At 65.2% G+C, this 57671-nt stretch carries 47 protein-coding genes and 1 pseudogene (1 of these 48 running past the window's edge); 29 read left to right on the top strand and 19 right to left on the bottom strand.

Annotation, left to right across the window (positions count from 1 at the left end; translation table 11 throughout):
- Together CLI93_RS14125 and gph are read right to left on the bottom strand one after the other, a co-directional pair.
- A protein-coding gene (locus CLI93_RS14125) for an alpha/beta fold hydrolase (protein WP_172424359.1) crosses the window boundary here: on the bottom strand, positions 1–326 show its 5' end (the start). The gene continues 487 nt to the left of window position 1, outside the view; the window shows 326 of its 813 coding nt (coding positions 1–326); its start codon is at positions 324–326; the stop codon falls past the left edge of the window.
- A gap of 4 nt (positions 327–330) precedes the next feature.
- Entirely contained in the window at positions 331–1068 is a 738-nt protein-coding gene (gph, locus tag CLI93_RS14120; RefSeq protein ID WP_095543449.1) for a phosphoglycolate phosphatase, read from the bottom strand.
- 109 nt (positions 1069–1177) lie between these two features.
- Between gph and rodA the strand changes: the two genes are divergently transcribed.
- The 4 genes from rodA (at position 1178) to CLI93_RS14100 (ending at position 10642) form a co-directional block, all read left to right on the top strand.
- Positions 1178–2362: a rod shape-determining protein RodA gene (rodA, locus tag CLI93_RS14115; protein ID WP_095543463.1), complete on the top strand. Its 1185-nt coding sequence runs from the start codon at positions 1178–1180 to the stop codon at positions 2360–2362.
- A gap of 444 nt (positions 2363–2806) precedes the next feature.
- A complete protein-coding gene (glnA, locus tag CLI93_RS14110; RefSeq protein WP_095543464.1) occupies positions 2807–4222 on the top strand; it encodes a type I glutamate--ammonia ligase in 1416 nt (471 codons plus the stop codon).
- Positions 4223–4322: 100 nt separating this feature from the next.
- Positions 4323–9110, top strand: coding sequence for a glutamate synthase-related protein (locus CLI93_RS14105; RefSeq protein ID WP_095996022.1), 4788 nt, complete (start codon positions 4323–4325; stop codon positions 9108–9110).
- A gap of 44 nt (positions 9111–9154) precedes the next feature.
- Positions 9155–10642 (top strand): glutamate synthase subunit beta, encoded by a 1488-nt coding sequence (locus tag CLI93_RS14100; protein ID WP_095996021.1) that lies wholly within the window; start codon positions 9155–9157, stop codon positions 10640–10642.
- 63 nt (positions 10643–10705) lie between these two features.
- On the opposite strand, the gene ntrC is transcribed toward CLI93_RS14100, so the two are convergent.
- From ntrC to CLI93_RS14065, 7 genes are all read right to left on the bottom strand, one after another.
- A complete protein-coding gene (gene ntrC, locus CLI93_RS14095) occupies positions 10706–12235 on the bottom strand; it encodes a nitrogen regulation protein NR(I) (protein WP_095996020.1) in 1530 nt (509 codons plus the stop codon).
- Positions 12236–12246: 11 nt separating this feature from the next.
- Positions 12247–13326, bottom strand: a complete 1080-nt coding sequence (glnL, locus tag CLI93_RS14090; protein ID WP_095543453.1) for a nitrogen regulation protein NR(II) — start codon at positions 13324–13326, stop codon at positions 12247–12249.
- A 58-nt stretch (positions 13327–13384) separates the two neighbouring features.
- Entirely contained in the window at positions 13385–14029 is a 645-nt protein-coding gene (locus tag CLI93_RS14085) for a PgaD family protein (protein ID WP_095543454.1), read from the bottom strand.
- A complete protein-coding gene (pgaC, locus tag CLI93_RS14080; protein ID WP_095543455.1) occupies positions 14022–15350 on the bottom strand; it encodes a poly-beta-1,6-N-acetyl-D-glucosamine synthase in 1329 nt (442 codons plus the stop codon). Before pgaC ends, CLI93_RS14085 begins: the two co-directional genes overlap by 8 nt.
- Positions 15347–17425, bottom strand: coding sequence for a poly-beta-1,6-N-acetyl-D-glucosamine N-deacetylase PgaB (pgaB, locus tag CLI93_RS14075; protein WP_172424360.1), 2079 nt, complete (start codon positions 17423–17425; stop codon positions 15347–15349). The genes pgaC and pgaB overlap by 4 nt, the downstream gene beginning before the upstream one ends.
- A 125-nt stretch (positions 17426–17550) precedes the next feature.
- Entirely contained in the window at positions 17551–20061 is a 2511-nt protein-coding gene (gene pgaA / locus CLI93_RS14070) for a poly-beta-1,6 N-acetyl-D-glucosamine export porin PgaA (protein ID WP_172424361.1), read from the bottom strand.
- A 186-nt stretch (positions 20062–20247) separates the two neighbouring features.
- The gene (locus CLI93_RS14065) at positions 20248–21012 is read right to left on the bottom strand and encodes a class I SAM-dependent methyltransferase (RefSeq protein ID WP_172424362.1); all 765 of its coding nucleotides are present in this window, start codon (positions 21010–21012) and stop codon (positions 20248–20250) included.
- 4 nt (positions 21013–21016) lie between these two features.
- On the opposite strand from CLI93_RS14065, the gene gloB reads away from it, so the two are divergent.
- Positions 21017–21871, top strand: a complete 855-nt coding sequence (gloB, locus tag CLI93_RS14060) for a hydroxyacylglutathione hydrolase (protein ID WP_095996023.1) — start codon at positions 21017–21019, stop codon at positions 21869–21871.
- A 14-nt stretch (positions 21872–21885) separates the two neighbouring features.
- Positions 21886–23670, top strand: coding sequence for a transglycosylase SLT domain-containing protein (locus tag CLI93_RS14055; protein WP_238945843.1), 1785 nt, complete (start codon positions 21886–21888; stop codon positions 23668–23670).
- Positions 23671–23792: 122 nt separating this feature from the next.
- Here the strand turns inward: CLI93_RS14055 and purH are convergent, their stop codons facing one another.
- On the bottom strand, positions 23793–25382 hold the full coding sequence (purH, locus tag CLI93_RS14050; RefSeq protein WP_172424292.1) for a bifunctional phosphoribosylaminoimidazolecarboxamide formyltransferase/IMP cyclohydrolase: 1590 nt from the start codon (positions 25380–25382) through the stop codon (positions 23793–23795).
- 186 nt (positions 25383–25568) lie between these two features.
- Between purH and CLI93_RS14045 the strand changes: the two genes are divergently transcribed.
- Complete coding sequence (locus CLI93_RS14045) at positions 25569–26318, top strand: uracil-DNA glycosylase (RefSeq protein WP_238945844.1); 750 nt, start codon at positions 25569–25571, stop codon at positions 26316–26318.
- 297 nt (positions 26319–26615) lie between these two features.
- Here the strand turns inward: CLI93_RS14045 and CLI93_RS14040 are convergent, their stop codons facing one another.
- On the bottom strand, positions 26616–27065 hold the full coding sequence (locus CLI93_RS14040; RefSeq protein WP_095542707.1) for a cell division protein ZapA: 450 nt from the start codon (positions 27063–27065) through the stop codon (positions 26616–26618).
- A complete protein-coding gene (locus CLI93_RS14035; RefSeq protein WP_095542708.1) occupies positions 27062–27289 on the bottom strand; it encodes a DUF904 domain-containing protein in 228 nt (75 codons plus the stop codon). Before CLI93_RS14035 ends, CLI93_RS14040 begins: the two co-directional genes overlap by 4 nt.
- A gap of 140 nt (positions 27290–27429) precedes the next feature.
- Between CLI93_RS14035 and sbcB the strand changes: the two genes are divergently transcribed.
- The 16 genes from sbcB to CLI93_RS13955 all read left to right on the top strand — a co-directional run bounded on the left by sbcB (position 27430) and on the right by CLI93_RS13955 (position 43624).
- Entirely contained in the window at positions 27430–28878 is a 1449-nt protein-coding gene (gene sbcB, locus CLI93_RS14030) for an exodeoxyribonuclease I (RefSeq protein WP_095542709.1), read from the top strand.
- Positions 28879–28955: 77 nt separating this feature from the next.
- Entirely contained in the window at positions 28956–29864 is a 909-nt protein-coding gene (gene dapF / locus CLI93_RS14025) for a diaminopimelate epimerase (protein WP_095542773.1), read from the top strand.
- A complete protein-coding gene (locus CLI93_RS14020; protein WP_095542710.1) occupies positions 29861–30652 on the top strand; it encodes a DUF484 family protein in 792 nt (263 codons plus the stop codon). Before dapF ends, CLI93_RS14020 begins: the two co-directional genes overlap by 4 nt.
- A 31-nt stretch (positions 30653–30683) precedes the next feature.
- On the top strand, positions 30684–31757 hold the full coding sequence (locus CLI93_RS14015; protein ID WP_095542774.1) for a tyrosine recombinase XerC: 1074 nt from the start codon (positions 30684–30686) through the stop codon (positions 31755–31757).
- A 349-nt stretch (positions 31758–32106) separates the two neighbouring features.
- The gene (locus tag CLI93_RS14010; RefSeq protein WP_172424293.1) at positions 32107–33384 is read left to right on the top strand and encodes a ubiquinol oxidase subunit II; all 1278 of its coding nucleotides are present in this window, start codon (positions 32107–32109) and stop codon (positions 33382–33384) included.
- 21 nt (positions 33385–33405) lie between these two features.
- Complete coding sequence (gene cyoB, locus CLI93_RS14005; protein ID WP_095542712.1) at positions 33406–35448, top strand: cytochrome o ubiquinol oxidase subunit I; 2043 nt, start codon at positions 33406–33408, stop codon at positions 35446–35448.
- Between the two features lie 30 nt (positions 35449–35478).
- Entirely contained in the window at positions 35479–36153 is a 675-nt protein-coding gene (cyoC, locus tag CLI93_RS14000) for a cytochrome o ubiquinol oxidase subunit III (RefSeq protein WP_095540608.1), read from the top strand.
- Positions 36150–36545, top strand: coding sequence for a cytochrome o ubiquinol oxidase subunit IV (gene cyoD, locus CLI93_RS13995; RefSeq protein ID WP_095542713.1), 396 nt, complete (start codon positions 36150–36152; stop codon positions 36543–36545). Before cyoC ends, cyoD begins: the two co-directional genes overlap by 4 nt.
- Before the next feature lie 318 nt (positions 36546–36863).
- Positions 36864–37295: a tol-pal system-associated acyl-CoA thioesterase gene (gene ybgC, locus CLI93_RS13990; RefSeq protein ID WP_238944898.1), complete on the top strand. Its 432-nt coding sequence runs from the start codon at positions 36864–36866 to the stop codon at positions 37293–37295.
- Positions 37292–37996 carry a protein TolQ gene (tolQ, locus tag CLI93_RS13985; RefSeq protein WP_095542715.1) on the top strand — a complete coding sequence of 235 codons (705 nt, stop codon included), beginning with the start codon at positions 37292–37294 and terminating at the stop codon, positions 37994–37996. Before ybgC ends, tolQ begins: the two co-directional genes overlap by 4 nt.
- A gap of 47 nt (positions 37997–38043) precedes the next feature.
- Positions 38044–38484 carry a biopolymer transporter ExbD gene (locus CLI93_RS13980; RefSeq protein ID WP_095540604.1) on the top strand — a complete coding sequence of 147 codons (441 nt, stop codon included), beginning with the start codon at positions 38044–38046 and terminating at the stop codon, positions 38482–38484.
- A 43-nt stretch (positions 38485–38527) separates the two neighbouring features.
- Entirely contained in the window at positions 38528–39583 is a 1056-nt protein-coding gene (tolA, locus tag CLI93_RS13975) for a cell envelope integrity protein TolA (protein WP_238945848.1), read from the top strand.
- Positions 39584–39667: 84 nt separating this feature from the next.
- Positions 39668–41845, top strand: coding sequence for a DNA polymerase III subunit gamma/tau (gene dnaX, locus CLI93_RS13970; protein ID WP_095542717.1), 2178 nt, complete (start codon positions 39668–39670; stop codon positions 41843–41845).
- 77 nt (positions 41846–41922) lie between these two features.
- Positions 41923–42261, top strand: a complete 339-nt coding sequence (locus CLI93_RS13965; RefSeq protein WP_095542718.1) for a YbaB/EbfC family nucleoid-associated protein — start codon at positions 41923–41925, stop codon at positions 42259–42261.
- Between the two features lie 14 nt (positions 42262–42275).
- Positions 42276–42899: a recombination mediator RecR gene (gene recR / locus CLI93_RS13960; protein WP_095542719.1), complete on the top strand. Its 624-nt coding sequence runs from the start codon at positions 42276–42278 to the stop codon at positions 42897–42899.
- Positions 42900–43111: 212 nt separating this feature from the next.
- Positions 43112–43624: a GNAT family N-acetyltransferase gene (locus CLI93_RS13955; RefSeq protein ID WP_095542720.1), complete on the top strand. Its 513-nt coding sequence runs from the start codon at positions 43112–43114 to the stop codon at positions 43622–43624.
- Positions 43625–43660: 36 nt separating this feature from the next.
- Here the strand turns inward: CLI93_RS13955 and CLI93_RS13950 are convergent.
- A pseudogene (locus tag CLI93_RS13950) lies at positions 43661–44285 on the bottom strand (IS5 family transposase).
- Between the two features lie 182 nt (positions 44286–44467).
- Entirely contained in the window at positions 44468–45787 is a 1320-nt protein-coding gene (gene aceA, locus CLI93_RS13945) for an isocitrate lyase (RefSeq protein ID WP_095542721.1), read from the bottom strand.
- 453 nt (positions 45788–46240) lie between these two features.
- On the opposite strand from aceA, the gene CLI93_RS13940 reads away from it, so the two are divergent.
- A complete protein-coding gene (locus CLI93_RS13940; protein ID WP_420823131.1) occupies positions 46241–47140 on the top strand; it encodes a DMT family transporter in 900 nt (299 codons plus the stop codon).
- 178 nt (positions 47141–47318) lie between these two features.
- On the opposite strand, the gene CLI93_RS13935 is transcribed toward CLI93_RS13940, so the two are convergent.
- Entirely contained in the window at positions 47319–48878 is a 1560-nt protein-coding gene (locus tag CLI93_RS13935) for a DUF3482 domain-containing protein (RefSeq protein WP_095542723.1), read from the bottom strand.
- 6 nt (positions 48879–48884) lie between these two features.
- Entirely contained in the window at positions 48885–50360 is a 1476-nt protein-coding gene (locus CLI93_RS13930) for a DUF2868 domain-containing protein (RefSeq protein WP_095542724.1), read from the bottom strand.
- A 194-nt stretch (positions 50361–50554) separates the two neighbouring features.
- On the opposite strand from CLI93_RS13930, the gene folE reads away from it, so the two are divergent.
- Both folE and CLI93_RS13920 read left to right on the top strand, forming a co-directional pair.
- Entirely contained in the window at positions 50555–51295 is a 741-nt protein-coding gene (gene folE / locus CLI93_RS13925) for a GTP cyclohydrolase I (RefSeq protein WP_095542725.1), read from the top strand.
- Positions 51296–51372: 77 nt separating this feature from the next.
- Positions 51373–51792, top strand: a complete 420-nt coding sequence (locus CLI93_RS13920; RefSeq protein ID WP_095542726.1) for a BLUF domain-containing protein — start codon at positions 51373–51375, stop codon at positions 51790–51792.
- A 32-nt stretch (positions 51793–51824) separates the two neighbouring features.
- Here CLI93_RS13920 and hda read toward each other — a convergent pair whose 3' ends face one another.
- Positions 51825–52592, bottom strand: coding sequence for a DnaA regulatory inactivator Hda (gene hda, locus CLI93_RS13915; RefSeq protein ID WP_095542727.1), 768 nt, complete (start codon positions 52590–52592; stop codon positions 51825–51827).
- Positions 52593–52901: 309 nt separating this feature from the next.
- On the opposite strand from hda, the gene purM reads away from it, so the two are divergent.
- Together purM and CLI93_RS13905 are read left to right on the top strand one after the other, a co-directional pair.
- Positions 52902–53954 carry a phosphoribosylformylglycinamidine cyclo-ligase gene (gene purM, locus CLI93_RS13910; protein ID WP_095542775.1) on the top strand — a complete coding sequence of 351 codons (1053 nt, stop codon included), beginning with the start codon at positions 52902–52904 and terminating at the stop codon, positions 53952–53954.
- A 119-nt stretch (positions 53955–54073) separates the two neighbouring features.
- Entirely contained in the window at positions 54074–55090 is a 1017-nt protein-coding gene (locus CLI93_RS13905; protein WP_238945850.1) for an AI-2E family transporter, read from the top strand.
- Between the two features lie 244 nt (positions 55091–55334).
- Here the strand turns inward: CLI93_RS13905 and CLI93_RS13900 are convergent, their stop codons facing one another.
- Complete coding sequence (locus tag CLI93_RS13900) at positions 55335–55865, bottom strand: HdeD family acid-resistance protein (RefSeq protein WP_095542729.1); 531 nt, start codon at positions 55863–55865, stop codon at positions 55335–55337.
- A 256-nt stretch (positions 55866–56121) separates the two neighbouring features.
- Here CLI93_RS13900 and CLI93_RS13895 point away from each other — a divergent pair, with 256 nt between their 5' ends.
- Positions 56122–57216 carry an AI-2E family transporter gene (locus CLI93_RS13895; RefSeq protein ID WP_095542730.1) on the top strand — a complete coding sequence of 365 codons (1095 nt, stop codon included), beginning with the start codon at positions 56122–56124 and terminating at the stop codon, positions 57214–57216.
- 9 nt (positions 57217–57225) lie between these two features.
- Here CLI93_RS13895 and CLI93_RS13890 read toward each other — a convergent pair whose 3' ends face one another.
- Positions 57226–57498: a DMT family transporter gene (locus CLI93_RS13890; protein WP_238946649.1), complete on the bottom strand. Its 273-nt coding sequence runs from the start codon at positions 57496–57498 to the stop codon at positions 57226–57228.
- Between the last annotated feature and the right edge of the window lie 173 nt (positions 57499–57671).

The raw sequence follows: 57671 nt of genomic DNA, 5'->3' as shown, positions 1-57671 counted from the left end.
CGCGCCGAGGAGTCGAGGATGGCCAGCGCAGCCACCCGCTCGGGCGCCTGGCGCAGGATTTCAAAGGCAATGTAGCCGCCCATGGACAGGCCCATGAGCACGAAGCGCGGCGGCGCATCGCGCAAGATGGCGCGGGCCATCTCGGCCATGCTGTCGTGCTCGGTGGTCTGCGCCAGCGTCACCGGGCCATGGCGCCACAGCGTGGGCAGCTGCGGGGCAAACAGGGCGGGGGAGCAAGCCAAGCCTGGCACCAGCAGCGTGGGCAGGGTGTTGGCGATGGCTGGCGGCAGTGCGGGTGATGAGGGTGAGGTGGTGCTGGTATTCATGCGTTCATGCAAGGGCTGCGGCCAATTGCGCGGCAATTTCTGCGATGGAGTCGAAATAACCATCGGCGGCAACCTGCTCGATCGGCTCGCCATGATTGAAGCCGTAGCGCAGCAGGGCGATGGCGCAGCCGGCTGCGCGCGCGGCAGCGGCGTCGTTGGCTGAGTCGCCAATCATCAGCACCTGCTGCGGCGCCTGGCCCAGGCGCTCACAGGCCTGCAGCAGCGGGTAGGGGTCGGGCTTGCGCCGCGCGAAGCTGTCGCCAGCGTAGAGAAATTCGATCTGCCCGGCCAGGCCGGTGGCGTTCAGCAGCGGTCGGGCCAGGCGCATGGGCTTGTTGGTGACCACCGCCATCGGCAGGCCCAGCGCCTGCAGGGCCTGCAGCCCTTCGCGCACTCCAGGGTAGACCTTGGCATGTTCGTGGCCGGCATTGTCATAGCCGATGAAATACAGCCGCATGGCCTCATCGAAGCGCTGCGCCACGGCCTGCTCGTCATGCGGCAGACCGGCTTGAGCCAAGGCACTGGCCAGGATGCTGCGCACCAGGTGCTCAGAGCCCTTGCCGATGGTGCGTGCAATGGTGGCGCGCGTGGTGGGCGGCAGCTGCAGGCTGTGCAGCATGTGGCCCAGGGCCAGCTCGAACTCATCCAGCGTATCGATCAGGGTGCCGTCCAGATCCAGCAGGACGGCATGGATGGGGCGTGCGCCCAGCTGGGCGCGGGCGCTGCGGTGCGTGTGGCTCATGGCAAGCGGGGGCGGGCGGGTGGCGGCGAGTGGCGGCGTTTTGGCGCAAAAGTCTCATGGCGGCCTCATGGCGGCCGGGCTGCGCCGGGCGGCTGGCGATAATACGGCAATGGCTGTTGTAACCCTGAACAAAACCCCCTGGCACCACCATTTTCTGGGCGTGTTCCAGCGCTTTGATGGCTGGCTGATTGCCGCCATTTTGTTTTTGGCGGCCCTGGGGCTGATCGCCATGTATTCAGCCGGCTTCGACCATGGCGCGCGCTTTGGCGACCACGCGCGCAACATGGCGCTGGCTGCGGCGATTCTGTTCGTGCTGGCGCAAATCCCGCCCCAGCGGCTGATGGCGCTGGCCGTGCCTTTGTACCTGGCCGGGCTGCTGCTGCTGCTGGGGGTGGAGTTCTTCGGCATTGCGCGCAAGGGGGCGCAGCGCTGGCTCAACGTCGGCGTGGTGATCCAGCCCAGCGAGATCATGAAAATCGCCGCGCCGCTGATGCTGGCCTGGTGGTTCCAGCTGCGCCCCACGCCGCTGCGCGCCACGGATTTCGTCGTCGCCATGGCGCTGCTGGCCCTGCCTGTGGGGCTGATTCTGCGCCAGCCCGATCTGGGCACGGCCCTGCTGGTGCTGGGCGCCGGGCTGGCGGTGATTTTCTTTGCCGGCCTGCCCTGGAAGCTGGTGTTGCCGCCAGTGCTGCTGGCGCTGCTGGGCGTGGCGGCCATCATCGGCTTTGAGCCCTACCTGTGCCAGGACGGCGTGGATTGGGTGGTGCTGCACGATTACCAGAAAACCCGCGTCTGCACGCTGCTGGACCCGTACAACGACCCGCTGGGCAAAGGCTTTCACATCATCCAGGGCATGATCGCCATTGGCTCGGGCGGCATGTGGGGCAAGGGCTTCATGGCTGGCACGCAAACCCATTTGGAATTCATCCCCGAGCGCACCACGGACTTCATCTACGCCGCCTTTGCCGAGGAATTCGGCCTGCTGGGCACGCTGGCGCTGCTGCTGGGCTTCCTGTTTTTGATCTACCGCGCGCTGTGGATCGCCCTGCGCGCCAAGACGCTGTTCGGCCGCCTGATGGCCGCAGCCGTGGCGATGATTTTCTTCACCTACGCCTTCGTCAACATGGGCATGGTGATGGGCATCCTGCCCGTGGTGGGCGTGCCGTTGCCTTTCATCAGCTATGGCGGCACAGCCATGGTGACGCTGGGCCTGGCGCTGGGCATTTTGATGTCCGTGGCCCGCGACGCCGCCATTGTGCCGCCGACCATCGAGTTCTCGGCCCGGCGTTTGTGAGTGCCTGCCCGCGAATTCCTCGCGCCGCGTTTCCCCCAGAGTCGGGCCACTTCTGGCCCATGCGCACAGAGAATTTGAACAGGCACTGAGTGCCTGGTCTTGGACGCGATGCAGGGTCGCCTGGCGGCGCAAGCCCTGGGGCATGGCAAGCGTGCAAGCGCGCAGGTGCGCCCGGATAGGGCGCCGAGACAGGCCCTGGGCCTGGCGTGCACCAAAGTGAAGCGCGCGCCCTATCCTGGTGCGCAGCTGCGCCAAGATGCACGCGCAGGTGCGCGCTGCCATCTGCCCAGGCTGTGCGCTGGGCACAAGGCAGAAAGCCGCGCCTGTACAGGGCGCGGCGCCTGTTTTTGCTGCTTGCCTGGGGCCAGGCTGCCGCCCTGGCACGAGTTTTGCGATGGATGCACTCCGAACCCACTGAGTTTCCCCAGCGAACAGGAGTGCCCCATGGCAAGAACAATCGACGACGTTATGAAGATGGTGCAGGACAACGACATCAAGTTCGTTGATTTCCGCTTCACCGACACCCGTGGCAAAGAGCAGCACGTCACCGTGCCGGTGTCCCATTTCGATGAGGACAAGTTCCACAGCGGCCATGCGTTCGATGGTTCTTCGGTGGCGGGCTGGAAGGGCATTGAAGCCTCGGACATGTTGCTCATGCCCGACCCCGGCACTGCCAACATCGACCCTTTCTTCGAAGAGCCCACGCTGCTGCTCACCTGTGACGTGGTGGATCCGGCCGACGGAACTCCCTACGAGCGCGACCCGCGCAGCATTGCCAAGCGCGCCGAGGCCTATCTGAAAGCTTCCAGCCTGGGCGACACCGCCTACTTCGGCCCCGAGCCGGAGTTCTTCCTCTTTGACGGCGTGCGCTGGGAAAACAGCCCCGGCAAGGCTGGCTTCGAGATCGAGGAGTACGAAGCGCCCTGGAACACCGGCGCGCGGCTCGAAGGCGGCAACCGCGGCCACCGCCCCACGGTCAAGGGCGGCTATTTTCCTGTGCCGCCGGTGGACAGCACGCAGGACATGCGCGCCGAAATGTCGTTGGTGCTTGAGTCACTGGGCATCCCCGTGGAGGTGTTTCACCACGAAGTGGCTGGCGCAGGCCAGAATGAAATCGGCACGAAGTTCAGCACCCTGGTTCAGCGCGCGGACTGGACGCAGCTGCAAAAGTACGTCATCCACAACGTGGCCAACCTGTACGGCAAGACGGCCACCTTCATGCCCAAGCCCATCGTGGGCGACAACGGCTCGGGCATGCACGTGCACCAATCGGTCTGGAAGGACGGCAAGAACCTCTTTGCCGGCGAGGGCTACGCGGGCCTGTCGGACTTTGCGCTGTACTACATCGGCGGCATCATCAAGCACGCGCGCGCGCTCAACGCCATCACCAACCCCGGCACCAACAGCTACAAGCGCCTGGTGCCCGGCTTTGAAGCGCCGGTCAAGCTTGCCTACTCGGCCAAGAACCGCTCGGCCTCCATCCGCGTGCCCTTTGTCAGCAACCCCAAGGCGCGGCGCGTGGAAGCGCGCTTTCCCGATCCGCTGATGAACCCCTACCTGGGCTTTGCCGCGCTGCTCATGGCCGGGTTGGACGGGGTGGAAAACAAAATCCACCCCGGCGAGGCGGCCACCAAAGACCTGTACCACCTGCCGCCCGAAGAAGACGCGCTGATTCCCACCGTCTGCCACAGCCTGGACCAGGCGCTCGAAGCGCTGGACGCCGACCGGGCTTTCCTCACCAAAGGCGGCGTGTTCACCGACGCCATGCTGGATGCCTACATCGAGCTGAAGATGGGCGAAGTCACGCGCTTTCGCCAGGCCGTGCACCCGCTGGAATTCGAGATGTATTACTCGCTGTAAAGCCCTGGCGGCAAGGCTTGGGCCGCAGCGGCATTGCCAGCCGCCGCCAATCCGACCCACCGAAGCGCCCCACCGAAAACCGAACAAGAAGGAGTACGCCATGAGTCAGGCGTCTGAAGCGCAGCCACTGCGCCAGCAGGGTTTGTATGACCCATCCCACGAACACGATGCTTGCGGCGTGGGCTTTGTGGCCCACATCAAGGGCGCCAAAAGCCATGCCATCGTCACCCAGGCGCTGCAAATCCTGGAAAACCTTGACCACCGCGGCGCGGTGGGCGCCGACCCGCTGATGGGCGATGGCGCGGGCATTCTGATCCAGATCCCCGATGCGCTGTACCGCGCGGAAATGGCCGCGCAGGGCGTGGCGCTGCCGCCTGCGGGCGAGTACGGCGTGGGCATGGTGTTTCTGCCCAAGGAACACGCCAGCCGCCGCGCCTGCGAGCAGGAGCTTGAGCGCGCCATCAAGGCCGAGGGCCAGACGCTGCTGGGCTGGCGCGACGTGCCGGTAGACCGCGCCATGCCCATGAGCGCGGCGGTGCGCGAGAAGGAGCCCGTGATCCGCCAGGTCTTCATTGGCCGCGGCGGCGACGTGATCGTGCAGGACGCGCTGGAGCGCAAGCTGTACGTGATCCGCAAGACCGCCAGCGCCGCCATCCAGCGCCTGGGGCTCAAGCACAGCAAGGAATACTACGTGCCCAGCATGAGCAGCCGCACCGTGATCTACAAGGGCCTGCTGCTGGCCCACCAGGTGGGCACGTATTACCTGGACTTGCAGGATGCGCGCTGCGTCTCCGCCCTGGGGCTGGTGCACCAGCGCTTTTCCACCAACACCTTCCCCGAGTGGGCGCTGGCGCACCCCTACCGCTACGTGGCGCACAACGGCGAGATCAACACCGTCAAGGGCAACTACAACTGGATGCGCGCGCGCGAGGGCGTGATGCGCAGCCCGGTGCTGGGCGATGACCTGCACAAGCTCTACCCCATCAGCTTTGCCGGCCAGTCCGACACGGCCACCTTCGACAACTGCCTGGAGCTGCTGACCATGGCGGGCTACCCGCTCAGCCAGGCCATGATGATGATGATTCCCGAGCCGTGGGAGCAGCACGCGGGCATGGACGCGCGCCGCCGCGCCTTCTACGAATACCACGCGGCCATGCTGGAGCCGTGGGACGGCCCGGCATCCGTGGTTTTCACCGATGGCCGCCAGATCGGCGCCACGCTAGACCGCAACGGCCTGCGGCCCTCGCGCTACTGGGTCACCGACGACGACCTGGTCATCCTCGGCTCCGAAGCGGGCGTGCTGCCCATTGACGACAGTCGCATCGTGCGCAAATGGCGCCTGCAACCGGGCAAGATGCTGCTGATCGACCTGGAGCAGGGCCGCATGATCGACGACGAGGAGATCAAGGCCGGCGTGGCCGGCGCCAAGCCCTACCCGCAGTGGATCGACAACCTGCGCGTGCGCCTGGACAGCGTGCCCGCCCCGGCCGCTGTGGCCGCCGCGCCGTTGCCTGCGCACGCACTGGCGCTGCGCCAGCGCCAGCAGCTGTTCGGCTTCACGCAGGAAGACCTCAAATTCCTGCTCGCGCCCATGGCTGCACACGGCGAAGAAGGCATTGGCAGCATGGGTAACGACAGCCCGCTGGCCGTGCTCTCGCCGCGCAGCAAGCCGCTGTACAACTACTTCCGCCAGCTCTTCGCGCAGGTCACCAACCCGCCCATCGACCCGATCCGCGAGGCCATCGTGATGAGCCTGGTGTCCTTCATCGGCCCCAAGCCCAATTTGCTGGACATCAACCAGGTCAACCCGCCGATGCGGCTGGAGGTGCGCCAGCCCGTGCTGGACGCAGCCGATATGGCCAAGCTGCGCGACATTGCCGCGCTCACGCACGGCAAGTTCAAGAGCGCGGTGATCGACATCACCTACCCGCTGGCCTGGGGCCGCGACGGCGTGCAGGCGCGCCTGGCCTCGCTGTGCGCGCGCGCCGTGGACGCCGTGCGCGATGGCGCCAACATCCTCATCGTCAGCGACCGCGACGTGGCCGCCGACCGCATCGCCATTCCGGCGCTGCTGGCGCTCTCGGCCATCCACCAGCACCTGGTGCAGGCGGGCTTGCGCACGGCCACCGGCCTGGTGGTGGAAACCGGCACCGCGCGCGAGGTGCACCACTTTGCCGTGCTGGCTGGCTACGGCGCCGAGGCCGTGCATCCCTGGATGGCCATCGAAACCCTGCACGACATGCATCAGCCCCTGACGGGCGCGCTGGCGCCTGAAAAGGCGGTGGCCAATTACATCAAGGCCGTGGGCAAGGGCCTGTCCAAGATCATGTCCAAGATGGGCGTGAGCACCTACATGAGCTACTGCGGCGCGCAACTGTTCGAGGCCGTGGGCATCAACGCCGAGACGGTCAGCCAGTACTTCACCGGCACCGCCAGCCGGGTGGAAGGCCTGGGCGTGTTCGAAATCGCCGAGGAAGCCATCCGCCTGCATCAGGCCGCCTTCGGCCACGATGCGCCTGCCTCCGGGCCTTCCGCCGCGCCGCGCATGCTGGATGCGGGCGGCGAATACGCCTGGCGCGCGCGCGGCGAGGAACACATGTGGACGCCCGACGCCATCGCCAAGCTCCAGCACAGCACGCGCGCGGGCAGTTTTGCCACCTACCAGGAATACGCCCGCCTCATCAACGACCAGAGCCGCCGCCTGATGACGCTGCGCGGCCTGTTCGAGTTCAAGACCGACCCGGCGCGCGCCATCGCGCTGGAAGAAGTCGAGCCTGCCAGCGAAATCGTCAAGCGCTTTGCCACCGGCGCCATGTCGCTGGGCTCGATTTCCACCGAGGCGCACGCCACGCTGGCCGTGGCCATGAACCGCATTGGCGGCAAGAGCAACACCGGCGAAGGCGGCGAGGACGAGCGCCGCTACCGCCAGGAGCTCAAGGGCATCCCCATCCGCGCGGGCGAAACCCTGGGCAGCGTGATCGGCGCGGAAAACGTCGCGGTGGACTTGCCGCTGCAAGATGGCGACTCCTTGCGCAGCCGCATCAAGCAAGTGGCCTCCGGGCGCTTTGGCGTCACCGCCGAATACCTGGTCAGCGCCGACCAGATCCAGATCAAGATGGCCCAGGGTGCCAAGCCCGGCGAAGGCGGCCAGCTGCCCGGCGGCAAGGTGTCCGACTACATCGGCCGCCTGCGCCACAGCGTGCCCGGCGTGGGCCTGATCTCGCCGCCGCCGCACCACGACATTTATTCCATTGAAGACCTGGCCCAGCTCATCCACGACCTGAAGAACGTGGCCCCGCACGCGGACATCAGCGTCAAGCTGGTCAGCGAAGTGGGCGTGGGCACCATCGCCGCTGGGGTGGCCAAGTGCAAGGCCGATCACGTGGTCATCGCCGGGCACGACGGTGGCACCGGTGCATCGCCCTGGTCCAGCATCAAGCACGCGGGCAGCCCGTGGGAGATTGGCCTGGCCGAAGCCCAGCAAACCCTGGTGCTCAACCGCCTGCGCGGGCGTGTTCGCGTGCAGGCCGACGGCCAGATGAAAACCGGGCGCGACGTGGTCATCGGCGCGCTGCTGGGGGCCGACGAATTCGGCTTTGCCACCGCGCCGCTGGTGGTGGAAGGCTGCATCATGATGCGCAAGTGCCACCTCAACACCTGCCCCGTGGGCGTGGCCACGCAAGATCCGGTGCTGCGCGCCAAGTTCGCTGGCAAGCCCGAGCACGTCATCAACTACTTCTTCTTCGTGGCCGAGGAGGTGCGCCAGATCATGGCCCAGCTGGGCGTGCGCACCTTTGACGAGCTGGTGGGGCGCAGCGACCTGCTGGACATGCGCCAGGGCGTGGCGCACTGGAAGGCCAAGGGGCTGGACTTCTCGCGCCTGTTCGCCCAGCCCAGCGTGGGCGATGAGGTGCCGCGCCGCCACGCCGAAGCGCAGGACCACGGCCTGACCAATGCGCTGGATCACCGGCTCATCGAGCGCAGCCGCCCGGCCCTTGAAAAAGGCGAACGCGTGCGCTTCATCGAAGCCGCGCGCAACGTCCACCGCAGCGTGGGAGCCATGCTCTCGGGCGCGCTCACCCGCCTGCACCCGGAGGGCCTGCCCGATGACAGCATCCACGTGCAGCTCGAAGGCGTGGGCGGCCAGTCCTTCGGCGCCTTTCTGGCGCGTGGCATCACCCTGTACCTGATCGGCGAGGCCAACGACTACACCGGCAAGGGCCTCTCGGGCGGCCGCATTGCCGTGCGCCCCAGCCTGGACTTTCGCGGCGAGGCCGCGCGCAACACCATCGTGGGCAACACGGCCCTGTTCGGCGCCACCAGCGGGCAGGCCTTCTTCGCTGGCGTGGCTGGCGAGCGCTTTGCCGTGCGTCTGTCGGGCGCCACGGCGGTGGTCGAAGGCGTGGGCGACCACGGCTGCGAATACATGACCGGCGGCACCGTTGCCGTGCTCGGCAAAACGGGCCGAAACTTCGCCGCCGGCATGAGCGGCGGCGTGGCTTACGTCTATGACGAAGATGGCCTGTTCGCCAGCCGCTGCAACACCGCCAGCGTCAGCCTGGAGCGCGTGCTGCCGCACGACGAGCACGAGGCGTGCATCGACCGCGCCATCTGGCACCAGGGCCAGAGCGACGACGCCCAGCTGCGCGCCTTGCTCGAAGCGCACCACCGCGCCACCGGCAGCCGCCGCGCGCGCGAGCTGCTGGACAACTGGCAGGCCGCGCGCAGCCGCTTCGTCAAGGTCTTCCCTCACGAATACCGGCGCGCCCTGGCCGATCTGCACGCGCGCCGCCAACGGGTGCCCGCCCTGGCCGCTGAAGCCGCTCCCAAGGACGGGTCAAAGAACAGCGCCAAGGCTGCCCCCCGCGCCAGCGGCCAGCGGGCCTGAGCCTGTGCCTGCCTGCCCGCACCCACCAAAAAGGAACCACGATCATGGGAAAACCCACCGGCTTTCTGGAATACCAACGCATCGAGCCCGGCTACCTGCCCGTGCAGGCCCGGCTGAAGCACTACAAGGAATTCGTCATTGCCCTTGACGACGCCCAGGCCCAGACCCAGGGCGCGCGCTGCATGGACTGCGGCACGCCGTTTTGCAACCACGGCTGCCCGCTGGGCAACGTCATCCCGGACTTCAACGACCTGATCTACCGCCAGGACTGGGCCAGCGCGTTGGAGGTGCTGCACAGCACCAACAACTTTCCCGAATTCACCGGCCGCATCTGCCCTGCGCCTTGCGAGGCCGCCTGTACCCTCAACATCCACAACCAGCCCGTAGGCATCAAATCCATCGAGCAGGCCATCATCGACCACGCCTGGGAAGCCGGGGCGGTGCCGCCCCGGCCTGCGGCCCGCAAAACCGGCAAGCGCGTCGCCATTGTCGGCGCCGGCCCCGCCGGGCTGGCCGCCGCGCAGCAACTGGCGCGCGCCGGGCATGCTGTCACCCTGTTCGAGAAAAACGACCGCCCCGGCGGCCTGCTGCGCTACGGCATCCCCGACTTCAAACTCGACAAAAGCCACATCGACCGCCGCATTGCGCAAATGCAGGCCGAAGGCGTCACCTTCCGCACCGGTGTGCTCGTTGCAGGCCCCGACGGCCTGGGCGCGGGCAGCAAAGTCACCAACTGGGCCGGTGAAACCATCGCTCCCGAAACCCTGATGGCCCAGTTCGACGCCGTGCTGCTCACCGGCGGGGCCGAGCAAAGCCGCGACCTGCCCGTGCCCGGCCGCGAGCTGGACGGCGTGCATTTCGCCATGGAGTTCCTGCCCCAGCAAAACAAAGTCAACGCGGGCGACGCGCTGCCCGGCCAGATCCGCGCCGAGGGCAAGCACGTCATCGTCATCGGCGGCGGCGACACCGGCAGCGATTGCGTGGGCACCAGCCGCCGCCAGGGCGCCGCCGAAGTCACCCAGTTCGAGCTCATGCCCATGCCGCCCGAGCAGGAAAACAAAGCCCTGACCTGGCCCTACTGGCCCCTCAAGCTGCGCACCAGCACCAGCCACGAAGAAGGCTGCACGCGCGAATTCGCCATAGCCACCAAGGCCTTCGTGCCCGGCAAAGGCAAGGACAAAGGCCGCGTTGCCGCCGTCAACACCGTGCGCGTGCAATGGCAAGACGGCCAGATGCGCGAAGTGCCCGGCAGCGAGCAAATCCTCAAGGCCGACCTGGTGCTGCTGGCCATGGGCTTCGTCAGCCCCGTGCCCAGCGTGCTGGCCGCCTTTGGCGTGCAAACCGACGCGCGCGGCAACGCCCAGGCCAGCGCCGAGCCCACCGGCGGTTACGCCACCAACGTGCCCAAACTCTTCGCTGCAGGCGACATGCGCCGCGGCCAATCGTTGGTCGTCTGGGCGATCCGCGAAGGCCGGCAAGCCGCCCGCGCCGTTGACGAGTTCCTGATGGGCTTCAGCGACCTGCCTCTTTGATGCATTCGAGGATCGCCCTTTGGGCGACAGGCGTGAAGCGCCGCCTGGCCTGCGGCGCGAGGATCAGCTGCCGTCATCCAGCCCCAGCGCCTGGAGCTTGCGGGTGAGGGTGTTGCGGCCAATGCCCAGGCGTTGCGCGGCTTCGATGCGGCGTCCCTGGGTGCTGGACAGGGCGGCGCGCAGCAGTTGCGCTTCTGCGCGGTGCATGAGCTGTTCCCAGACATTGGGCTGGCCCTGGGCCAGCAGGGCCAGGGCATGGCCGTGCAGGGCTTGCTCCCAGGCCGTTTCATGGGGGGCGCTGGCAGCGCTGCCAGCGTTGGTGGCAGTGTTGCTGCCGTTGCCCGATGGCAGGGCATGGGCGGACTCGGGCGTTGGCTGCGCCAGCGGCGTCGCCTGCGCTGCCAGCACCTCGGGCGGCAAGTCCTTGGCTTCGATGACGGTGGCGGGGGCCATGACGCTGAGCCAGTGGCAGATGTTTTCCAGCTGGCGCACGTTGCCGGGGAAGTCGAAGCTCTCCAGCTGCCGCAGCGCGCCTGGGCTCAGGCGCTTGGCTTCCATGCCCAGTTGCTGGGCGCTGGCGCGCAGAAAGTGCTGCGCCAGCGGGGCGATGTCTTCGCGGCGTTCGCGCAGCGGCGGCAGGCGCAGGCGGATGACGTTGAGACGGTGGAACAAGTCGGCGCGGAAGGCGCCGGCGGCCACGCGCTGCTCCAGGCTCTGGTGCGTGGCGGCGATGACGCGCGCCTGGGCCTTGATGGGGCTGTGCCCGCCCACGCGGTAGAAGTGCCCGTCAGAGAGCACGCGCAGCAGGCGCGTTTGCAGCTCCAATGGCATGTCGCCGATCTCGTCCAGAAACAGCGTGCCGCCCTCGGCCTGCTCGAAATGTCCTCGCCGCAGGGCCTGCGCGCCGGTGAAGGCGCCGCGCTCGTGGCCGAATAGCTCGCTTTCCAGCAAATCTTTGGGGATGGCGGCGGTGTTGATGGCGATAAAGGGGCCGTCCGCGCGCGGCGAGTGCCGGTGCAGTGCGCGCGCCACCAGCTCCTTGCCGCTGCCCGATTCGCCGGTGATGAGCACCGTGGCATGGCTGGCCGAGAGACGGCCAATGGCGCGAAACACTTCTTGCATGGCGCTGGCCTGGCCCAGCATTTCAGGCGCGGCGGGGGCGGGCGGCTGGGTTTGCGGGGGGTGCGGGTTTTTCTGCATGGCGCGGCGGATCAGCGCCACGGCCTGCGGCACGTCGAAGGGCTTGGGCAGGTATTCGAATGCGCCGCCCTGAAAGGCCGCCACGGCGCTTTCCAGATCGGAATAGGCGGTCATGATGATGACCGGCAGGCCGGGCAGCCGGGCCTTGATCTGCGCCAGCAGCTCCAGCCCGGAGCCGCCGGGCATGCGGATGTCGCTGACCAGCGCCTGCGGCGCCTGGCCGGTCGCGTCCTTGGCGGCCTGGGTCAGCGCCTGAAGCGCCTCGCCTGCATGGCTGAAGCTGCGCGTGGGCACGCGCTCGCGCGCCAGCGCTTTTTCCAGCACGAAGCGGATGGAGGGATCGTCGTCCACGATCCAGACGGAGGGCGGGGCAGTGGCAGCGTGGGCGGTCATGGGCCGGGGTGTCAGGGCAGGGGAAGGAGAAGGCAGAAATCGGTCTGCCCGGGCTGGCTGTGCAGCTCGATCAGGCCACCGTGCTGTTGCACGAAGGTTTGCGCCAGCGCCAGGCCCAGGCCGGTGCCATCGTCGCGGCCCGAGACCAGGGGCAGGAACACCCGGCCGCGAATGGCCTCGGGCACACCGGGGCCGTTGTCGATGATGTGCAGCCGCAGGGCCAGCCGGTGGCGGGTTTTGCCGATGGTGATTTGCCGTGCCACGCGGGTTTTGAAGCGAATCAGCGCATCGCCTGCCGCGCGGCGCGCGGCCAGCGCCTGCGCGGCATTGCGCGTGATGTTGAGCACGGCCTGGATGAGCTGTTCGCGGTCGCCATGCAGGGGCGGGATGGAGATGTCGTAATCGCGCTCCAGCCGCAGCCCCTGGGCAAACTCGGCCAGCACCAGGGCGCGCACGCGCTCGCATACTTCGTGGATGTTGACGGGCGCCAGCCGCTGGCGGTGGCGGTGCGGCTCCAGCAGGCGGTCCACCAGCGCTTGCAGGCGGTCGCACTCGTGGATGATGACCTGGGTGTACTCGCGCAGGCTGGGGTCGTGGTTTGTTTCCATCTCCAGCAGCTGTGCCGCGCCGCGAATGCCACCCAGCGGGTTCTTCACCTCATGCGCCAGGTTGCGCAGCAGCTCCTTGCTGGCTTGCGTCTGGTCCAGCAGACGCTCCTCGTGGTCCTGCCGCGCTTGCTGGGCGCGCGGCAGGCATTCGAGCAGAAACTCCCCCTCGCACTCGCCTGCGGAGATGGTCACGTGCACCGGCAAGGCTTCGCCGCCGGGGCCGTGCAGCTCATCGTCGTAGCGCAGCGAGGCGAACGCCTGCTGTGCCACCCCTTGCAGCGCGCCGCGCAGCGCCGCCGCATCGCCAGCGAGATGAAACACCGGTTGCCCCACCAGGTGCTGACGCGAGAGGTGCAGCGTATCTTCCAGCGCGGCGTTGACGAACAGCACCCGGCCGTTGCCATCGACCACGGCCAGCAGCGTGGCCAGGGCGTCGAAGGCTTGAAAGCGCCCGATGCGGGAGCGAGGGGCAGATGAGGGCATGTCGAAGGGCGGGTGATGGATCTTTGCGGGCCCACAGTGCTTGGGGACGAGGGCAGACTCAGCGCATGCCGATGGGCAGCTCCTGGCCTGGCAGGTGGTAGGTGCTGTGCAGTTCTTCTTCGGGCAGCAGGCTGTTCCAGGCCGTGGGCAGGAAGGATTCGGGCGGCAGTTGTGACAGGCCGTCCTCCTCGCCCAGCACGTGGTGGCCGGCACGGATGGATTCGATGTCGCCCAGCTCGTCGTGGAAGATGGTCACCACGTTGGATTGCTGCAGGCGGTCGAACATGGTGCGCGAGACTTCAAAGGCGCGCATCAGGCGTCGCTCTTCAAGTTCTTGGGCGTTCTTTTTCGAGCGCGCGCCCAGCAGGCGGATCAGGCTGGCCCACAGCGCCATGATGAACAGATCCAGCAGCAGCAGGGCGCTGTAGACCAGGGCGATGATGCCCATGCTGCGCAACAGGTGCGCCAGCATGCTCAGCCAGCCGCCGTGCTCTTTCTCGGGGTGGCCGCCGATATAGAGCACGGTGGCGTAGATCAGCCCGGCCCAGATCAGCAAGGTGATGAGGGTTTCGATGGCATAGCGCGGCGAGCGCGTGTCCGGTTGCAGCACCAGGCGCTGGTGCGTCAGGTACGGTGGCAGCGCTGCCGGGCCGATGGCCGGCGGCAGGTTGCGGTAGTGCTTGTGGCGGCGGCTTTCAGCCATGGGCAATCCCCCTGTCGGGGCTGGTCCAGCGGGCGCGCCTTTGGCTTTTGCGCAGCATGACCTTGGGGTAGCTGGCCAGGGAGGTGAGAAAGCCGATCAGCCAGAACGCGGCCGGGTACCAGACGGTCCAGATCAGCGTGCCGCCGTGGCCGCGTTCGTAGCGGCGCTCGATCAGCAGGCTGACCAGCATCTGGATCAGGCAGGCCAGCGCCAGGATGACGCCGGTGAAGGCCGTGGGTGCCAGCGCCGGGTGGTGCCAGCTGGCCGGCAGGGGCAGCAGCCAGTCCACGATTTGGAACAGCAGGGTGTAGAACAGGCAGAAGGCCCAGAAGGTGGACAAGGCAAACTCGGCGGCCAGGCCCCACATGTGGCGGTGTTTCCACTGCGCCAGCACAGGCAGGTTCTTGATGAACACTTCGGCGCCGCCCTGTGCCCAGCGCAGGCGCTGGCGCCACAGGCCCTTGATGGTTTCGGGCATGAGGATCCAGCACAGCGCGCGCGGCTCGTAGAAGGTGCTCCAGCCGCTCATTTGCAGCTTCCAGCTGATGTCGATGTCCTCGGTGATCATGTTGCTGCTCCAGTAGCCGGCCTGGTGCAGGGCGCGCTTGCGGAAGGCCGCAGCCACGCCGGAGACGGTGAAGATGCGACCGTAGATGCGCTGCGTGCGCTTGATCAGGCCGATGATGGAGGAGAACTCGCCCACCTGGATGCGGCCGATGAGGGTGCTGCGCGTGCGGATGCGCGGGTTGCCGGTGACGGCGCCCACGTGCGCCAGGTGCAGCATGGGCGCGACCATGTAGGCGGCGCTGTCGGCGGCCAGCATGGCGTCGCCGTCGATGCAGACCAGGTATTCGCTGCGCGCGGCCAGTGCGCCCATTTGCAGCGCGATGGCCTTGCCCTGGTTGCGCGCCAGGTGGATGACGCGCAGCTTGGGGTTGAGCGCTGCCATTTCGTTGAGGATGCGGGCCGTGCCGTCCTTGGAGCCGTCGTTGACGGCGATGACTTCGATGTGGCGGTAGCGCTGCGTCAGCGCCGCGCCGATGGTGTCGCGCACATGCTGCTCTTCGTTGAAGCAGGGCACGATGATGGAGATGAGCGGGTTGCCCGGCAGCTGCGGGGGCGGCATGCGCTCGCCCCAGGGCCAGTGGCGCTCCCAACGCCACCAGAACAGCAGCCCGCCGGAGACCCAGATGCAGGACATGAACAGCGGGTAATAGAGCACGAAGCTGAGCACGGCCTCCAGGCTGAAGAGCCAGGCGGCCAGCAGCGGGCCCAGCAGCATGGCCAGCAGCGCGGGGATGGTCAGACTGCGGCGATTCATGGCGCGGGGAACCAGTACAGCGAGAAGTGGCGGCGCAGCATGCCCTGCGGCGGGTGCTCGCCGATGAAGTCGTCGGGGTAGTAGCCCAGGTGCTGCGCGCCCTGCATGCTCAGGCGGCGCAGCCATTGCGCCAGCCGCTCGGGGGCGATGGCGCGCTCGGCGCCGCTTTTGCGCCAGTCCACGCTCTGGATTTCAAAGATGGTTTTGTCCAACGCGCCTGGGATGCGGGCGGCGCTGGCCACGACCTGATCCAGCCAGGGCAGGATTTTCGCCTCGGGCACCTGCTCCATCAGTGGCATGACCATCGGCGCGACCCAGTCGTAGGCGGACAGAGCCTGCTGGTAGTTTTGCGCGAACCAGCGCTCGCTCTCGGGCTGCAGCAGGGTATTGACGTAGAGGTTGCGCGCGCTTTGCACGCCAGCGCCGCGGATGGCGCGCACGGTGTGCATCAGCTCCAGCGTGAAGTCGGTCAAGGCCTTGGTCTTGAAGCGCATCCAGCGCTGCTGCTCGGGCTGCGAGGCATCGGTCTTGGGGAAGGGGCCTTCGAAGCCGGCGGCGCGGTAGGCCGCCAGCGCCGGCGCGCTCACGTCCTCATCCTCGCGCAGCAGCGCGTCGTCGTGGAACACGATGCCGGAGAAGGGCGCGTGCCAGGCCAGATCGGCATACAGGGTCTGGATGGCCTGGCGCACGCGCGGATCGAACAGCGACAGGCGCGGGTAGTCCTGCCCGCTGTCGTGCGGCGGCGGCGTCTTGCCCTGCAGCTGGTCGGGCTGCGGCGGCTCGGCGCGGGCGATGCGCGGGTAGCTGCTGTCCAGGTTGAAGCTCAGCACTGGCATCCAGGCAAAGACCTTGACCCCGGCGCGCGAGCGCAGCTGCCAGGCCACGCGGTTGAACAGGTCGGCGCGCATGGGCAGCACGCGATTGGGGAAGTACACGGAGCGCACCAGCCCGTCGCCTTCGGGGTCGGCAAAGGCCTGCAGGTATACGGTGGTGATGCGCAGGTCGTGGATGCGTTGCACCAGCTGGCTGAGGTTTTTCTCCTGCTGGGCGGGGTCGGGGTCGTAGATGTAGTCCAGATCGACGTGGGTGATGCGCTGCGGGCTGCGCTGCTGGATGTTGACGATGGCCGAGGCGAACTGCTCCAGGCTCTGGTCCTCGCCCACCAGAAAGCGCGGGATGTTGTCGAGCTGGCTGGCATGGGCCAGCCCTTCATCAAGGCTGAATGAAAGACGGTAGCCCTGGGCCTTGGCCAGCGCCCAGGCCTTGCCATTCATGGCGCCGTAAGGCCAGACCCAGGCGCGCGGGGCCTGGCCGGTGGCGGCTTCGATGTTGCGGCTGATGGCGCGGATGTCGGCATCTAGGCGCTGCTCGAACTCGGCCGGGGTTTCATAGCGTTGGCGGCTCGGGTCGTAGCGCAGGGTGGCTGCCGCTGGCTGGGTGTTGCCCTGCGGGTTGGCCACATGGCCGAAATGCAGGTTCTGCGTGTGCGCGGCGATCTCCACCAGGCCGCTGGCGTGCATTTCGCGGATTTCTTCCCAGTTGCTGAAGTGTTTGCGCGGCACGTTCAGGCCGCCGAAGTCGATCTCCGGCTGTGTATCGGGCGCGCCGACCCAGTGCCCAACCGGGGCCAGCAGGGCGGGCCATTGGTAGCTCTTGAGCAGCGGGAAGACGCGGGTGTAGAAGCTGCGGTAGCCGTCGTCAAAAGTCAGCAAGATGGCCTTGGGCGGCAGCGGCGTCTTGCCCTCGTGCGCATCGAGGATTTGCTGCACGGATACGGCCTGGTAGCCGTTTTCGCGCAGCCAGGCCAGCTCGGCCACGAGCTTGTGCGTGGTCACGGCCAGAAAGCGCTGGTCGGCCTGGATGTCATCCACATCGTGGTAGGACAGCACGATGAAGCTGTTGTGCGGCCAGGGCTGCTCGCGCGCGGGCAATGGGCGGCTTTGCACGGCGCTGAACACCGGCTCGCCCGCATGGGCCCGCTGCGCTGGCAGCAGCATTGCGGCCAGAGCCAGCAGTGCGAAGACGGCTGCGGCGCCGAGCCAGCGCAAGCCAGTAGCCCTCACGGCAAGACGCATGGCAGGTGGGGTCGGGGCAAAACAGAACATGGCAGTCGATACAAAGGGTAGGGGCAGGCAACGCCAGGTTGCTGCCTGCTCTGGAGTTAAGCGGATGCCACTTGCGTGGGCTTGGGCGGCCCGCGTCAGAACCGGTGCGAGAAGCCGATGTTGAAATACAGCGCTCGCTCGCGCACGCCGTCATAAGGGCGCCAGCTCAGGCCGGTGTTCCAGTCCAGCGAGGTGGTGTCGTTCCACTTCCATTGCTGGCCATAGCGCAGACGTTGATACCCGCCGCTGCCAAAGCCGTGCTGGCTGTAGCGCCCGGCAGCCAGGTGCAGCTCGTGACGCCAGACCTGTTCATAGCGCCGGTGCAGGATGTGGTAGGCCGTCAGGCCAGGCAGGATGCTCCAGTCGCGCTGCGGGGCGAAGTAAGGCCCTTGGCCTGGGCGGGTGTTGCGGCTGTGCGAGAGCTCCAGCCCGGCATCGAGTTGCAGGTGCGCGGCAGTGAACAGGCGCTGCTGGCCGTCGATGAAATAGCTGGTGCGGCGGTTGCCGTCGCTGAAGTCCATGGCCTCGGCCGTCAGGCCCAGGCGGGTACTTTCGTGCGCGCGCCATTGCAGGCCCAGGGCCAGTTCATCGGCGGTAATGCCCGCGCGCAGCGCGCGCAGCGGCGTCTCGATGCTGTTGCGCGCAGCGCGGCCCTGCAGCTGCCAATGGTCGTCCAGGTCGTGGCGCGCGGTCAGGCGCAGGCCAGCGTGGGTGCGTTGCGCAGCGCGCAGAGCGGAGAGCTCGAACTCGGCCTGGGTATCACGCCAGTGCCATTGGGCGCCAGCGGCCAGCTGGTGGTAGCGGCCCTTGCCTTCCAGGTAGTTGCCGCTGCTGTGGCGCGCGGCGGCAAACAGGCGCCAGCGCTCGTGCAGCGGCGCCGAATAGCCCAGCAGGGCGTAGCGGGTGGCGCCTTCGCCGATGGCAGTGGGGCTGTCCGAGTCGCGGTATTCGGCGTTGAATTGCACCATGGGCATGCGCGCCACCTGCCACTGGCGCAGGGCGCGCTGCACGCGCGGCTCCTCTGGGTAGCGCTGCTGCGCGTGCTCCAGCAGGGCCTGGGCCGTGGACCAGTCCTGCAGCTCCTGGGCCACGCCGGCTTGCTCCAGCAGCAGGCCCAACTCATGCCCATCGCCGGAGGTGTGCTGGATGATTTTCAGCTCCTCGGCGGCGCGGCGCGGCCAGCCGCGGTTGCGGTAGGTGCTGACCAGGCCCATGTGGGTGTGCGAGTCGCCCGGCCCCAGGGCCATCAGCTCCTCGAACTGCGCCTGCGCCTGCGGCAGCCGGCCAGCGTACAGCTCGGCGGCGGCCTGCTCGCGCCGCGTGGCGCTCCAGTCGGAGCTGGGCAGCGGGTTGGGGTTGCCAGGGATGCGGCTTTCGGGCGAGGTCTGTGCCAGGTGCTGGCGTGCCAGTGCGCGTGCGGCGTCAAGCTGCTCGGTTTCCACCCGTGCATAAAGCCGACCCGTGAACAAGTCCTGGGGTTGCGGGGCCGCGCCGGCGGTGGCGGCCCGGCGCTGGGCAATGCCGTCGTAGATGCGCAGCGCCTCTTCAGGCTGGCGGGTTTCGAGCAGGGCTGCGCCAACCTGCATCAGCGCGTAGTCCGGCAGCTCTGGATCCTGGGCCTGCAGCGCGGCGTATTCGTCCAGCAGCGCCTGGGCCTGGCGAGCCTGCCACAGCGCAACGAGGCGATCGGTGCGCACGCGGCGGATGTCGCGCTGCAACGCCTGGTGCTCGGCCGAGCCAGGCGCGCTGGCCTGCAGCGCCTGCTGCCATTGCGCCAGCAGCTGGGCGTAATAGTCCAGCGTGCGGCGCTTGCGGGCCTGGTCTTCGGCGTGGGTGCCGCTGGCGGCTTCGCCAATGCGCACCAGCTCGGCGCCGTAGTCGGCCTGCAGGCTGCGCACCAGGGCGGCGTCGGCCTCGGCAGGGCGGGCGGTAGTCAGGTATTGCAGCGCGCGCTCGGGCATGCCTGCCGCGCGCAGCGCATGCAGGTAATGGTTTTGCGCCTGGGCGTTGTCGGGCGCCAGCTCGATGGCGGCGCTGGCGTATTGCAGCGCGTCATAAGGCTGCTGCGTGATGCGGGCCACGTAGCTGCGCGCCAGCAGCAGCGGCAGGCGCTGCTGCGCGAATCGCTGTTCAAAGGCATCGAGCTGGGCGCTGGCCTGAACCGCATGGCCGCCTTCGGCCAGTGCGTAGGCGGCGGCCAGGTACCAGTCGCTGTGCTCAGGATCGCGCTGGATGGCCGCATCCAGCAGCGAGGCGGCCATGTCCCAGTGCTTGAGGTTGCGGTAGGCGCGCCCCACGGCGGCCAGGCTGGCGGGCTCGAGCCGCACGCGCTGGCGGTGCTGCTGGTAGATGGCCAGGGTTTGCTGATCCTGGCCGGCCCAGCCGCTGATGAGAAGCCAGTCATTGACGTGCCGAGCGCTGAGGTTGCCCGGAGGCTGTGCGGCAAAGTGCGCCAGTGCAGGCGCGGTCTGGCCTGCGCGGGCCTGATGGATCAGGCTGTCGTAGTGGGCATCGGCCAGTGCGGGCACGGCGGCGCAGCCCAGCGCCGTTGCTGCGGCAAGGCTGCGCAGCAGGCGACTTGATAGAGAGGGAATTCGTCGAGACATGGGGCATTGGCCGCAGCTGCGGTGGCTGCCAGGCCTGCGGTTATTGATTGGCACCGCCGCGCGGAGTGTCATTGCCGGAATGCGGCGCGGTCGCTCAATGACTGTTTATACCTGCAAAAGCTTTTGCGGGCTGAACCCAAGCTGTTGTGTTGGGCCTGCATGGTCTGGCGAATGTTGCGTTTGTCGTCAAACTGGCGGGGGCTTGGCCTTTCGGGAAGGCAACAGCTCGGGCTGGGCCGCGCGGGGCGTGGGTTGCAGCGCCGTGGCTGCGGCGCTGGCCGGCTGGGGGCGCCACTGCGGGCCAATCAAGCGCGCGCCGTGCACTTTTTTGACGGCCACGATGAAATAGACGCCGCTGAACACCGGCAGGCGATCTTGCAGCAAGCGGTCGATCCATGCCAGGCGCTCATACCACTGTGGCCGGTGGCCGTTGGGGATGTGGCAGCCGAAGAACTGCTCCTGCAGCTCCAGGCCCAGCAGCGTCAGCCAATCGCGCAGACGCTGGTGGCCAATGGCCGCGCTGGCCGGTTGCACGCGGCGCGGCGCACGCGCGCCCAGCAGCAATCGCGCCGGGTTGAAGCCGCTGATGATGAGCCGACCTTCCGGGCGCAAAGTGCGCGTGGCCTCGCGCAGCACGGCGTGGGGTTGGCAGCTGAGCTCCAGGCCATGCGGCATGACGATCAGATCCAGCTGGTTGTCTGCAAAGGGCAGGGCCTCGGGCGCGGCGTACAGATCGGCCGCTGCGTCGCCGCCGGGCCACTGCGGCGCCAGCCGCCAGGTGTGCGCAATGCGGCTGGTCTGCAGCGCGGCGATGCTGGCCACGCCGATGTGCAGCGCGTAGTAGCCAAAGACGTCCTGCACGGCGTGCGCATAATGGCACTGCTGCCACTGGCGCACGTACAGGCCGGCGGCGCTTGTCTGCAACCATTCGTCGAAACGGGTCTGTGGCATGGCCATGGGAAAACAACTGCATTGGCGCGCGATCGAGGCGCTTTCCGATAACTACATCTGGCTGTTGCATGAAGCCCAGGAGCCGCGCGGGCCGCAGGCGCAGGCCGTGGTGGTGGACCCTGGCGATGCCCAGCCGGTGTTGCGCTGCCTGGCGCAGCAGGGCTTGGTGCTGCAGGCCATTGTAGTGACCCACCACCACGCCGATCACACGGCCGGCATTGCCGCGCTGCAGGCCGCGCACCAGGTGCGCCACGGCGCGCCGCTGCCGGTGTATGGGCCAGCGGCGGAGGCCATTGCTGGCGTGAACCGGCCCGTGCAGGATGGCGATGCCGTTGAGCTATTGGGGCTGCGTTGGCAGGTGCTGGCCGTGCCAGGCCATACGGCCGGACATGTGGCCTACTTCGTGCCGGCCGCGCCCTTGGCCGAAGGCCTGCGGCCCATGCTGTTTTGTGGCGATACGTTGTTCTGCGCCGGTTGTGGTCGCCTGTTCGAGGGCACGGCCGAGCAGATGCTGCATTCGCTGCAGCGCCTGGCGCAGCTGCCTGCAGATACGCTGCTGTGCTGCGGCCATGAGTACACGCTGGCCAACATGGCCTTTGCACAAGCGGTTGAGCCTGATAATGTGCAGTTGGCCGCCGCCTTGCAGCAGGCGCGCGCGCTGCGCGCGCAGGGTCAGCCCACGCTGCCGGCCATGCTGGGGCAGGAGCGCCAGATCAACCCTTTTTTGCGCAGCCGCGAGCCGGCCGTGCGCCAGGCTCTGAGGCATTTTCTGCAGGGCCAACAGCCCGTTGAGGAGCCGCCGCCGCAAGACGATGCGCAGTGGTTTGCGCTGCTGCGGGCCTGGAAGAACCAATTCTGAAGACAGTGAGCGGTGTGAATTTCGTAACGGTATGGGCGCGCGTGCGCTTTGGGCTGGCCTTGGCAGGGGCCTGTGTGTTGGTAGGCTGCAGCACGGTGCAGGCCCCGCTGGGCGATGACGCAGCGCAGGCGCGAGCGGCGCAGTCCGGCGAGCTCTCGCCCATCGAGCATGGCCGCTTGCAGTCCTTGCGCGTCAATGGCCTGGAGCCGCCGCGCGACGTGTGGCAGCGCATGCGCGCGGGCTTTGCCATGCCCGATCTGCAATCGCCGCTGGTGCATGACCGCGAGCAGTGGTATGCCAGCCGGCCCGACACCATGCTGCGCATGAGCGAGCGCTCGCGCAAATACCTGTTTCACATCGTTGAGGAGCTCGAGCGCCGCGGCATGCCCACTGAGCTGGCGCTGCTGCCTTTCGTCGAGAGTGCCTACAACCCCGGTGCCGTCTCCAGCGCCAAGGCCGCTGGCATGTGGCAGTTCATGCCGGCCACGGGCACCTATTTCGAGCTGCGCCAGAATGCCTTCCGCGATGACCGGCGCGATGTGCTGGCCTCCACGCGCGCTGCGCTGGATTACTTGGAAAAGCTGCACGGCATGTTCGGCGATTGGCACTTGGCGCTGGCGGCCTACAACTGGGGCGAGGGCAGCGTGCAGCGGGCCAGGGCAAAAAACCAGAACCAGGGCCTGGGCGTGGGCTATCTGGACTTGCGCATGCCCGAGGAAACGCGCTGGTATGTGCCCAAGTTCCAGGCGTTGAAAAACATCGTGCGCGATCCTGAGCGCTTTAACGTCGTGTTGGCTGATATCGGCAACCATCCCTATTTCGAATCGGTGGAAATCCGTCGTGACATCGATGTGGCCCGAGCCGCGCAGCTGGCTGGCATCAGCGAGGCGGATTTCCGGCTGCTCAACCCAGCGCACAAGGGCCCGGTCATTTTTGCTGCGGCCACCTCGGAAATCCTGCTGCCCTGGGACAATGCCGAGTTCTTCAAGAACAACCTGGCCCAGCTGCGCGATGCGCGCCTGGCCAGCTGGACGGTCTGGACTGCGCCGCAGCGCATGGAAGTGGCCGACGTGGCCAAGAAAGTCGGCGCCGACGAGCAGGCCATCTTGAGCGTCAACCGCATCCCCAAGGGCATGCTGATTGAAGCGGGCGCAGCCCTGCTGGTGCCGCGCTCGGCCTCGCTGCTGGTGGATGTGGCCGCCGAGATTGCGCAAAGCGGCCAGCTCAAGCTCGCCCATGCACCCAGGCCGCAGCCCGCGCTGCGCCGCAGCAGCGCAGTTGTTGTGCGCAAAGGCGATACCCTGGATGCTGTGGCGCGCCGCCATGGAGTCAGCGTCAGCGACCTTTACAAGTGGAATCAGCTGGGCCGCAATGCGCGCCTCAAGGCCGGTCAGAAGCTGGTGCTGTACCAGGCCGCCCCCCTGGGCGTGCGCAATGCCAAGGCCGCAGCCAGCGCGAAAAGCAATGGCAACGGCAATGGCCGCAAGGCCGCGAACGGTAAGGCCACGGGTGGCAAGACTGCGAACAGCACTGTGAACAGCAAGGCCAATGCTGCCAACGCCAAGTCGCCTGGCAAGGCCGCCAGCAAGGTAAACAGCAAAGCCACCAGCAAGGCCGCTGGCGCGAGCAAGAACGCCAGTGCCAACAAGGCGGCTGCAGGCAAATCATCGACCAGCAAGCCAGGCACCAAGGCCCAGGCCAGCCAGGCGCGCAGCAGCAAGGCCAAGACCAGCAGCGCCGCTAAGCCGGGCAGCACAGGCAAGACCGCCCAGGCCAAAAGCAAAAGCACGCGCCGCTGAGTCAGGGGCGGCACTGCGGCTGGGGCAGGGCGCGCCCAGGCCAAAACAAAACAAAAAACGCCAGCCGCGCGCATGCACGGCTGGCGTTTTTTGTGGGCCGGCGGCTGGCTTGCAGCAGGCGCTCAGTGGCGGAAGTGGCGCACGCCGCTGAAGACCATGGCCACGCCGCGCTCGTTGGCCGCGTCGATCACCTCCTGGTCGCGCATGCTGCCGCCGGGCTGGATGACGCACGTTGCGCCGTGGTCAATCACCACGTCCAGCCCGTCGCGGAAGGGGAAGAAGGCGTCGCTGGCCACGGCCGTGCCCGCCAGCGATAGGCCGGCGTGCTCGGCCTTGATGCTGGCGATGCGCGCCGAGTCCAGGCGGCTCATCTGGCCTGCGCCAACACCCATGGTCATGCCGCCCTTGCAGAACACGATGGCGTTGCTCTTGACGAACTTGGCCACCTTCCACGCGAACAGCAGGTCTTGCAGCTGCTCGGGCGTGGGCTGCTTCTGGGTGACGACTTTCAAATCGGCCAGCGCCAGCGCGTGGTCGTCGGCGCTCTGGATCAGCAGGCCGGAGCCCACGCGCTTGTATTCCAGCCGGTTGGCGCAGGTGGGCGCGCCCTCGGGCAGCGCGATTTGGAGCAGGCGCACATTGGTCTTGGGCTTGAAGATTTCCAGCGCCTCGGGCGTGAAGGCAGGCGCCATCAGCACCTCGACGAATTGCTTGACGATCTGCTCGGCCGCCGCGCCGTCCAGCGGGCGGTTGAGCGCGATGATGCCGCCGAAGGCGCTGGTTGGGTCGGTCTGGAAGGCCTTGGCGTAGGCCTCGGCCGCATCCTTGCCCACGGCCACGCCGCAGGGGTTGGCGTGCTTGACGATGACGCAGGCCGGCGCGTCGAATTGCTTGACGCATTCCCAGGCGGCGTCGGCGTCGGCGATGTTGTTGTAGCTCAGCTCCTTGCCTTGCAATTGCTGGCCGGTGACGATGCTGCCGGGCACGGGCTGCGGGTCGCGGTACAGCGCGGCCTGCTGGTGGGCGTTTTCGCCGTAGCGCAGGTCTTGCACCTTGATGAAGGCGGGGTTGCTTTGCGCCGCGAACGCCGTGCGGGCGGGCGTGCCGTTGATCTGGCTTTCGTCGAAGGCGATGGACGAGAGGTAGTCGCTGATGGCCGCGTCGTACTGCGCGATGCGGTTGAAGGCCGCCACCGACAGGCCAAAGCGCGTCTTGTCGCTGAGCTGGCCGCCGCTGGCCTGCAGCTCGGCCAGCACGGGGGCGTACTGGCTGGCATCGGTCAGCACGGCCACGTGCTGCCAGTTCTTGGCGGCGCTGCGCACCATGGCCGGGCCGCCGATGTCGATGTTCTCGATCGCATCGGCCAGCGTGCAGCCGGGCTTGGCCACGGTGGCCTCGAAGGGATAGAGGTTGATGACCGCGAGGTCGATGGTGCCAATGCCATGCTCGGCCAGCGCGGCCATGTGCGCGGGCACGTCGCGCCGCGCCAGCAGGCCGCCGTGCACGGCCGGGTGCAAGGTCTTGACGCGGCCGTCCAGCATCTCGGGAAAGCGCGTGAGCTCGGCCACCTCGGTCACGGGCAGGCCGCTTTCGGCCAGCAGCTTGGCCGTGCCGCCGGTGGAGAGCAGGCGCACGCCTTGCGCATGCAGCGCCTGGGCGAATTCCACAATGCCGGTTTTGTCAGAGACGGAGAGCAGGGCAGTCAGAGTCATGGGCTTCGAACGCAATATGGGGGGCAGAAAAAGCTGCGCATTGTAGGAGCTGTGGCGGCGCGCCCTGCCGGGAGGTGGCGCCAACAGGCCGCACAATGCAAGCTCAATGGCCAGCGAGCGCCCGCCTTGTGCCTTGCAGTCGGAGTGGCGCTGGCCAACCCCTGTCCCGTGATGGAGAGTGCCAACGTGAATTCAAGCCCAGCCCATAGTGCAGACCTGCCAGCCGATCAACTGCTCAGTGCCGATCCCGTGGATTGGCCTGTGGCCCCAGAATGGATGCCGGCCACCAGCGCATTCTTTGGCAGCGCGAAAGGCCAGGCGCTGCTGGCCTTTTTGCAGCAGCGCCTGGATGCGGGCGCCAGCATCTTCCCGCCGCAGCCGCTGCGCGCCCTGGAGCTGACGGCGCCGCAGGATGTGCGCGTGGTGATTCTTGGGCAGGACCCTTACCACGGGCGCGGCCAGGCAGAGGGCCTGGCCTTTTCCGTCGCGCCGGGCGTGCCTCTGCCGCCTTCGCTGCGCAACATCTTCCAGGAAATGCAGCGCGACCTGGGCGTGGCGCCGCCAGCCTTTCCGCAGCCGGGCGGCAGTCTGGTGCAGTGGGCCAGAAATGGTGTGTTGTTGCTCAACACCTGCCTGACGGTTGAGGAAGGCCAGGCCGCCAGCCATGCCGGCAAGGGTTGGGAGGTGTTGACCGACGCGCTGATTGCACAGGTGGCGCAGGGGCCGCGGCCGGTGGTGTTCATGCTGTGGGGGGCGCACGCGCAATCCAAGCAGGCGCTGATCCCGCCCGATCGGGGCCACCTCGTACTGCTGGCCAATCATCCCTCGCCGCTGTCGGCCACAAGGCCACCCCGGCCTTTCATCGGCTGCGGTCACTTCAGCGCGGCCAAGGCATTTCGACAGCATCAGGCTTCTGCCAGCCAGGAACAGCCTTGAGCGCCTGTTTCAAAAGCTTTGCGCTATGGCGCGCAGGCATGAAAAAGCGCTGCCATGTGTGCCACGGCAGCGCTGGGAAAACAGTGTCTGCTTCGATCCGCTGGACCGGCAGCCTGAACCGGAGGATCAGGTGGGTCCGGTCAACCTGGCGTTGGGTTCATCTGACGCGAGACGATCACGCTCACCAGATGATGTTCCAAACCCGAGCTCAATGAGCATTGGTTCAAGGAAATATAAAGCCCAGCAGTGAAGCAGACGAAGATATTTTACGGCAATTGGCGCGGGGGGAACCCATGCTCATTGGGCCAGGGGCGAGGCATCGGGCGTTGCGCTACTGTTCTCTGTAGCCTCGCCTGAGGTTGCAGCATCCGCTGGTGCTTGCGCAGGCGTGGCCAGTTGGGCTAGAACGCCATCGAGCTTGCCGACCAAAGCTTGCAGGGCCTGTGATTGCGCCAGAGCCAAGCCTTCTTCGTGGTCAGTGCCACTGCTGGGCGACGGCGTTGGCATGGCGTGCGGCGACTGGGCTTGCAGCCGTTGTAGTTGCTCGCGCAGATCGGCCAGCTCGTAGGCCAAATTCAAGGCTGCCAAAACTGCAATGCGATCGCGCGCGCGGACTTTGCCAGTGTCATGAATGCGCGTCATGGCCAAGTCCACGGCACGCACGGCTTCGTGCAGCCGATCTTCCTGCCCCTCTTTGCAGGCCAGTGTGTAGCTTTGCTGCAGGATCTTGACTTCAACCTGATTCATTGTCCGCTCTCCAGTGCGGTTTGGATGGAGGGCAGGCGTTCGAGGAGGGCGTCGAGCCGGATGCGGGCCGTCTGCAACCGCGCCTGCAGCGCATCGCGCTCTTGCGCCAGGCTGTGCAACTCTTGGCGCAGGCGAAGATTGTCGCTTTCCTTGGCGTCCAGGTGCGCCAGCAGCTGGTCGATTTGCTGGGCCAGTCGGGTGGTCAATGCGTTGGGCGTTTCCATAAGGCGGTGATTGTAGTGCCAGGGTCTGCGCAGGCCATCAGGATCGCGTCAGAGTTGCCCAGGCCCACTCTTACAATCGCCCGCGCCGATGAGCCAGCCGCTCTCGGACAAAGTGTTTTTCAGCGAAGAAATGGGGATGCATGCAGACATTTCTGTGGCACGACTACGAGACTTTCGGCGCCGATCCACGCCGCGATCGCCCGGCACAGTTTGCGGCCATCCGTACCGATTTACAGCTCAATGAGCTGCAGGCGCCGCTGGAGTGGTTTTGCCAGCCGCCGCAGGATTACCTGCCCGATGCCCAGGCCTGCCTGATCACGGGCATTACGCCGCAGCGCGCCTGGCAGCAGGGGGTGAGCGAGGCGGTGTTTGCCCAGCGCGTGCATGATGCCTTCTCCCAGCCGGGCACCATCGGCGTGGGCTACAACACCATTCGCTTCGACGATGAGTTCACGCGCTTTTTGCTCTGGCGCAATCTGCGCGACCCCTATGCGCGTGAGTGGCGCGATGGCAATGGCCGCTGGGATTTGTTGGATGTGGTGCGCATGGCCTATGCGCTGCGCCCCGATGGCCTGCAGTGGCCGCTGGGCGATGATGGCCGGGTCAGCTTCCGGCTGGAGGCCTTGACCGCGGCCAACGGTCTGGCGCATGAAGCGGCGCACGATGCCGTCTCCGACGTGCGCGCCACGATTGCACTGGCGCGGCGCTTGCGTCAATGCAATGAGCGCCTGTTCGACTTCGCGCTGCGTTTGCGCGACAAGCGGGCCGTGGCCCAGGAGCTGGGCCTGCCCGCAGCGCCGGCGCAGGCGCGGCCCTTCGTGCATGTTTCGGGCATGTTCCCCGTAGAGCAGGGCTGCATGGCGGTGATGTGGCCACTGGCCAGTCACCCGCACAATCGCAATGAATTGATTGCCTGGAACCTGGCGCACGACCCCAGCGAGCTGGCCGAGCTCGATGCCCGAAGCATCCGCCAGCGGCTGTTTACGCGCCAGGCCGACTTGCCCGAGGGCGTGCAGCGCCTGCCCATCAAGACGGTGCACTTGAACAAGTCGCCCATGGTGGTGGGCAATTGCAAGGTGCTGACGCCGGCGCTGCAGCAGCGCTGGGGGCTGGATTGGGCGCAGATCGAGCGCCATGCGCAAGCGGCGCGCGCGCTGCCGGACATGAGCGCGGTGTGGGCCGAGGTCTTTCAGCGCCCCGCAGCGCCGGCGCAGCCGCTGCCTGCGGAGCAGGATTTGTACGGTGGCTTCGTGGGCGATGCCGATCGCCAGCGCCTGGGGCGGCTGTTGCAGCAGCCGGTGGCGCAATGGCCCGCTGGCGAGCGCGGCATGGGCTTTGACGATGCGCGCCTGGATGAGCTGGTATTTTTCTACCGTGCCCGCAACTACCCCGATACCTTGGACGAGGCCCAGCGCCGACGCTGGGAGCTGCACCGCAAGGCGGTTTTGATCGACGGCGCAGGCGGCGCCCGCACGGCCGAGCAGTTGATGGAGCAAATCGATGCTTTGTCAGACACGGCGACGGATGAGCAGCAGGACATCCTGGGGGCGCTGTATGAATGGGCCGATGCCATCGTGCCCGAGGCGTGAATGGATCAATCATTTGAATCATTTGATTTGTGCAGACTTGGCTTGTACAGGCGCTGCCGCAAGCACACGACGACACCATGAAACTGAGCTTTACCAAAATGCAGGGTGCGGGCAACGACTTTGTCGTGCTCGATGAAACGCAGCGGTCGCTGGGCCTGAACGCGGCGCAGTACCGCTGGCTGGCCGATCGACGCTTTGGCGTTGGGGCCGATCAGATTCTGACGGTGCGGCCTGCCCCGTCAGCCCAGGCCGGCCAGGTCGACTTCGAATACATCATCCACAACGCCGATGGCGGCGAGGTGGAGCAGTGCGGCAATGGTGCGCGTTGCTTTGCCCGCTACGTGTTCGACAAAGGGCTGACGCCCAAAAAGCACATTCGCGTGCTGACCCGCGCGGGCGTCATCGCCCCGCAGTTGCAGGAAGACGGCCGCGTGACCGTGCGCATGGGCTGCCCGCGCTGGCAGCCAGGGCAGATCCCCTTCGATGCCCTGGGCCTGCGCAGTCGGGCCCAGCATCAGGACACCCTCTGGTGGCTGCCGCATGAGCCGCAGGCGGTTGACGCGCAGCGCGGCGATGACGGCTTGGGCGCTTGGCTCAGTGTCGTATCCATGGGCAATCCGCATGCCGTGCAGCGCGTGGCCTCGGTGCAGGATGCGCCGGTCGCAATGCAGGGGGCCTGGATTGAGCAGCACCCGCGCTTTGCCCAGCGCGTCAACGCTGGCTTCATGCAGGTGCGCAGTCGCCGTGAGATTGACTTGCGCGTGTACGAGCGCGGCGTGGGCGAGACCTTGGCCTGTGGCACGGGCGCATGTGCGGCAGTGGTCAGCGGCATCCGCCAAGGCTTGCTCGACACTTGCGTTGATGTCCACATGCCCGGCGGCATGCTGACCATAGAATGGCGCGGCGGCGCGGCCGATGAGGTGTTGATGACTGGCCCGGCGCAGACCGTTTTTGAAGGCACTATTGAGATTCCAGACAGCGTATGACGACTACCTCGCCCGTGCAGCACGCAGGGCTTGCCACTGAAGAGGATGTGGCAAGCTACCTGATCAGCAATCCGGAATTCTTTGAGCGCTTTGCCGAAGTATTGGGCACCGTGCAATTGGCCAGCCCGCATGGCGGCAAGACCGTCAGCCTGCACGAGCGTCAGACGATCATGCTGCGCGACAAAATCAAGGGCCTGGAGGCCAGCATCGTCGAGATGATGGGCTACGGCAGCGAGAACGCGCAAATCATTGAAAAAGCCCATGCCTGGACGGCCGCCATGCTGCGCGAGCGCGATGGCGCCAAGCTGCCTGCGCTGCTGGCCCAGCAGCTGAAGGAGTTGTTTGCAGTGCCGCAGGTGTACTTGCGTCTCTGGGATCTGGCACCGGCCTATGCCGATCTGCCTGAGGTGCAGCGCGTAGTGCCCGAAAGCAAGCAGCACATTGCCAGCCTGGCCAAGCCTTACTGCGGGCCTCGCGGCAGCATTGAGGGCTTACAAAGTCTGGCAGGCGAAGGCAGTGACCTGGCCGAGGTGCAATCCATTGCCATCCTGCCGCTGCGTGCAGGCGCTGCGCAGGCGCAGCAAATCACCTTCGGTTATTTGCTGCTCACCTCCCCCGACAGCCACCGCTTCACCCAGGACATGGGCACGGATTTGCTCACCCGGCTGGCCGAGCTGGCCAGTGCGGCCATGCAGCGCTTGCTGCCCGATGAAACCATCGGCTGGATCCAGCACCAGGAGCGCCTGGCGCGCCAGCAAAGCGGGCAGGCTGAACTGCCGCTGGAATAAACCCGCTGCCGCTTGCCTGTTGCGCGCGCTCATGCCACCTCGCCAGCGTGTACCCAGCCGACCGCAGGGCGAAGATGCACTGCCCGAGGCTTTGCCGCACAGCGCCTTGCGCTATTTAGAGCACGTGCGCTTTGAGCGCCGCCTGGCCGAGCGCACCTTGGCGCTCTATACCGAAGATCTGCGCAAGCTGCAGCAGGTCGCTGCAGCGCAAGGGCTGGACGTGTTGACCCTACAACCCTTCCACATTCGCCAACAGGTGGCGCGCATGCACAGCCAGGGGCGCAGCGCGCGCGGAATTGCGCTGATCCTCAGTGGCTGGCGCAGCTTTTACCGCTGGGCCGTGTTGCAGGGGCTGCTGGAGGTCAATCCCGTGCAGGACGTGCGCGCACCCAAATCGCGCCGCCCCTTGCCCAAGGCGCTAGGGGCTGATGAGGCGGTGCAGCTGGCTGCATTCCGGCAGCCGATGGTCGATGCAAATGGCGCGGCGCAATGGCTGGAACTGCGCGATGCCGCAATGACCGAGCTGCTCTACAGCAGTGGTCTGCGCATTGGAGAGCTGCTGGGGCTGGATCTGTGCGCCAGTGCTCAGGCGCAGCAACAAGGGCGTGGCTGGATCGACTGGCAGGAAGCTGAGGCTCACGTCATCGGCAAAGGTCAGAAGCGACGCAGCGTGCCCATTGGGGCAGCGGCCATGCGGGCATTGCTGGCCTGGCAGCAAGTGCGCGATCCTGCGCGGCAATGGCCGGGGCAAAACGCCTTGTTCATCAGCCAGCGCGGTGCGCGCATGAGCCCGCAAAGCGCCTGGCAACGCCTGCGTCAACGCAGCCAGGCCGCAGGCATGGCCATGCCGGTACACCCCCATATGCTGCGCCATTCATTTGCCAGTCACGTATTGCAATCGAGTGGCGATTTGCGGGCCGTGCAAGAGTTGTTGGGCCATGCCAACATCAGCACCACTCAGATCTATACCCGACTGGATTTTCAGCATCTGGCTCGAATCTACGATGCGGCGCATCCGCGCGCGCGCGCGGGCGGCGTGGATGTGAAGGCGGGCTTGGATGCCGCTGGAGATCAGGCTCAGAGCATAGATAAGGCCCAGAAGTAGCTGCATCTTCACGCACCCTTTAAAACGCCGTTGGCGCTGCGATTGCGGATGGGGTCTAGGCACATGTTTTGAAAAGCATTTTCATGTCTCAGACATTGCAAAGGCAGTCGGTTGAATTGGTTTCATTCTTGTAAAAAAGAGTAGAATCCACGAGCCTGTCAGGGTATTAAGCTCAGTACTTTGGCAGCGGTTTGGGCGCCATTGCGCAGCATGCAAAAAGAGGTGGCTTTCTCTTCTGGATGCAGACTACGCCACTGGCACCGAACAAATCGAACGGCAAACTGACGGCATCCCGCACCCGGCTGGGCGCGGGATGCCGTCGTGCCAAAGCCCCATTCCTGAGGTGTGTATGAAGAAGTTGACCCCCCTCGCGGCGCTGTTGCTGGTGCCGCTGTTGCTGACCGGCTGCGACTGGACGTTGATCAACCCGTCTGGCTATGTGGCCAAGCAGCAGAGCAATCTGATGATCTTCTCGGTGCTCGTGATGCTGCTGGTGATCGTGCCCGTGATGTTCCTGATCCTGTTCTTCAGCTGGAAGTACCGTCAAAGCAACCAGTCTGGCACCTATGATTCGGGCTTCTACCACTCCAATAAGCTGGAGGTGGTGATCTGGGGGGCGCCCATCTGCATCATCATCGTGCTGGCGTTGGTGACTTGGGGTTCGACCTATCTGCTCGATCCCTATCGCCCGCTGGTGCGCATCGATAGCCAGACCAAGATTGCCGGCATGGAGGAGAACCTCGGTGCGGTCAAGACTCTGGCAACCCGCTTCATCGACCCCAAGCGCAGCGACGAGGCTGTGGTTGAGACCACGCCGCTGGAGATTGAAGTGGCTGCTCTGGACTGGAAGTGGCTCTTCATCTATCCAGAACAGGGCATCGCTACGGTCAATGAGTTGGCAGCGCCGGTCAACCGCCCCATTCGCTTCAAGATCACCTCGGCATCGATGATGAATTCGTTCTTCATCCCTGCCCTGTCGGGGCAGGTCTATGCCATGCCTGCGATGCAGACTCAGCTCAACGCGGTCATGAACCGCGAGGGGAAGTTCAAGGGCTTTTCTGCCAACTACACTGGCCATGGCTTCAGCCAGATGTACTTCTATTTCCACAGTCTGAGCAGTGCAGGTTTCGATCAATGGGTCGAAAAAGTGCGCAGCTCCACCAAGGTGCTGGACCAGGCTGAGTACATGGCGCTGGATCAATACAACCAGAAGGACGAGCGCGGCCACGTGCAGTACTTTGGCATTCGCCACTATGGCTCGGTGCAGCAAGGCATGTATCACGCCATCCTGAATCTGTGCGTGATGCCTGGCGCGATGTGCATGGACGAAATGATGGGCATCGACCTGGCCGGCGGCGCAGGGATCGACAGCCTGAACAACCTCAAGCGCCTGCGTTACGACATGCGTCGTACGACCAAGGCCCAGCTGGATCTGGCTGAGTTCTCCGGCATGATGCCTGGCGACCTGGTCTGCACCAGCGACAGCGCTGCCGTCGACTTCGTGCGCGCCACCCGCAAGTTGCCTGCACTCAAGCCAGTCATGCCCACAGCCCAAGTGGAGCAGCCTGGCAGCGTGCAAGGGCAGAAGCTCAGCCGTGATGGCTCCATGATTGCGCCCATTCTCTGAACTTAGAAAGCCAGAAAACCCATGTCTGCTGCAATTCTCAATGAGAACGTCCATCCGCTGCTGGGGCGGATCACGTTTGATCATCACACCTTCCCCATGCTGCACGAGCCCATCATCATGGCGACCTTTGTGGCCGTCGTACTGTTGGGGGTAGTGGCCCTGGCGCTGCTCACCAAGTTCAAGGTCTGGGGCTATCTGTGGAACGAGTGGTTCACCTCGATCGACCACAAGAAGATCGGCATCATGTACATCGTGCTGGGCATTGTCATGCTGCTGCGCGGTTTTGCCGATGCGCTGATGATGCGTATCCATCAGGCCATGGCCTCCTCCGGGGCCAGTGAAGGCTATCTGAACGCCCACCACTACGACCAGATCTTCACGGTGCATGCCGTGATCATGATCTTCTTCGTGGCTACGCCCATTTTGGTCGGTTTCTTCAACTACCTCGTGCCGCTGCAAATTGGCGCGCGCGACGTGGCTTTCCCCTTCTTGAACAACCTGGGCTTCTGGCTGACTACGGCTGGCGCCGTGCTGACCATGATCTCGCTGTTCGTGGGTGAGTATGCGCAGACTGGCTGGCTGGTCTATCCGCCGCTGTCGGGCATTGATTACAGTCCTGGCACGGGGATGGACTACTACCTGTGGTCCCTGAACATTGCGGGCATCGGCACCACACTGGGCTCGATCAACATCGTCGTGACCATCATCAAGATGCGCGCCCCTGGCATGACCTGGATGCGCCTGCCGGTGTTCGTCTGGACCAGCCTGGCATCGAACATCCTGATTCTGATGATCTATCCGGTGCTGACGGCCGCCTTCGTGCTGCTGACGGCTGACCGTTACTTGGGTACGGCCTTCTTCACCACCCAGTTGGGCGGCAACCCGATGATGATGGTCAACCTGGTGTGGATCTTCGGCCACCCCGAGGTGTATGTGCTGGTGCTGCCGGCGTTTGGCATCTTCTCCGAGATCGTGCCTGCGCTGACGCGCAAGCGCCTGTTCGGCTACACCTCCATGGTCTATGCGACCATGATCATCCTGCTGCTGTCCATGCTGGTGTGGCTGCACCACTTCTTCACCATGGGCTCGGGCGCCAGCGTCAACGCCTTCTTCGGCATCATGACCATGATCATCTCGATCCCGACCGGGGCGAAGATCTTCAACTGGCTGTTCACCATCTACAAAGGCCGCGTGCGCTTTGAAGTGCCCATGCTGTGGACCATCGGCTTCATGCTGACCTTCGTCATCGGCGGCATGACTGGCGTGATGCTGGCCATCCCCGCGGCCGACTTCATCCTGCACAACAGCCTGTTCCTGGTGGCGCACTTCCACAACACCATCATCGGTGGCGTCGTGTTCGCGCTGTTTGCCGGCCTGACCTTCTGGTTCCCCAAGGCCTTCGGCTTCAAGATGAACGACTTCTGGGGCCGCGTGTCCTTCTGGTGCTGGCTGATCGGCTTCTGGGTTGCTTTCACGCCGCTGTACATCATGGGCCTGATGGGCGTGACCCGCCGCTTGAGCCAGTTCGAAGACGGCTCGCTGCATGCTTATTTCGTCGTGGCCTTGATCGGCGGTCTGCTGATCCTGGTGGGTATCGTGGCCTTCGTGCTTTCGATTGCCGTGGGCTGGCTGCAGCGCGAGAAAACCCGCGACCTGACCGGTGATGCCTGGGGCGATGGCCGCAGCCTGGAGTGGTCCACTTCGTCGCCCCCGCCTGAGTACAACTTCGCCTTCACCCCTGTGGTGCATGACGTGGATGCCTGGTGGGACATGAAGACCCATGGCTACAAGCGCCCTCAAGCAGGCTTCGTCCCCATCCACATGCCTAAGGGCACAGGTGCGGGCATGGTCATTGCCGGTCTGTCGGTGGTGCTGGGCTTTGCGCTGATCTGGTACATCTGGTGGCTGGCCATCCTGTCGTTCGCGGCACTGATCGGATACACGATCTATCACACCTTCAATTACGACCGCGACTACTACATCCCGGCCGAGCAGGTCGCCAGGACGGAAGAGGCGCGCACGCGTGAGTTGGCTACCGCTGCTGCTGCAGCAACAGCCCACTGAACCCGATGGCATGGAGCAATTGACACCACTATGACAAGCACAACTGCATTCACGCCCATCGGGCCCAATGGCGAGCGCATCTATTACGTAGCCGAGGATCCGCACGCCCATCACGGTGATGGCCACGCGCACGGCTATGCCCACTCGCCCAACAACACCACTGGCCTGGGCTTTTGGGTGTACCTGATGACGGACTGCCTGATCTTCGCGATCCTGTTCGCCATGTATGCCATCCTGGGGCGCAACTATGCTGCTGGCCCTTCGCCTGCCGATCTGTTCGAGCTGCCGCTGATTCTGGTTAACACCTTCATGCTGCTGTTCTCGTCGATCACCTTCGGCTTTGCCATGCTGCAGTCCTATAAGGGCAATGTGAAGGGCACGATCAACTGGTTGTTGGTGACGGCGGCGTTTGGCCTGGCCTTCCTGGCCATTGAGCTGTATGAGTTCCATCACCTGATCCACGTCGGTGCCACGCCTTACCGCAGTGCCTTCCTGTCTTCGTTCTTCACGTTGGTGGGCACACACGGTTTGCACGTGACTTTCGGCATCATCTGGTTGCTGACCCTGGTGTTCCAGCTGCGCAAGCACGGGCTGATTGAAGCCAATAATCGCCGCCTGATGTGCTTGTCGATGTTCTGGCACTTCCTGGATCTGATCTGGATCTGTGTTTTCTCCTTTGTTTACTTGATGGGAGTTCTTGGATGAGCAGCCACCCCAACGCCCACGCAGGCCATCACGCCCAATCCGGCCATGGCACGCTGAATGAATACCTCATCGGCTTCGTGCTGTCGGTCATCTTGACTGTGATTCCGTTCTGGCTGGTCATGGCCGACGTGCTCGACAGCAAATCGGCCACTGTCGGCTGGATTTTGGGTCTGGGCCTAGTACAGATGATCGTGCACTTGGTGTACTTCCTGCACCTCAAGCCCAGCACTGAAGGCGGCTGGACATTGATCACGCTGGTCGGTACGGTGCTCACCGTGGCCGTGTGTCTGGTTGGCTCTATCTGGATCGTCAACAAGCTGCACAGCCATATGATGCCGCACCATCAGATTGAATACGTGCCGGAGAGCTCGCGCGATATCATTCGCCGCTGAACCAACTGGTCGATTCAGTGAATGAAAACCCCGCAGGCCTGCTCGGCTGGCGGGGTTTTTTCTTGGGGGGAGGCCTGTGCAGCCCAACTCACAGTGGAAAAGTGTGTGTATCGGCTCGGTATGGGGCTGAGTTTCAAGCTGCGGCAATACCGGGCAGCTTCCGAGGCTTTGCAACGCCGCCCAGCTCGTCAAAGCCTGGCTTTCCTTTACATTTGTCCGCAGCTTTGTTTGTCCAGAAACTGCGGGCATTCAATACAATCTGCGCTGCATCGCCAGTCCGAGCGCTATTTCATGATGTGCTGCAAAGGTGCTTTGTAAGTGACTGAACAATCGAATGAATTGTCCCCGGGGTTTGAGTTGCCGCTGCGTGTGTACTGGGAAGACACAGATGCTGGCGGTATCGTCTATCACGCCAATTACCTGCGTTTCATGGAGCGCGCCCGTTCCGACTGGCTGCGGGCCAAAGGCCTGGGGCAGAATCAAGCGCGGCAGCAGCTCGGTGGAATATTCGTCGTCACTGATCTGACGTTGCGCTATCTACAGCCGGCCCGGCTGGACGATGCTTTGCTGGTGACGGCGGCGCTGCAGCACATGGGGCGTGCGTCAATGACGATGCTTCAGCAAGTGTTGCGCATCCAGGAGGGGGAGCGCCGCCTCCTGTGCGAAGCCCAGGTGCGCATTGGCTGGGTCAATGGCCAGTCCATGCGGCCTGCCCGCATTCCCGATCACGTACAGGCTTTGTTCCAATGAACGCAAACGACATGTCCATTACGCACCTGATCCTCAACGCCAGTTGGGTGGTACAGGTGGTCATGCTGATACTGGTGCTGAGCTCCATCGCCAGCTGGACGATGATTTTCCGCAAAGGTGCAGCGCTCAAGCAGGCTCGCAAGCTCAATGGCGAATTCGAGGAAGACTTTTGGTCTGGTGCCAGCCTGAACGACCTGTATACCGCAGCGGTGCAGAACGCGCGCACGGCTGGGCCGCTGGAGCGCATATTTGCCAATGGCATGCGCGAATACCACAAGTTGCGCGAGCGCCATATCCACCAGGCTGAAACACTGCTCGATGGTGCGCGCCGGGCCATGATGGCCAGCTTCAATCGCGAGCTCGATCAGATCGAAAACGGCTTGTCATTCCTAGGCACTGTAGGCTCCATCGCCCCTTATGTGGGGCTGTTCGGCACGGTCTGGGGCATCATGCACGCCTTCACCGGCTTTGCCAACATGGAGCAAATCTCACTGGCCACGGTCGCCCCTGGCATTGCCGAGGCCCTGGTGGCCACGGCCATGGGACTGTTTGCCGCCATTCCGGCCGTGGTGGCCTACAACCGCTTCAGTCGTGAGATCGACCGCATGGCCGTGCGCATGGAAACTTTTGGCGACGAGTTCACCAATATCCTGCAGCGCAACCTCAGCGCCACGCCCCAACCGTCTGCCGCAGGGCATTGAGCCCGGCCCGCTGCGCGCCAGGCCTACGCCAAGGAGAGCTCCCACCCATGGCCAATGTGACACGACGCGGCCGCAACCGCCGCACCGTCAATGAAATCAACATGGTGCCCTTCATCGACGTGATGTTGGTGTTGCTGATCATCTTCATGGTGACAGCGCCCATGTTCACGCCTGGGCTGGTCGATACGCCCACGGTGGGCAAATCCGAAAACCTGCCTGCAGCCATTGCCCAGGTGGTGGTCGACAGCGCGGGTCAGATCGAATGGCGTCCCGCACAGGGCGAGCCGCGCGGCGTGCCGCTGGATGAGCTGGGCAGCCTGGCCAAACAGTGGGAAGCCGAACAGCTGCAACAGGGCCGCGCTCAGCAGGACATGGCCGTGGTGATCGCCGGTGACAAAAAAACCAGCTACGAACATTTGGTCAACACCTACAACGCCCTGAAGGATGCTCAGGTCGGTCGGGTGGCGCTGCTGTTCAATAAACAGTGATGGTCTGCCAGCCATGCCCTTGACCCCGCCACCCTTGCACCATGTGCCTCTGACGCCGCCGCAACCGCCCCTGCGCTTGCGCGCCGTGGCATGGGCTGCGCTGGTCCATGCTGGGCTGATCGGGGCGCTGATCCTGGGCGCGAACTGGAAGCGCCCAGCAGACAACAGCGTCATGGCCGAGGTTTGGTCCAGCCTGCCGCAAGAGGCTGCGCCCAGTGCAGCCCAGGCCGAGCCGGAACCGGAACCGGAACCTGCCCCGCCACCACCACCTCCTCCACCGCCCGAGCCCGAACCGGAGCCTGCCCCGCCCCCGCCTGCACCCGATCCGCAGATCGTGCTCGAACAAGAGCGCAAGAAGCGCGAGGAAGAGCGGCGCCAGCGTGAGCGTGAGGCGGCCCTGAAAAAACAGCAGGAAGAGCAGGCCAGGAAGAAGGCCCAGGAAGAAGCCGAGCGAAAGAAAAAACTCGAGCAGGAAGCGGCGCGAAAGAAAGCCGAGCAAGAGGCTGCGCTGAAGAAAAAGCAAGAGGAAGAAGCGGCAAAGAAAAAAGCCCAGCAAGAAGCCGAGCGCAAGAAAAAGCTCGAAGAGCAAGAGGCCGCGAAGAAAAAGGCTCAGGAAGAGGCAGCGAAAAAGAAGGCCCAGGAAGAAGCCGAACGCAAGAAAAAGCAGGAGCAGGAAGCCGCCGCGAAGAAAAAGGCCGACGAGGCCGCGCGCAAGGCCAAGGAAGCGGCCGACTCCGAAGCGCGCCGCGCGGCCGAGCTGCGCCGCATGCAAGGCCTGCTCGATGGCGCTGGTGGCACGGGCGGCCGGGGCACGGCCGCGCAATCGTCCGGGCCGTCGGCTGGTTGGGGTGGGCAGGTGCGTGCCAAGGTGCGGCCGTTGATCAATTTCCCGGCGGCCATCAGCGGCAACCCTGCAACCGAGGTCGAGGTGCGCATGGATGCCAGCGGGCGCATCACTGGCAAGCGCATCGTCAAAAGCAGTGGCAACCCGGGCTGGGATCAGGCCGTGCTGCGCGCGCTGGACAAGGCGCAGTCCCTGCCCAAGGACAATGGCCGCGTGCATTCGCCCGTCACGTTGGTGTTTACGCCCAACGATTGATTGTTGAGGCTTCATGGCGCAGACCCGTAGGCAGCCAGCGTGCGGGTTAAAAATGAAGCCCAACAGGCCCTAGAATCGCCCGCTATGTCTTACTTGGTGCTTGCCCGTAAATACCGCCCCCACAACTTCGAGGAAATGGTTGGGCAGGAGCACGTCGTCAAGGCGCTGTCCAACGCGTTGCAGCAGCAGCGCCTGCACCATGCCTATTTGTTCACCGGCACGCGCGGCGTGGGCAAAACCACGGTGTCGCGCATCCTGGCCAAGTCGCTCAACTGCCAGGGCGCTGACGGGCAGGGCGGCATCACGGCCCAGCCTTGCGGCGTATGCCAGGCTTGCCGGGACATCGATGCCGGGCGCTTCGTCGACTACACCGAGCTGGATGCAGCCTCCAACCGTGGCGTTGAAGAGGTGCAAAGCCTGATGGAGCAGGCCGTCTACAAGCCGGTTCAGGGGCGCTTCAAGGTCTTCATGATCGACGAAGTGCACATGCTCTCGAACACGGCCTTCAACGCCATGCTCAAGACGCTGGAGGAGCCGCCCGAATACCTCAAGTTCGTGCTCGCCACCACCGATCCGCAGAAGGTGCCCGTCACGGTGCTGTCGCGCTGCCTGCAGTTCAACCTGCGCTCGATGGCGCCGCAGACCATCGCCCAGCATCTGATGCGGGTGTTGGGCAGCGAGGGCGTGGCGCACGACAAGGAAAGCCTGCAACTGCTGGCGCGTGCCGCGCACGGCTCGATGCGCGATGCGCTGTCGCTGACGGACCAAGCCATCGCCTACGGCAACGGCGCCCTGCAGGAAGACACGGTGCGCCAAATGCTGGGCGTGGTTGATCGTCGCTATGTGTACGACACCATTGCGGCGTTGGCCGCAGGTGACGGCCAAGCTGTAGTGAGCCTGGCGGATGCCTTGCGCGCGCAAAGCATCCCAGCGGCATCGCTGCTGGAGGACATGGCCTTGGTGCTGCAGCAAATGGCGCTGTACCAAAGCGTGCCCGCCGCTGCGGCTAGCGCAGCCCTGGAGGACGGCAACGACGATGCCGACACCCGCCGCACGCTGGCATTGGCGCAAGCCCTGCCGGCCGATGAAACCCAGCTGCTCTACACCTTCTGCCTGAAAGGGCGCGAGGAGTTGGGTCTGGCGCCCGACGAATACTCGGGCCTGGTCATGGTCTTGCTGCGCCTGCTGGCCTTCAAGCAGCCTCCGGGCCAGGGCGCGCTTGGCCCAAGCCCGATGAACACTGCCGCCAGCCCCAGTGCCCTGGCGGCGGGTGGGCCGGCGGCCGCCCCACCAGATCTGGCGCCATCGCCTGCGCCAGCGATCACCCCCGCTCATGCCGTGCAGCGAGCCGCCGCCATGCCTGCCCAGGCCGCAGCCCCCAAGGTGGATACGGCCCGCGCCGCAGCCCCCAAGGTGGATACGGCCCGCGCCGCAGCCCCCGCGCCCAGCGAGCCGCCCCCGTGGGAGGAATTGCCGCCGCCCCCTGCTGCGGCGCCAACCGAACAAACCACGCCAGAGACTGAGCCACAAGCCGAGCAAACCATTACCGCCGCTCCTGCCACAGCGCCTGTGGCTGCGCCGCAGGCCGAATCCCCGGCCGCCCGGCCTTCGAGGGGCTATGCAGAGGCCAGTGCAGAGCCAGCCGTCCCGGTGGCTGGCGATCATCGTCAGGCCCAATCCACACCGGCAGCGTCACCGCCCGCAAAGCCGCAACCAATTGAGCCGGAGCCTGTAGAGCCAAAGCAGCCTGCTGCGGCGCCCGCCCCGGTTGTTTCTACCATCGGCGCCACGGCTGTGCCGGAGCAGGGCGTGCAGCCCATGCCGCAGAGCCTATCGCCAGAGCCATCTGCCGCAGCTGGCGATGCCGCCCTGGCCCAGCGCTGGCGCGAGCTGGTCGAGCGCTTGAACCAGGAAGGTCGGCTAGCGGCCGTGGTGCGCGAGCTGGCCATGCAATCGCAGCCGCTGCAATGCGATGCCACAGCAGTGGTGCTGCGCATCGCCAATCAGACACTGATGAATGACAGCCTGAAAGGCAAGCTACAGGCGCTGCTGCAAGAACAAGGGCTGGGCGCCCTGACCCTGCAGCACGGCCCCACCGAACACAGCCCGGCGCAGCTGCAGGAGACCGAGCGCCAGCGCAAGATGGTGCAGGCGCAGCACATCGTCGAAAACGACGCCACCGTCCAATGGCTCAAGACGCAGCTGGGCGCCGAGATCGTGCCCGGCAGCATCCAGCCCCTGGACGGCGCACCGCTGCAGTGAACAGGCCTTGGCCCGCAGCCCACCGGCCCGGGCACGGCCAGACAGATTTCAACCCATGACCATGAAGGGAACACACCATGTTCAACAAAGGACAAATGGCCGGCCTGCTCAAGCAGGCCCAGGCAATGCAGGACAACCTGAAGAAAGCCCAGGAAGAGCTGGCCAACATTGAGGTGGAAGGCGAATCCGGCGCCGGCCTGGTCAAGGTGCTGATGACCGCCAAGCACGAAGTGCGCCGCGTCACCATCGACCCCAGCCTGCTGGCCGATGACAAGGACATGCTGGAAGACTTGGTGGCCGCAGCCTTCAATGCCGCCGTGCGCAAGGCCACCGAGGTCGAGCAGGAAAAAATGGGTAAGCTCACAGCCGGCCTGGGTGGGCTTGGAGGCCTGGGCGGCATGAAACTGCCGTTCTGAAGCCCGGGCGCGTCGTGAGCAGCCCGAGCGCAAGCCCGGCCAGCAAGCCCGGCACGCCGCACAGCCTGGAGCGCCTGGTGCAATGCCTGCGCCTATTGCCGGGCGTGGGGGCCAAGTCGGCCGCGCGCATGGCCTACCACCTGCTGCAGCACGACCGGGACGGGGCGCAACAACTGGCCCAGGCCCTGCTTGATGCCGTGCACAAAGTGCGCCATTGCGAGCGCTGCCACACCTTTTCCGAAGCTGCGTTGTGTGTGACCTGCGCCGATCCTGGGCGTGACCAGGCTCGGCTGTGCGTGGTCGAAACCCCGGCCGACCAGGCCGTGATGGAGCGCACCGGCGCCTACGATGGGCTGTACTTCGTGCTGCAGGGGCGGCTGAGCCCACTCGATGGCATCGGTATTGCCGAGCTGGGCCTGCGCCAGCTGATGGAGCGCGCCAGTGAGGCGGCCATTGAAGAAGTCATCGTGGCCACCAGTTTCACCGCCGAGGGCGAGGCCACGGCCCACGTCATTGAGCAGGCGCTGCGCAAACGCGGCATCCGCACCACGCGCCTGGCGCGCGGCGTGCCCGCCGGCGGCGAGCTGGAATTCGTGGACTTGAGCACCATCGCCCACGCGCTGGCCGATCGGCACTGAGCGCCTGTGCGGTTTCAGGTCTCTCGGTATCGGAGTTGTTGAGATTCAATATTGCGGCAGTGTTTTCGCTCAAAACCCGCAGATGCCGCGTTTTCGCTTTGCATCTGCGGCTTTTTTGCCTCGAAAACCGCTTCGCAAACCCAATCTCAGCAACCTGTTGGGAAACGACATCTAGAAAGTGCGCGCCGAACCAAAGTTAAAGGAGACACGCCATGCCCGCCACCATCCGCCTGCTGACTGACACCGACCTGCCCGCCTACAAAGCCCTGCGCGACGCCGGCCTGCAAAACGACCCCGAAGCCTTCACCTCCGACTTCGACACCGCCAGCGCCCTGCCCGCAGCCACTTACGCCACGCGCCTGGGCCAGCCGCCCGACGACCACTTCATCCTCGGCGCCTTCGCGCCCGACGGCGCCATGCTGGGCGCCGTGGTGTGCGAACGCCAGGCGCGCCTGAAAAAACGCCACGAGGCCACGCTGGCCGGCATGATCATCACCCCCGGCGCACGCGGGCGCGGCATAGGCAAGGCGCTGCTGCGCCAGTTCGACCGGCTCGTGCGCCAGCTGCACGGGCTGGAGCACATCGTGCTCAGCGTCACCGCCAGCAACACAGTCGCCGTCAAGCTGTACGAAGGCGCGGGCTTCGTGCGCTACGGCCTGCTGCCTCGCGCCATCAAGCTGGGCGATCGTTACTACGACAAGCTGCTCATGTTCAGGCAACTTTGACAGGAAAAAGCCGTTCGCGTTAGGGTCTGTTGAGAATTAGTGGGAATTGATGACAGCCACTGCCAAGTAGATGGCCGCGGCGAAGCTGGTGTCGCTCTTGTCGCTGCGCATGGCAATGTGCTTGAAGCTGCTGGATCAGCCAGTTGGCATCGAATGCCTTGTGAGCCAGCAAGGAACCCAGCTTCATGCCATCGATCAGCTCCCGAACGCCCTTGCTGTTGTGACGCTGGCCGGGCATCGGCACGAACTTCACCAGGTTGCCCTGCACGTCACACAGGGCCAGTACCTTGGGTGCTCATACCCCCTCGCGAGCGCCCTATGGCCTGGCTTTGAGTCCCCTTTTGCGCCTTGTCTGTGACGGTGAACTTTGACGATCGTGGCATCGACCATCACGTACTCCATATCGGGTTCACCGCTGAGCGCAGCGAACAGCCATGTGGAACATGGACCTTGAACCAATCCCGATAACGCTTGAACACGGTGTCCCATTTGCCAAACTCTGCGGGCCAGATCGCGCCACGGGCTGCTCGTGTGCACTATCCACAGCACCGCTTCGACAAACAAGCGGTTGCCAGCGCCACTTCGCCTCACATCGCTGGCTTGCCAAGACAATGGGGGCTATCAGTTGCCACTGCCGATCACTCAATACTTTTCTTTGCATCGCCGCATTGGAACAAAGTGGCTGCCAATTCTCAACAGCCCCTAGGCGGCCCTGGATTGAGCAGCTCCACGCGCCCAAACAAGGTTTCCAGAGCCAGAAAACACCACGGGCCTGCGCTGCCGTTAGCGGCAGTCACAGGCCCGTTTTCAATGGCGCTCACCTGCCGGGGCAGGCCGGCGCGATCAGTGGAACTGCTCTTCCTCGGTCGAGCCGGTCAGTGCCTTGACGCTGGAGGAGCCGCCCTGGATGACGGTGGTCACGTCGTCGAAGTAGCCCGCGCCCACCTCCTGCTGGTGGGACACGAAGGTGTAGCCCTGCTCGCGCGCGGCGAACTCGGGTTCCTGGATCATTTCCACATAGTGCTTCATGCCTTCGCCGCGTGCGTAGGCGTGGGCGAACTTGAAGGTGTTGTACCAGTTGCTGTGGATGCCCGCCAGCGTGATGAACTGGTACTTGTAGCCCAGCGCGGAGAGCTCGTCCTGGAACTTGGCAATGGTGGCGTCGTCCAGGTTCTTCTTCCAGTTGAAGGAGGGCGAGCAGTTGTAGGAGAGCAGCTTGCCGGGGTACTTGGCGTGCACGGCTTGGGCGAACTCGCGTGCAAAGCCCAGGTCGGGCGTGCCGGTCTCGCACCACACCAGGTCGGCGTAGGGCGCGTAGGCCACGCCGCGGCTGATGGCTTGCTCCAGACCGTTCTTGACGCGGAAGAAGCCCTCTTGCGTGCGCTCGCCTGTCAGGAAGGGCTTGTCGTTGGCGTCGTGGTCGCTGGTGATCAGGTTGGCGGCTTCGGCGTCGGTGCGGGCCAGCACGATGGTGGGCACACCCATCACGTCGGCGGCAAAGCGTGCGGCGATCAGCTTCTCGATGGCTTCCTGCGTGGGCACCAGCACTTTGCCACCCATGTGGCCGCACTTCTTCACGGCGGCCAGCTGGTCCTCGAAGTGCACGCCGGCCGCGCCAGCGGTGATCATGTTCTTCATCAGCTCGAAGGCATTGAGCACGCCGCCAAAGCCCGCTTCTGCGTCGGCCACGATGGGCAGGAAGTAGTCGATGAACTCGGCATCGCCTGGGGTGATGCCGCGCGCCCACTGGATTTCATCGGCGCGCTTGAAGGTGTTGTTGATGCGGCGCACCATGGTAGGCACCGAGTCATAGGCGTACAGCGACTGGTCGGGGTACATGGTTTCGCTGGTGTTGCCGTCGGCGGCGACCTGCCAGCCACTCAGGTACACGGCCTCCAGACCGGCCTTGGCCTGCTGCATGGCCTGGCCGGCGGTGATGGCGCCAAAAGCGTTCACATAGCCCTTCTTGGCACCGCCGTTGACCTTGGCCCAGAGCTTTTCAGCACCTTGGCGGGCCAGCGTGTATTCGATGTGCTGGCTGCCGCGCAGGCGAATCACGTCAGCGGCGCTGTAGTTGCGCTTGATGCCTTTCCAGCGGGGGTTTTCTGCCCAGTCTTTCTCCAGGGCGGCAATTTGTTGTTCGCGAGTGAGCGATTGAGTCATCGGGATACTCCTGATTGTTGAAAAGAAGGGAAACGTGCAACGAAAAATCAGATGCCCGTACTGTAGCGGTAGCCCAGGGGCGTATTGGACATCTTATGTCTTATATAAGACATAAATTTTGTGCAATCAAATCAATGCATTGAGGCGATCATTCCTTCTTGAAAAAGCCTCTTTCGCATTGTGGCATATTTGTTGCGTTGCAGCATGATGCAATTTCATTGATTGAGCTTTGTGTTCACATTATGAAAATTTGCCTGCACGCAGGCTGCGGCATGATGCGGTCAGCCCGTCCGCTGGCCGATAGGCTTGAATGCGTACGGGGCTTGTGTTCCCCCAAAGCTTTGACAACGCGCATCGCTGTGTGCTTTGCTTGCGGGCGCCTTGCCGCCATTGCCGATGTTTCGCTTTTCTTCCTCCCCCCGTTTGTTGGCCTATGGCTGCCTGGCGGCCTCAATGGCGCTGGTGGGCAGCTATGTGGCCTTGTCCAAGCCGTTGGCGGCGGTGTTTCCAGTGCTGCTACTGGCTTGGCTGCGTTTTGGCATTGGCGCGTTGGCGATGCTGCATTGGCTGAAAAGGCCGCTGCATGAGCCGCCGATGACGCGCCAGACCCGTTGGTTGCTGTTCTGGGAGTCGTTTCTGGGCAATTTCCTGTTCACGCTGTGCATGATTTCGGGCGTTCAGCTCAGCGGCGCTGTGGCGGCCGGGGTCATCATGGCCGCCATCCCTGCCGCGGTGGCGCTGCTGTCCTGGGTGTTGCTGCGCGAGCGTGTGGCGCAGCAAGTCTGGGCGGGTGTGGCTTGCGCCGTGCTGGGTATTGGTTTGCTGGCCATGGCTCCCGAGGCCGCGCCGCCAGCTGCGCAGGCCAGTGCCCAGGCGCGCTTCCAGGCCGTTCCGCACGGTCAACTGGCTTGGCTGGGCCATCTGCTGTTGCTGGCGGCGGTGTTGTGTGAAGCCAGCTATGCCGTCATCGGCAAGAAGCTCACCGCCAGCCTGACGCCACGGCGCATCAGCGCGCTGATCAATCTGTGGGGCTTTGTCTTGAGCCTGCCATTCGGGTTGTGGCTGGCCTGGGGCTTTGATTTTCGCGCCGTCAGCCCAGGTCTTTGGCTGCTGTTGGTGTTTTATGCCCTGGCCGCTTGTATGTGGACGGTTTGGCTGTGGATGACGGGGCTGCGCAGTGTACCGGCCGCGCAAGCCGGCGTGTTCACTGTTTTTCTGCCCATCAGCGCAGCGCTGGTCGGGGTGCTGGTGCTGGGCGAGCGCCTGTCCGCGCTGCAGTGGGCAGCGCTGGGCACGGCATTGCTGGGTGTGGTGCTGGCTACCTGGCCGGTGCGTGGGCGAGGGCTTGCATGAGAGCCTGTTCAAAATCTTTGCACGGCGATCAAGAGCGCGGATTTGGGCGCTCTGCTGCGTTGCAAAGCCTCGCCATAGCCCCAGCTATGGCTGCGTTTTGCGCCTTGCAGCCCACCCCAAACCGCTTCTTGCCCACTCGCGCCGAGATTTTGAACAGGCTCTGAGAGCCGGTTTGGGCTCAACGGCGGATGCGTTGCTGCGCCGGCGGTGGGTACAGCGCCTGCAGGGTGCCCATGGCGATTTCGCTGATGCAGGCTTGCAGCGCGGCCTGGGTGTCGGGCATGGCTGCCGTCGCCATGGCAGAGCCGTGGCGGCTGCCGGTGGCAGGGGCGGCTGCGTCGCCGTCTGCGCGCAGGCGCTGCCAGATGGCGTGTAGCTGGGGCAGGCGAGGCTGCAGCTGTTGCGCCAGGGTGTCGTTCCAGTGCGCCGGGGTTTCCGTCTCGGTGAACAGGCCGCGGCCACGGCCGAAGTGGGCGATGGCCAGATATTGCAACAGGCTGCCGTGCAGCAGGGCGTCTAGAAACTCCTCCGAGAGTGTGACTTGGTGCTCGTTGTGGGCGCGCAGCTTGTTCAGGCCCAATGCTGCGCCGGCGAAGGCTGCAGCGCCGGCCAGCGCGCCCAGCACGGCGCCCATGCCCATGCTCAGACCGCCGGTGGCCAGGTCGGCGCCCAGACCGCCAGCGGCCCCGCTGCTCAGCGCCCCCCACAGGCCCATGCGGCGCATGTCCAGAGGTTGCTGCACAGTGAAGTGGCTGCTGAGCTGCTCGCGGATGCTTTGCCCGGCCCGGCCATCGAGCCGGTGCAGCTGCAACAGGGCTTCGTGGCAGCGCTGCTCCTGGCGCTGCACCTGTAGCAGCAGTTGCTGCATGGCCTGCTGCTCGGCGGTTTCGGGCGCCGAGGGCGTGCCAGGTTGCAGGATTTTCTTGATGCCACTCCAGGGCAGGCCGGCGCCGCTGGTCTGGGCCACGGGTTGGTGGGCCTGCGCAGCTTCGATCAGCAGCGCGGCGATGTGCTGCATGCTGTCGGCAAAGCGTTGCTGGTTGGCGGCCTCCCATGCGGTGACCAGGCGCTGGTAGCCGGGCTGCTTGGCCGCAGGCAGCAGCGGTTGGACAAGGTGCAGCAGGCGCTGTTCATGAATCCAGCTGCGAGTGAAGGCATCGAGCGCGAGCACGCCTTGCACCATGGGTGCGTAGCGCGCCAAGGCCGATGACCATAGGCGCAGGTCGGCATCTTGCTGGGCGATGGTTTGCGGCGCGCCCAGTTGGTTGAGCAGCACGATGGCGGGCTTGCCCAGCCAGCGCAGCAGGTGCATTTCGGCGTCGAGGTAGCCGACGTCGTCCGGGTGCTCGGCCGCATTGACCAGGTACAGCACCACGTCGGCGCTGTCGCGCGCCGCGCGCAGGGCGTGCTGGCTCATCCAAAAGGGCTTGTCGCGCCAGCGATCCCAGATGTTGCTGAGAAACCAGCCGATGGGGTTGGACTGCTGCTGCAGACGCTGGTGCAGCCGCACCGAGTCGCCAAAGCCAGGCGTATCCCACAGGGTCAGCGTATCGCCCTCGCTGGTGCGCACCAGCACATGGGCATCGGCCGAATCGGTGACGTGCGCGGCGTCGCGGATGTCGCCCACGTCCTGCCCCAGCAAGGTGCGCAGCAGCGTGGTCTTGCCGATGTTGGTGTGCGAGATCAGGCACAGCTGGACGTGGGTTCCGGGGGCGATGGCAATGACATCCTGGGCCATGCGGTGTTATCTCCTGGGCAGGTCTGTGCCGATGAATTCGACGTGCAGTCCGTGGTGCTCGACAAAGGTTTGCCACAGGTGGCAGCGCTCGGCCAGGCGCTGGCGCGCGGCCTCGCCCGGGCCCAGGCGCTGGGCCAGCTCGTGGCCATACAGCCAGACGCTGCGCGCCCCGCTCACGTGGGCATCGAACTGGCGCAACACGCTGCCATGGGTTTCTTCCTCTGGGGTGGCCGAGAGATTGAACAGCAGCGCCTGCAGGCTGGGTGTGTGCGATTCGAGCGTATTCCTGAAATAGTCGCCGCCATGGCTGGCTTGATCGCCATAGGCCAGGCTTGGGCCGAAGTGCAAGTGGGCGGCGGCGCCGAACTGCTGCTGCACGAAGTGCCGGATGTGCTGCTGGCGGGCCTCGTCCAGCGACATGCTGAATGGCAGCACCAGAATGTGCGTGGCATCGCTGGAGAAGTCGCGCACCAGGCCTTGGAAGTAGGGTTCGGCCAGTGGCAAATGCAGCGCGCGCGACTGGCGCAACGCCGCACTCCAGTGCCAGGCGGCCAGCAGCAGGCGCGGCACGACCACCACCAGGGCCAGCAGCAGGCTGTAAGCCAGGATCCATTGCTGGCCGCTTTGCTGCTGGCCAGCCGGCCAGGCTTGCAGCCGCTCGATCTGCTCGATTGACCAGGGGGCCATGCCCAGCAGCTGCTGGGCCGGCCAGCTCAGCGTATTGGCCAGGGCCTGCATCTGCGGCGCACTCAGCCAGGTGCTTTCCCAACCGATGCGGTATTCCACGAACATGCCCGTCACCCACATGGCGGCAATCATGCCCAGCGCCAGGGCAGCGGCGCCCAGGTGCAGCCAGGCGCGCAGCAGCCGGGCTTGGCGCGCCTGGCGATAAGGCGTCCAGTCCTGCACAAAGTGCTGATAGACCTTGCGCAGGCGCTCGTCCTGCATGGCCAGGGTGCTGCGCGACCACCAGCGCAGCGCTGGCTCCCAAGGCGCAGCGGTCGGCGCAGCCAGGGCCGCCGGGGCAGGGCGCGGTCGCCGCAGCCGCCATAGGCTGCGCAGCAGACCGCTGGCGTAGAGCAGCAGATTCCAGCCAACGATGGCCAGCAAGGGCAGGGCCACCAGGTTGAGCCGGTGAGGCTGGCCCAGTTTCTCGCTGGCAAAGCCCAGCAGCAGGGCCAGCACGGGCAGCCACCACAGCCATTGCGCGACGCGAGGCGGTTTGCGCAAGGCCTGCAGGCCAGGGGCGCGGGCATTGGCCGCTTGCAGCAGATGCTCGGCGCGGCGCACGAGCAGGCGTTCGAGTTGGCGTGGCTGCGCCGCCGTGCCGCTGCGCGGTGTCGGTGCCTCGTGCAATGCCTTTTCAGTGGCGGCGCGCAGATCCTGGGCGTTAAGCAGTGGTGCCGCAGCGCTGGTCGTGTCGGCATGGCACTGCTCGAGGGCCTTGGCCAACAATACGTCGCGGTATTGTTGTTCGTTCATGGTGTCGCGAAGCTGCCTGCAGATCGGGGCGGTTGGTGGGGCGGTATAGCGCGGATCAGGGCGCCATCGAAAGTGAAAGTGACGCGCTTGTGCGTTGGAGGCAGGGCCCCAAGCGCCGCCTGGGTAAGTCAGTCAATCGGAGTGTTCCTGGGGATCCTTGGCTTATGATAATCGGTCTTTGAAAGCCCAATGCCATGCGCAAAGCCCTGCCCAGCCCCCCGTCAGCGTCCGATGCGCAGCACGATGAGGGCGTGCCTGTTTCCGTCAAGATTCGCGAGCGCCTGAAGGCGCAGCAACGCCGCTTCAACGCCAACGACAACATCGCCGATTGCATCGAGCCTGGTGAGCTGTCTGAGCTGCTCGATGAGGTTGAGCAGAAAATGCAGGCGGTGCTCGACAGCATGGTGATCGACACTGAAGGCGATCACAACACCCGCAACACCGCGCGGCGCGTGGCCAAGATGTACCTCAACGAAGTGTTCAAGGGTCGCTATGTGGCCGCGCCCGAGATCACCGAGTTCCCCAATGCCGAGCGCCTCAACGAGCTGATGATTGTGGGCCCGATCACGGTGCGCAGCGCATGCAGCCACCACTTCTGCCCTGTGATGGGCAAGGTCTGGATCGGCGTGCTGCCCAATCAAAGCACCAACGTCATCGGCCTGTCCAAGTACGCGCGACTGGTCGATTGGGTGATGGGGCGGCCGCAGATCCAGGAGGAGGCCGTGGTGCAATTGGCCGACCTGATCATGGAGCGCACCCAGCCCGACGGGTTGGCCATCGTCATGGAAGCCAGCCACTTTTGCATGTCTTGGCGTGGCGTGAAGGAAATGGACAGCAAGATGCTCAACTCGGTGATGCGCGGCGTGTTCCTCAAAGACGCCAGCCTGCGCCGTGAGTTTCTCTCCCTGATACCCAACCGCAGCAAGGGCGCCTGACGTCAGGCGCTTGCGGGTCATGCCGGCGCGGGTCGGCAAACAGTGCTTGAGCCCGTCCCCAGAAAAGGAGTGCAGCCATGTTAGTGCAATTGGCCTATGCCAGCCTTGTCGCCCCGGATGCGGCCCCTGCCGTCAGCGCCATTCTGGCCAGCGGGCGCCGGCACAACCAGCAGCTGGGCATCAGCGGCGTGCTGTGCAGTGGCTTTGGCATGTATCTGCAGGTGATGGAAGGTGAGCGCGCCGCCGTTAGCCAAACCTACGCGCAGCTGCTGCAGGATGCCAGGCACCATCAGGCTCAGCTGCTGTACTGCGTGGAAATCAGCGAGCGCCAGTTCGCCAATTGGACGCTGGGCCACGTCAAGCTGGAGAGGTTGGGGACGCCGTTCTTGCTGAAGTATGCCGAGCGCCTGCCGCTCACACCTGGGCAGTTATCGGCCATGTCGGTGCGCGCCATGCTGCTGGATTTGGCCGCCACGGCGGCGATTGCCCATAAGTAATCAGACAGGCTCCAAGGGCGCCGTCGCCCAGCTCAGCCCCGGTCGTGGTGCGGGGCCTGGGCGTTGCCAGCCGCCGGTGTGGCGGGGCTGCGCTGCTCCAGCATTTGGCGCAGCAGTGGAATGGTGATGGCCCGCTGGGTGCGCAGTGCATGCGCATCGAGCTGGGCCAGCAAGGCGCTGAGGCTGGAGAGATCGCGTGCAAAGCGTCCGAGCAGGTACTGCGCCACCTCGTCACTGAGCGTCACGCCGCGCTCTTGCGCCTGGCGCTGCAAAACCTGTTGGCGCTGTGTGTCGTTGAGTGGCTGTAGCGCAAAGCCCAGGCCGCTGCCCAGGCGCGAGCGCAAATCCTCGCGCAGTGGCAGATCCACTGGCGGGGCATCGCCGGCGGCCAGCACCCAGCAAGGTGGGCCTTCGCCAGGGTGCGTGGCATTGATGAACCAGTTGAAGGCGCACTGCTGTGTGGCCGGGTCGAACCGCCCGACGTCGTCGAGCAAAATGGCGCGCCAGCGCGGGTTGAACTCGGGCTGCGCACCTGCGGCCTGCAGCGTGTCGGGCCGCAGCCAACCCACGGCCAGCCCAGCCTCCTGCAGGGCCAGCGCCACCGATTGCAGCAAATGGCTTTTGCCCGTGCCCGCAGCGCCCCACAAATAGACCGGCAACGGCGCGCTGGCCGGGGCGGGCGCCGTCAGCTGCGCGATGCCTTCCTGCAGGCACTGCACCGCTGCCTCGTTGCCGCAGGGGTCGAAGCGGGCAAAGCTCGGTTGCGGGGTCAGGCCAATGTCCAGTGCCAGTTGCTCCATGCGGGTGTGGGTGTGTGATGTCATTTCACAAGTCCAGCTTCATTCTCAGGCGCGTTGCTTGCCGGCTTTGCCTTGGAAATGCCATGGGGGTGTGGGTAGGGCGCCGTCAAAGGAAAGGGCCTGTGCGCTCTTGGGCGCCCAGCCCTCCCTTAGAATGCGGGCCGATTCTAATGCCCGCCAAGCTGCTGCCGTGTGCTTGGCGGGTTTGCCTTGCCGGGGTTTGGCGCGCTGCGTGTGCGACGCCGCCCGGTCTTCCCCCAAAGCCCTGCCGCTGGCCTGTTGTCGGGCTGGCCCGATTGCGTTTCTTTCATGAGCTCCACCCCTTCTAGTGCGCCCAAGCCACTGACCTATAAAGACGCTGGTGTCGACATCGACGCTGGAGATGCCCTGGTTGACCGCATCAAGCCCCTGGCGCGCAAAACCTTGCGCGAAGGCGTTTTGGGCGGTATTGGCGGCTTTGGCGCGCTGTTTGAAGTGCCCAAGAAGTACCAGGAGCCGGTGCTGGTCAGCGGCACCGACGGCGTGGGCACGAAGCTCAAGCTGGCTTTCGAGTGGAACATGCACGACACCGTGGGCATCGACCTGGTGGCCATGAGCGTGAACGACGTGCTGGTGCAAGGCGCCGAGCCGCTGTTCTTTCTGGACTACTTCGCCTGCGGCAAGCTGGACGTGGACACCGCCGCCGCCGTGGTCGGCGGCATTGCCAAAGGCTGCGAGGAAAGCGGCTGCGCGCTGATTGGCGGCGAGACGGCGGAAATGCCCGGCATGTACCCCGAGGGCGAGTACGACTTGGCTGGTTTTGCCGTGGGTGTGGTCGAGAAGTCGAAGATCCTCGACGGCCAGCAGATCGCCGCTGGCGATGTGGTGTTGGGCCTGGCCAGCAGCGGTGTGCATTCCAATGGCTTTTCACTGGTGCGCAAGTGCATCGACCGCGCTGGCAGTCAATTGCCGGCCACGCTCGATGGCAAGCCGTTCCGAGAGGCGGTGATGGCGCCCACGCGCCTGTATGTGCGCAGTGTGCTGGCCGCACTGGCGCAGCACCCCATCAAAGGCCTGGCGCACATCACCGGCGGCGGCCTGCTGGAGAACATCCCCCGCATCTTGCCAGATGGGCTGGGCGCGCAACTGCAGGCCGGCAGCTGGCCGAAAAGCGAGCTGTTCGCCTGGCTGCAGACCACGGCTGGCATCGACGATGTGGAAATGAACCGCACCTTCAACAACGGCATCGGCATGGTGCTGGTGGTTGCGCCCGAGCAGGCCCAGGCCGTGGCTCAGACCCTGCAGGCGCAGGGTGAGACGGTGCACACCATTGGCCGCATCGTGCCGCGCGATGCGGCCGCCGCTGCCGTGACCGTGGTTTGAAGAACGTGCAGCTGCCCAGCACCCCTTCCTCGATGCCTGCGCCCGCCCCGGTTGCGGCGCAGGCGGCCATCCATGGCGCGGCGCCCGTGGCCAGCGCCGGGCTGGACAGCCACGTGGCCATGCCGATCCGCGCGGCCAGCTACGTGCTCATGGCCGCAGGCCTGTTGCTGGTCATGGTCGTGGGGGGCTTGCCGGGGCTGCTGGCCGCCTGCCTGGGGTTCTTGCTCACGCGCTGGATCAACACCTTGCTGGTGCGGTTGGTGCGCCTGCGCTGGCGTCACCCGCCGGCCAGCGTGCTGCGCTGGATGTCCAGCCTGGCCTGCACGCTGGTCATCATCGGCCCGCTGCTGGTGCTGTTTCTCACGCTCAGCCGCTATCGGGGCGTGTTGCTGACTGCGCCGCACCAGTTCACCGAGCTGACCGATTACGTGGCGCGCGTGGTGCTGGAGTTCCGCAGCAATTTGCCCGAGGACATCGCCAGCATGCTGCCGGCCGAAGCCGAGGACTTTCAGCGTACCGTGGCCTTTTACCTGTGGTCCAAGGCGGCGGCCATGGCCAACGCCGGGCGGGTGTGGCTGCTGGGTTTTTTGTATGCCTACGTGGGCCTGCTCATTGGCGCGTTGGCCGCTGTGCGGGTGCACACCAGCTGGCATGCGCCGCTGACCGATGCCCTGAAGCTGCGCGTGGCGCGCTTTGGCGAGGCATTTCGGCAGATCGTCACCGCCCAGTTCTGGATCGCCAGCTTCAACACCGCGCTCACGGCACTGTTCCTGCTCGTGATCCTGCCGCTGTTTGGTATGGAGTTGCGTTACACCCCGGCGCTGATCACGCTGACCTTCGTGGCCGGGCTGGTGCCCATCGTCGGCAACCTGCTGTGCAACGTCGTCATCACTTTGGTGGGGCTGTCGGTCTCGCCGATGACGGCCCTGGCCTGTCTGGCCTTCCTGGTGTTGATCCACAAGGCCGAGTACTTCATCAACGCCAAGGTGGTCGGGCAGAAGACGCACATTGCCGTGTGGGAGTTGCTGGCCGTGATGTTCCTCAGCGAGGCTTTGTTCGGTCCTGCCGGCTTGGTGGCAGCGCCATTGTTTTACGCCTATCTGAAGAAAGAGCTGGAGGCGGCGCGATTGGTGTAGGCCACATCCCAACCCTTGCCCTTGGCGCAAGGCAGCAAGGCAGCAAGGCAGCAAGGCAGCAAGGCAGCAAGGCCTCAGAGCCTGTTCAAGGCCTTGGCGCGAGCGAGCAAAAAATGGTTTGGGATGCGGCCTGCAAAGAGCCAAGCGCAGGCGTGGCCAGTGGCCCGGCGAGGCAATGCCATGCCGCAGACCGCCCAAACCTGCTTTGTTGCCGGTCCGTGCCAAGGCCCTGGAGCAGGCGCTTTCAGCGCAGCCGCCCCAACAAGGCCTTGCGCGCCAGCGCCAGCATGATCAGCGCCGCACCATTGGAGATCAGCTCGATGGCCAGAAACAGGCCCAGCACGACAGTGGCCGATTGGGGAAAGCCGCTGAAGATCATGCCGACCAACGCCAGCGAGAGCAGGCCCGACAGCAGCAGCGCCCAGCGCGCCGTGCTGCGCGGCTGACGCAGTGCGAAGGCGATGCGCAGCACGCCGCTGACGATCAGGATGACGCCCACCACCACGGTCAGCGAGACGATGCCGCTGAGCGGCTTGGCCAGCAGCTCGATGCCCATGATCAAGGCCACCAGCCCAAGCAGCACGCTCATCAGGCGGCCGCCCTTGCCGCGCTCGCGCAGCGCCGAGAGCAGGGCCACTGCCCCCACGGCCACGAAAGTCCAGCCCACCAACAGTTCAGCCGTCAAGGTGGCAGCAAACGGGTTGAACAAGGCCAGCACGCCGCCCAGCAGCGATACCAGGCCGGCGAACATCCAAAACCACCATGCGGACGTCATCTGTTTCTCCTCTCGAAATAAATCAATGGCCGTGGCCCCAGGCAAGCCATCCCATAACACGCTCTAAATCTCAACACCCCCTGGAGCGCAGGGGGATGGGCCGCAACAAAAGTCGCCGAGCCTTGGGGCAGCTCGCATTCTGCGGCAAAACCCGCTCAAGCCCTGTCGCGCCCCGGTTGCGTTGCGATGCGCCCATTGCGCAAAAGCGCGTATGCTGCGCCGGCATTTGAAATGACCAATCACTGTGGAATGCACCATGACATCTTCTGCGCAGGCGCGACCTTTGCAAACCTTGGTTTATGCGGTTTTGTTGACCATCATGATTGGTTGGCTGCTGCATCTGGGGCAGGGCGTGCTGACGCCCATCCTGGTGGCCTTGATCGCCGTCTATATCCTGGTGACGGCGGCCGATTGGCTGGGGCGCTTGCCAGGGCTGCGGCGCTGGCCCGCCTGGGCGCGGCGCACACTGGTGCTGCTGGGCTTTGTGGCGCTGGTTGTGACACTGATCAACATCATCGTGGGCACGGCCGAAAGCGTGCTGGCCGCCGCGCCGCGTTATCAGGCCAATCTGGAGCAGATCTTCACGCGGGTCACCACGGCGCTGGAGCTCGATCAAGAGGCCAGTTGGCGCAGCATCCGCAGCGCCACGGTGGACAAGCTCAACCTGCAGGCTCTGTTGGGTCGCGCCCTGGGCTCGGTAGGCACCTTGCTGAGCCTGACTCTGCTGGTGATCATCTACATGGCCTTTTTATTGGGCGAGCGCGGCCGCTTCGCGCACAAGCTGGCCGTGGCCATGTCCGGCGCCGGCGCACAGCAGACGCAGCAAATCATCCGCGAAGTCAATAGCCGCATTGGCAACTACCTGGCCACCAAGACCTTGATCAATGTCGTGCTCGGCGGCCTGTCCTTTGCTGTGATGTGGTGGTTCGGCGTGGACTTTGCGCTGTTCTGGGCGCTGATCATCGCCTTGCTGAACTACATCCCCTATGTGGGCTCGTTCCTGGGTGTGTGCTTCCCCGTGCTGCTGACACTGGCGCAATTTGGCTCATTGCAGACCACGCTCACAGTGGCCACTTTGCTGACGGTGGCGCAGCTGTACGTGGGCAATGTGCTGGAGCCGCGCACCATTGGCCGCCAGGTCAATCTCTCGCCCGTGGTCGTGTTGGTGGCCTTGTCGCTGTGGTCCAGCCTGTGGGGCATTGCCGGCGCCATCCTGGCCATCCCGTTGACGGCCATGCTGGCCATCATCCTGGCCGCATTCCCGGGCACGCGGCCGTTGGCCATCTTGCTGGCCGACGACGTGCAGGTGTTCGAAGAGGAGGAGCGCACCGCCGCTGCGCGCTTGCAGTGAGCCGCTGCATCAACGCGCCGGCGCAGGCCGGGTCCTGAACAGGGCCACGCCCATGCCCAGCGTCACCAGCAGCAGGCCTGCCATGGTGGCCAGCGCCGGTTGTTCATGCAGGAACAGGGCGGCAATCACCGTGGCCAGGCCGGGCACCAGCGCGGCAAACAGGCTGCCTACGGCAGGGCCCAGCAGCAGCACTGCCTGGCTGTACAAATAAAGGGCCAGGATGGAAACGAAAAAGCCTTGGTAGACGATGTGCGGCAGCAGCAGCTGCAGTGGCTGTGCCATCAGGGCCAGGCCTTTGGCGTGAAGGTACAGCGGCGCAAATACCAACGGGAACCTCTAAAAACCGGGCAATTCCTGGACTTCCAGCCCCAACACTTCACGATCTGAAAAAAACCGGATCAAGAAGCCCTTTTTTAGAGCGCGTTTGAGCCCATTTCCCTCCTTTTCCTCACGCA

The sequence above is a fragment of the Vandammella animalimorsus genome, assembly GCF_002288875.1.
Lineage (GTDB): Bacteria > Pseudomonadota > Gammaproteobacteria > Burkholderiales > Burkholderiaceae_C > Lampropedia > Lampropedia animalimorsus.
The sequence above is the reverse complement of the archived record's forward strand: the minus strand, read 5'-3'. Positions and strand labels throughout refer to the sequence as shown.

What these genes read in the sequence shown, in the direction of transcription:
- CLI93_RS13965 (WP_095542718.1), top strand. Translation starts at nt 41,923, where the DNA reads ATGTTCAACAAAGGACAAATGGCCGGCCTGCTCAAGCAGGCCCAGGCA.
- dapF (WP_095542773.1), top strand. Translation starts at nt 28,956, where the DNA reads ATGAAACTGAGCTTTACCAAAATGCAGGGTGCGGGCAACGACTTTGTC.
- CLI93_RS13920 (WP_095542726.1), top strand. Translation starts at nt 51,373, where the DNA reads ATGTTAGTGCAATTGGCCTATGCCAGCCTTGTCGCCCCGGATGCGGCC.
- folE (WP_095542725.1), top strand. Translation starts at nt 50,555, where the DNA reads ATGCGCAAAGCCCTGCCCAGCCCCCCGTCAGCGTCCGATGCGCAGCAC.
- CLI93_RS14015 (WP_095542774.1), top strand. Translation starts at nt 30,684, where the DNA reads ATGCCACCTCGCCAGCGTGTACCCAGCCGACCGCAGGGCGAAGATGCA.
- CLI93_RS14065 (WP_172424362.1), bottom strand. Translation starts at nt 21,012, where the DNA reads ATGCCACAGACCCGTTTCGACGAATGGTTGCAGACAAGCGCCGCCGGC.
- CLI93_RS13935 (WP_095542723.1), bottom strand. Translation starts at nt 48,878, where the DNA reads ATGGCCCAGGATGTCATTGCCATCGCCCCCGGAACCCACGTCCAGCTG.
- cyoD (WP_095542713.1), top strand. Translation starts at nt 36,150, where the DNA reads ATGAGCAGCCACCCCAACGCCCACGCAGGCCATCACGCCCAATCCGGC.
- rodA (WP_095543463.1), top strand. Translation starts at nt 1,178, where the DNA reads ATGGCTGTTGTAACCCTGAACAAAACCCCCTGGCACCACCATTTTCTG.
- cyoC (WP_095540608.1), top strand. Translation starts at nt 35,479, where the DNA reads ATGACAAGCACAACTGCATTCACGCCCATCGGGCCCAATGGCGAGCGC.
- sbcB (WP_095542709.1), top strand. Translation starts at nt 27,430, where the DNA reads ATGCAGACATTTCTGTGGCACGACTACGAGACTTTCGGCGCCGATCCA.
- tolQ (WP_095542715.1), top strand. Translation starts at nt 37,292, where the DNA reads ATGAACGCAAACGACATGTCCATTACGCACCTGATCCTCAACGCCAGT.
- glnA (WP_095543464.1), top strand. Translation starts at nt 2,807, where the DNA reads ATGGCAAGAACAATCGACGACGTTATGAAGATGGTGCAGGACAACGAC.
- cyoB (WP_095542712.1), top strand. Translation starts at nt 33,406, where the DNA reads ATGTCTGCTGCAATTCTCAATGAGAACGTCCATCCGCTGCTGGGGCGG.
- CLI93_RS13955 (WP_095542720.1), top strand. Translation starts at nt 43,112, where the DNA reads ATGCCCGCCACCATCCGCCTGCTGACTGACACCGACCTGCCCGCCTAC.
- CLI93_RS13900 (WP_095542729.1), bottom strand. Translation starts at nt 55,865, where the DNA reads ATGACGTCCGCATGGTGGTTTTGGATGTTCGCCGGCCTGGTATCGCTG.
- glnL (WP_095543453.1), bottom strand. Translation starts at nt 13,326, where the DNA reads ATGCCCTCATCTGCCCCTCGCTCCCGCATCGGGCGCTTTCAAGCCTTC.
- CLI93_RS14010 (WP_172424293.1), top strand. Translation starts at nt 32,107, where the DNA reads ATGAAGAAGTTGACCCCCCTCGCGGCGCTGTTGCTGGTGCCGCTGTTG.
- CLI93_RS14020 (WP_095542710.1), top strand. Translation starts at nt 29,861, where the DNA reads ATGACGACTACCTCGCCCGTGCAGCACGCAGGGCTTGCCACTGAAGAG.
- purM (WP_095542775.1), top strand. Translation starts at nt 52,902, where the DNA reads ATGAGCTCCACCCCTTCTAGTGCGCCCAAGCCACTGACCTATAAAGAC.
- hda (WP_095542727.1), bottom strand. Translation starts at nt 52,592, where the DNA reads ATGGAGCAACTGGCACTGGACATTGGCCTGACCCCGCAACCGAGCTTT.
- CLI93_RS13895 (WP_095542730.1), top strand. Translation starts at nt 56,122, where the DNA reads ATGACATCTTCTGCGCAGGCGCGACCTTTGCAAACCTTGGTTTATGCG.
- CLI93_RS14105 (WP_095996022.1), top strand. Translation starts at nt 4,323, where the DNA reads ATGAGTCAGGCGTCTGAAGCGCAGCCACTGCGCCAGCAGGGTTTGTAT.
- CLI93_RS14035 (WP_095542708.1), bottom strand. Translation starts at nt 27,289, where the DNA reads ATGGAAACGCCCAACGCATTGACCACCCGACTGGCCCAGCAAATCGAC.
- CLI93_RS14085 (WP_095543454.1), bottom strand. Translation starts at nt 14,029, where the DNA reads ATGGCTGAAAGCCGCCGCCACAAGCACTACCGCAACCTGCCGCCGGCC.
- pgaA (WP_172424361.1), bottom strand. Translation starts at nt 20,061, where the DNA reads ATGTCTCGACGAATTCCCTCTCTATCAAGTCGCCTGCTGCGCAGCCTT.
- pgaC (WP_095543455.1), bottom strand. Translation starts at nt 15,350, where the DNA reads ATGAATCGCCGCAGTCTGACCATCCCCGCGCTGCTGGCCATGCTGCTG.
- ntrC (WP_095996020.1), bottom strand. Translation starts at nt 12,235, where the DNA reads ATGACCGCCCACGCTGCCACTGCCCCGCCCTCCGTCTGGATCGTGGAC.
- gloB (WP_095996023.1), top strand. Translation starts at nt 21,017, where the DNA reads ATGGGAAAACAACTGCATTGGCGCGCGATCGAGGCGCTTTCCGATAAC.
- CLI93_RS13905 (WP_238945850.1), top strand. Translation starts at nt 54,074, where the DNA reads ATGCCGATCCGCGCGGCCAGCTACGTGCTCATGGCCGCAGGCCTGTTG.
- CLI93_RS13930 (WP_095542724.1), bottom strand. Translation starts at nt 50,360, where the DNA reads ATGAACGAACAACAATACCGCGACGTATTGTTGGCCAAGGCCCTCGAG.
- CLI93_RS13940 (WP_420823131.1), top strand. Translation starts at nt 46,241, where the DNA reads ATGGCGCTGGTGGGCAGCTATGTGGCCTTGTCCAAGCCGTTGGCGGCG.
- CLI93_RS14100 (WP_095996021.1), top strand. Translation starts at nt 9,155, where the DNA reads ATGGGAAAACCCACCGGCTTTCTGGAATACCAACGCATCGAGCCCGGC.
- CLI93_RS13980 (WP_095540604.1), top strand. Translation starts at nt 38,044, where the DNA reads ATGGCCAATGTGACACGACGCGGCCGCAACCGCCGCACCGTCAATGAA.
- pgaB (WP_172424360.1), bottom strand. Translation starts at nt 17,425, where the DNA reads ATGCGTCTTGCCGTGAGGGCTACTGGCTTGCGCTGGCTCGGCGCCGCA.
- CLI93_RS14040 (WP_095542707.1), bottom strand. Translation starts at nt 27,065, where the DNA reads ATGAATCAGGTTGAAGTCAAGATCCTGCAGCAAAGCTACACACTGGCC.
- dnaX (WP_095542717.1), top strand. Translation starts at nt 39,668, where the DNA reads ATGTCTTACTTGGTGCTTGCCCGTAAATACCGCCCCCACAACTTCGAG.
- purH (WP_172424292.1), bottom strand. Translation starts at nt 25,382, where the DNA reads ATGACTCTGACTGCCCTGCTCTCCGTCTCTGACAAAACCGGCATTGTG.
- gph (WP_095543449.1), bottom strand. Translation starts at nt 1,068, where the DNA reads ATGAGCCACACGCACCGCAGCGCCCGCGCCCAGCTGGGCGCACGCCCC.
- aceA (WP_095542721.1), bottom strand. Translation starts at nt 45,787, where the DNA reads ATGACTCAATCGCTCACTCGCGAACAACAAATTGCCGCCCTGGAGAAA.
- CLI93_RS13890 (WP_238946649.1), bottom strand. Translation starts at nt 57,498, where the DNA reads ATGGCACAGCCACTGCAGCTGCTGCTGCCGCACATCGTCTACCAAGGC.